Genomic DNA, 57,671 nt, shown 5'->3' with positions numbered 1-57,671 from the left:
CGGCGGGGATGGTGAGGCCGTGTCGGTCCATCAGCTCCCGGACGCGCTCGGCGTCGGCCTCGGAGAAGTGGGTCACGTCCAGGTGCGCGGTGTGGTGGCCGCGGCCACTCGGCCAGGCCGCCACCTCCAGCGCCTCGTAGCCGGCACCGGACGCCCAGGCTGCGGCTTCGTCGAGGGAGAGCCAGGGCAGACACGCGGTGAGGAGTCCAAGTCGCATCGGTCCTCCGTCGGTCGGGGAGCAGGCGGGTCACCGTCGAGGGGGGCGGGCCGTCGCTTGTCCTGGGCGGGCGACGAACGGCCGGAGGCCGGCAGGGGGAGGGCCCCGAAGGAGGGAGTCCCGGGCAGCAGAAAGGCTCCGGGCATCGCTCCCGGAGCCTCAGTGCTGGGGTGGCTGCTGGATGGGGTTGCTGGGACGGGGCCGGTCGTGGGCGGGGCGGTCCACGGAGGACCGGCCGACGCGGGACGCAGCCCGCCGTCCGCAGGTCACACCCGGCGTAGGACCGCGACGACCTTGCCGAGGATGGTGGCCTCGTCGCCCGGGATCGGCTGGTAGGAGGCGTTCTGCGGCATGAGCCAGATGTGGCCGCTCTCCCGCTTGAACCGCTTCACCGTGGCCTCGCCGTCCAGCATCGCGGCCACGATGTCGCCGTTCTCCGCCACCGGCTGGCGGCGGACCGTCACCCAGTCGCCGTCGCAGATGGCTGCGTCGATCATGGAGTCGCCGACCACCTTGAGGACGAACAGCTCGCCGTCACCGACGAGCTGGCGGGGGAGCGGGAAGACGTCCTCCACGGACTCCTCGGCGAGGATCGGCCCGCCGGCGGCGATCCTGCCCAGCAGCGGGACGTAGGAGGCGGCAGGCTTGCCCGCGGTGTCGGGAGCCTGGGTGTGCGGTGCGTCCGCGCCCCTGACCTCGTAGGCGCGGGGCCGGTGTGGGTCACGGCGGAGGAAGCCCTTGCGCTCGAGCGCCATCAGCTGGTGGGCTACCGAGGAGGTGCTGGAGAGCCCCACCGCCTGCCCGATCTCCCGCATGCTCGGCGGGTAGCCCCGGCGCTGTACGGAGTCGCGGATGACCTCGATGACCCGGCGCTGCCGGTCGGTGAGGCCGGAGCTGTCGGCGCGGATGCCCGGTGGACGACCGGGGAGCGAGCGAGCGGGCTTTGCGGGATCGTCGGCCGGCGCGGGCTCGTGCGCCCGCTCTGGGGAGTGGTCCTGAACGGTCATGGTGGCGATGTCCGTGGTGGTCATGGCGGCCCCTCTCGAGATGTTCTCCCGCTAAGACAACGGTAGTTGGTTTCGAAAGGTTGCGCCAAACACACGTTCGAGTGAATTTCCCTGAACGCGCTGACTGGATCACGGTGACTGGTGTAATGGTTCCCGGGAATTCGGCGGCTCTGCATTGCCTGTAGCCGGCAGATTCGACGGTCGCTCCATTCGGGAGTTCCGGGATTCCGCCAAGCGCTTCCCAGTGGTTTCCGGCTCCTTCTCCGGCCGGGTGTCACCGCGCTCTTCCGCCCTTTCCGTTCCGACGGACCGTGCCCGTCACCGTTCCTCCTCGCCGTGGACGCGGATTCCCCGCGCCCCCGGGGCGGCGTCCGCGCCGCGGGCCGCACGTTGTCCGGCCCCGGCGTCGAAGCGTCCTCCGGCGGCCCGGGTGCGTCGTGTGCGCCACCCGACACCCGGCGCCGCCCCAGGGTACCCGCCCCGAAGGGCGTCGCGACACGTGTACTCACCGTTACCGTGGTCCCCGTGTGTCGTGGAGGGGGCGGGCTCCCGTAGGCTCGTGCCGGCCACGGCGGTACGGTGCGGTGAGTCGTCGCCGACCGTGGTCGCGTCCACCACATCTAGTGGTTGGATGTGAGTGACACCCCAGAAGTTGTGGTCGTGGGTCCCAAGGGGCGCCTCGATCGCCTATGCTGGGAGTCCCCGGGAGGGCGCGTTCGCGCCCCGTGCCGGGCGGCGTAGCCGTGCCCTACCCGCACACGTGGAGTAAGGGTCGCGGTGGCGGTAACAACGACATGCAAGCGACCGAACCAACGGCGACCAGAGCCGCTCGGGCCCCCGGGCCGTCGGCCGCACGGAGGGAGAGTAATCGTGCACTGCCCCTTCTGCCGGCACCCGGACAGCCGTGTCGTGGACAGCCGCACCACCGACGACGGCACCTCCATCCGTCGCCGCCGGCAGTGTCCCGACTGCGGCCGCCGCTTCACCACGGTGGAGACGGCGTCGTTGATGGTGATCAAGCGCAGCGGGGTCACCGAGCCGTTCAGTCGCGACAAGGTCATTGCCGGAGTGCGGAAGGCGTGCCAGGGCCGCCCGGTCACCGAGGACGCCCTCGCGCTGCTCGGCCAGCGGGTGGAGGAAGCGGTGCGCGCCACCGGCCGGGCGGAGCTGCCCGCGCACGACGTGGGCCTGGCGATACTCCGGCCGCTGCGTGAACTCGACCTGGTCGCCTACCTCCGGTTCGCCTCGGTCTACCAGGCGTTCGACTCGCTCGAGGACTTCGAGGCGGCGATCGAGGAACTGCGCGCCGAGCATCCCCGCGAGCCCGGGGTCAGCGACGCGGCGGACGGCCCCCCAGCCCCCGTCCGCCCGCGGTCGGAGTGACCGACCGCACCTCACAGACGTGCCCGACGGCAGCGCCGTCGCGGCGGACAGACGGACATCAGCACGGTGCCCCGGAAGGACAACGGCGGCACAGTAGGGCGTTTGTGCCCGAAGGAGGCGGAATGACAGAGACGACGAGCGGCCCGGCACGCGGATCCAAGTCGCGTTCGAGGTCCGGTGGAGCGTCCTCCAGAAAAGGGCTACGCATGCAGCGCATCCACACCACCCCTGGGACCCACCCCTACGACGAGGTGGTCTGGGAGCGTCGCGACGTCGTCATGACGAACTGGCGGGACGGCTCGGTCAACTTCGAGCAGCGGGGCGTGGAGTTCCCCGACTTCTGGTCGGTCAACGCGGCCAACATCGTCACCAGCAAGTACTTCCGCGGCGCGGTCGGCACCCCGCAGCGCGAGTCCAGTCTGCGGCAGCTCATCGACCGGGTGGTGCGCACCTACCGTGCGGCGGGCGAGGAGCACGGCTACTTCGCCTCCCCGGCCGACGCCGACATCTTCGAGCACGAGCTGACGTACGCCCTGCTGCACCAGGTGTTCAGCTTCAACTCGCCGGTGTGGTTCAACGTGGGCACGGCCCAGCCACAGCAGGTCAGCGCCTGCTTCATCCTGGCCGTCGAGGACTCCATGGAGTCCATCCTGGACTGGTACAAGGAAGAGGGGATGATCTTCAAGGGCGGCTCGGGCGCCGGCCTGAACCTCTCCCGCATCCGGTCCTCCAAGGAACTGCTCTCCTCCGGCGGCAACGCCTCCGGTCCGGTTTCGTTCATGCGCGGGGCCGACGCCTCCGCCGGAACGATCAAGTCGGGCGGTGCCACCCGCCGGGCGGCCAAGATGGTCGTGCTCGACGTGGACCACCCGGACATCGAGGACTTCATCGAGACCAAGGTCAAGGAGGAGGAGAAGATCCGTGCCCTGCGGGACGCGGGCTTCGACATGGACCTGGGCGGCGCGGACATCACCTCCGTGCAGTACCAGAACGCCAACAACTCCGTGCGGGTCAACGACGCGTTCATGATGGCCGTGGAGAACGGTTCCGACTTCGGACTGACGGCCAGGATGACCGGCGAGGTCATCGAGAAGGTGGACGCCAAGAAGCTGTTCCGGCAGATGGCCGAGGCCGCCTGGGCGTGCGCCGACCCCGGCATCCAGTACGACGACACGATCAACCACTGGCACACCTGCCCGGAGAGCGGTCGGATCACCGCGTCCAACCCGTGCAGTGAGTACATGCACCTGGACAACTCCTCGTGCAACCTCGCCTCGTTGAACCTGATGAAGTTCCTCAACGACGACGGACAGGGGCACCAGAGCTTCGACGTCGCGCGGTTCTCCAAGGTCGTCGAGCTGGTCATCACGGCGATGGACATCTCCATCTGCTTCGCCGACTTCCCCACCGAGAAGATCGGCGAGACCACCCGGGCCTTCCGCCAGCTCGGCATCGGCTACGCCAACCTCGGCGCGCTGCTGATGGCTACGGGACACGCCTACGACTCCGACGGCGGGCGTGCCCTCGCCGGTGCCATCACCTCGTTGATGACCGGCACCGCCTACCGACGCTCGGCCGAACTGGCGTCCGTCGTCGGCCCCTACCAGGGCTACGCCCGCAACGCCGAACCGCACCAGCGGGTCATGCGGCAGCACGCCGAGGCCAACACCGCGGCCAAGCGCGTGGACGACCTGGACACCCCCGTGTGGGCCGCCGCCACCGAGACCTGGCAGGACGTGCTGCGCCTCGGGGAGCAGCACGGTTTCCGCAACGCACAGGCCAGCGTGCTCGCCCCGACCGGCACCATCGGGCTGATGATGGACTGCGACACCACCGGGGTCGAGCCGGACCTGGCCCTGGTGAAGTTCAAGAAGCTGGTCGGCGGCGGCTCGATGCAGATCGTCAACAACACCGTCCCGCGCGCCCTGAAGCGGCTCGGCTACCAGGGCGAGCAGGCGGAGGCGATCGTCGCCTACATCGCCGAGCAGGGCAACGTGATCAACGCCCCCGGGCTGAAGTCGGAGCACTACGAGGTCTTCGACTGCGCCATGGGCGAGCGGTCGATCTCCCCGATGGGCCACGTGCGGATGATGGCCGCGGTCCAGCCCTGGATCTCGGGTGCCATCAGCAAGACCGTCAACATGCCGGAGAGCGCGACGGTCGAGGATGTCGAGGAGATCTACTTCCAGGGGTGGAAGCTCGGCATCAAGGCGCTGGCCATCTACCGGGACAACTGCAAGGTCGGCCAGCCGCTCTCGGCGAAGAAGAACGAGAAGGCCAGCGCGACGACGGAACCGTCCGTGGAGTCGGGGCCGGCCACCGTCGAGAAGGTCGTCGAGTACCGCCCGGTGCGCAAGCGGCTGCCCAAGGGCCGCCCGGGCATCACCACCTCGTTCACCGTCGGCGGAGCCGAGGGGTACATGACGGCCAACTCGTACCCGGACGACGGCCTGGGTGAGGTCTTCCTGAAGATGTCCAAGCAGGGATCGACCCTCGCGGGCATGATGGACGCCTTCTCCATCGCCGTCTCGGTGGGCCTCCAGTACGGCGTTCCCCTGGAGACCTACGTCTCGAAGTTCACCAACATGCGGTTCGAGCCGGCCGGTCTGACCGACGACCCGGACCTGCGGATGGCCCAGTCCATCGTGGACTACATCTTCCGGCGGCTGGCGCTGGACTTCCTGCCGTTCGAGACCCGCTCGGCGCTCGGCATCCACTCCGCCGAGGAGCGTCGTCGGCACCTGGAGACCGGCTCCTACGAGCCGTCCGCCGACGAGGTGGACGTCGAGGGCCTCGCCCAGTCGGCCCCGCGCCAGATCGAGGTCCGTCGCCCCCAGGCCCCCCAGCCGGAACCCCCGGCCGCGGCCCAGCCCCCGGCGACCGGTGAGCCCGCCCCGTCCGCCCCCAAGGAGGCGCACAACTCCACGGAGCTGGCCGAGATCCAGCTCGGTCTCAGCGCGGACGCCCCGCTGTGCTTCTCCTGTGGCACCAAGATGCGGCGGGCGGGAAGCTGCTACCTGTGCGAGGGCTGCGGTTCCACCAGCGGTTGTAGCTGAGTCCGACCAGCCCAGCGTGTCCCCCGGTCGCTGAGTCCCGGGCGAAGCGCCAACTGACGGCGGTGTGACCCGCCCGTGTGTCCCCTCGGAGCCAGACGCTCCGAGGGGACACCTGTGTGATCACCGGGGGTGAGTGCCGGCAGACGGTCGTGTCCGACACCGCCGGGCCTGATCCACGTGCGGCTGGTGGGCATCAGGGACGGCCGGGTCCGACAACACCAGCCAACGCGCGCAGACCAGCAACGACGTCGGCCCCGGTGGGGGCCTGGTCGGCGTCGGTGAGCCACTGCGTCATCAGGCCGGAGAGCAGGGCCATCTGCACGGCGCCCAGCGTGCGCGCCGTGTCGTCGCCGACCGCGTCGTCCTCGACTCCGCAGAGGACGGCCGCCAGGCCGCGCCGCCCCTGGGCCTGGCCCCCGGCGAGGTAGCGGCGCAGCTCCTCGGAGTGCTCGGCCTGGGTGACCGCCTCGATCGAGGCGAGCCACAGGGCGCGGTGCGTGGAGAAGGACTCGATGATCCGGTCCCACATCGCCTCGTAGCGCTCCGCGGGCGTGGCTCCCTCCGTGCCGAAGCTGGCCAGGGTGCGACCGACGCGGGTGCCCCATTCGTCGATGGCGTCGATGAGCGCGGCGTTGAGCAGCGCCTCGCGGGAACCGAAGTGGTAGCCGATGGCGGCCATGCTGACGCCGCCCGAGGCGGCCGCGATGTCGCGGACGGTGGTGCGGGCCCAGCCCTTCTCCTCCAGGCAGCGGCGGGCTCCGGCGAGCAGGTCTTCGCGATTTCCCATGGCCGGAGGCTACTCAGGAGTGAGGCGTACGCACAACGCGCTCGTCTTAGTCATATGCCTTACTCGTTCGCCTTAGGCGCTCGTCTTGCGCAAATGCCCAATTCCTCTTACGCTCGTTCCATCGCCACCGACAAGGGGGATTCCCCATGAACACCAGCGCCGCGAACACCGCCGCGACACGCGCCGGCCTCGCCATCGACGGCCGTCTGCTGTCCTATCTCGACTTCGGTGGGACCGGCCGCCCGATCGTCGCGCTGCACGGACACCTGTCCGAGGGCGCCTCCTTCGCCCACCTCGCCCAGGCGCTGGGGCCCGACTGGCGGTTGACAGCTCCGGACCAGCGCGGCCACGGGGAGTCCGACCGCGCCGCCGACTACTCCCGGGAGGGCTACCTCACCGACATCGAGGCCCTCCTGGACCACCTGGGGCTGGACCGCGTCGTCCTGCTCGGGCACTCCCTCGGCGCCATCAACGCGTACCAGTTCGCCGCCCGCCACCCCGAGCGCGTCACCGCGCTGGTCAACGTCGAGGGCGCCGCGTCGCTCGGCCTGGAGGGGCCCAACCCCTTCGCCTTCCTGCTCAACCAACCCCACCGGGCGCCCACCCGTGAGGCGCTGCTCGCGGGCCTCGGCCCGGCCGCGCCCTACGTCGCCGACCGGCTCCGGGAGGACGCGGACGGCACCTGGCGGCTGCCCTTCCACCCCCGGGACATGTACCAGTCCGAAGAGCTCGTCCACGGCGACCACTGGGCGGACTGGACGGCCACCGGCTGCCCGGCCCAACTGATCCACGGCACCAGGGGCATCATCCCGGCGGAGCAGGTCCGGGCCATGGTTGAGCTCCGTCCCGGCACCGCGCCGGTCCAACTCGACGCCGACCACCTCATTCCCACCACCGCCCCTGACGCCTTCGCCGCCGCGGTCAGGGCCTTCCTCGCCACGGTCTAGGCCAACACGTCCGGGGCACCCGGCTCACCTTCCCCGTTGCCTCCTCGGCCTGCCCGCGGGGACGCGAAGCCTCCCCCGTGGCCCGCGCCACCCCGGCCGGGAGCCGGTCCCCGTGACCGTGGAGCCTCACCGCCGCCGTTCCGTGGGCACCCGGGTGTACCGGCCGCGTCGTCTTCACGCCATGATGCCCACGCGCCGGTTGGCCAGCGGCCGGGGCGCGGCATGTTCGACACGGGGGAGGCGTTGCCATGCGGGACCAGCTCCTGGGGGACCGTTACCGGTTGCTGCGACAGCTCGGTGAGGGCGGGATGGGGCAGGTGTGGGAGGCGCGGGACGAGACACTGGACCGGCCCGTCGCCGTCAAGGTGATCTCCCTGCTCACCGGAGGCGGAAGCCGAGGCGGCGAGGCACGCGCCCGGTTCCTGCGGGAGGCCCGGATCACCGCCCGGCTGCAGCACCCCAACATCGTGACCATCCACGACCTCGGCGAGACCGGCACCGCGGAGAACCGGGTCCCGTTCCTGGTGATGGAGCTGGTCCGGGGCGAGGGCCTGGACGTGGTGCTGCGCCGGGGCCCCGTGGACCTGAAGGACGCGGCCCGGTGGGGCGCGCAGATCGGTGACGCCCTCGCCGAGGCGCACGCCGCCGGGGTCCTGCACCGGGACATCAAGCCGTCGAACGTCCTCGTCACGCCCTCCGGCAGGGTGAAGGTCGTCGACTTCGGCGTCGCCAGGGCCGCCGACCCCTACGCGACCGCGGACCGGCTCACCCAGACCGGTTTCATCGTGGGCACGCCCCCGTACATGGCGCCCGAGCAGGCCCGGGGCTACCCGGAGCCGCGCAGCGACCTGTACGCGCTGGGCTGTGTGCTGTTCGAGCTGATCACCGGCCGACTGCCGTTCCGGGCCCCGGACACCGTCGGCTACCTCACCGCCCACCTCACCCAGGAGCCCCCCGCCGCCAGCGCGGTGCGCGCGGGCATCCCACCCACCTGGGACGACCTCGTCAGCACCCTGCTCAGCAAGGACCCCACGCACCGGCACCCCGACGCCGCCGACCTCGCCCAGGCACTGCGCCGCCTCGACCACGTACCGGGCCCCGGCACCCCGGCGGACGCCCCGACCCGGCCGCACACGCCGCCCGCGGTCCCCGTCCCCGGGCCGGGCCCCGTCCTCCCGCGGCCGGTCCCGGCACCGACGTTCGCCCCGTACCGCCCCGCGCCCTCGGACGGGAGCCCGTCCGGCGGCACCGCGACCGCCTCCGGGACGCTGGCCCTGTTGTGCCTCCCGGGACTGCTGTACATGGTCGGCAGGACCATCCAGTACTTCCAGGACCCCACCGCGCCCACCAGGTTGATCGCGATGAACATGGTGCTGGGCATCGTGGAGGCGGCCGCGCTCGCCACCGGCGCGCTGCTGCTGTTCCGGCGCCGGCCAGCCGGCCGCCGGGTGATCGTCGCGGCCGGCGCGCCAGCGGCCCTGCACGGCCTGAGTGTCAGCGTGCAGTACCAGGTCGCGGGAGGGCCGCCGTCCGTCGCCGTACTCGCCTACGTCATCGGCCCGCTGCTGGCCGTCTCGGCCGTCGCCGCGGTGGTCACGGCGGCGCTGCCGGCGACGAAGCGCTGGTGCCTCCGGCTGGGCTAGGCTGCACGAACCCCGCAAAGTTCATAGATCGGACGCCGGGTGGGCCAGTTCCTGGCCGGCGGCGGACGCGGCGATGAGTTCTGCCGGCCCGGAGAGTCTCATCACCGTTGTCCCAGAACACTGGAGGAACACATGGCTCAGCTTTTGAGAGTCCAGAATTTCACCGTCTCAAGTGACGGCATCGGTGCTGGTGAGGACCAGAGCTTTGAGAGACCGTTCGGCCATGTCGATCCCCAGAGGCTGTTCGCCTGGGCCGGCGCCACGGCGAGCTGGCCCATGCGCACCGACCCAGGGGGGAGCCGGGGCCTCGACGACTACCTGACGCGGGACTTCGCCCGCAACATCGGCGCCGAGATCATGGGCCGCAACAAGTTCGGGCCCCAGCGCGGGCCCTGGCAGGACCACGAGTGGCGCGGCTGGTGGGGGGATGAGCCCCCGTTCCACACTCCGGTATTCGTCATGACCCACCACAAGCGTCCTTCGTTCACGCTCTCCGACACCACGTTCCACTTCGTCGACGGCGACCCGGCCACGGTCCTCGGACAGGCGCGGGAGGCGGCGCAGGGCAAGGACGTCCGACTCGGCGGCGGGGTCACCACCATCCGGCAGTTCCTCGACGCCGACCTCGTCGACACCATGCATGTGGCGGTCTCGCCCGTGAAGCTCGGGTCCGGGCTGCGGCTCTGGGACTCCCCCGACGAGCTGCTCGACCGGTTCCACCTGGAGGTCGTGCCCAGCCCCAGCGGTATGACGCACCACCTGTTCTGGCGGAAGTGAGCCGGCCTCGGAGCTGGCCGCGGCCGTCCGCCTCCCGGGGCCGCTCCGCGGCGGGCCGTCGAGTCGCGCCCCGAGGGGTCGGCCGGCCCTGGCGGGCGTGCGGCGATTGACCACTCCCCGGGACGGTGCCAGAGTTCCCGGCAATGACTCCCGATCCCGGTCGACTCGTCCAGACCCGCGCGTGTCTGCGCGGACTTGCCGTGGGCGACGCCCTCGGCTCACAGTTCTTCGTTCCCGAGAACCGCCAGGCGCTGTCGGACCGTTCGTTGCCGCCGGGCCCCTGGCAGTGGACCGACGACACCGAGATGGCCTGCTCGGTCGTGGCGGTCCTGGCCGGCCACGGTGCCGTGGACCAGGACGCGTTGGCGCGGGCGTTTGCCGACCGACACGACTTCGACCGGGGCTACGGGCCCGCGGTCAACCGCATGCTCCGGCTGGTGCGGGAGGGCGGTGACTGGCGGGAGTTGGCCGCGGGGCTGTTCGACGGGCAGGGTTCCTGGGGGAACGGGGCGGCGATGCGCGTCGCGCCCCTGGGTGCGTGGTTCGCCGGGCAGCCGGAGACGGCGGCCCAGCAGGCGGAACGATCGGCCACGGTCACCCACACGCATGACGAGGCGGTGGCCGGGGCCGTGGCGGTCGCGGTCGCCGCCGCGCTGGTGGCCGGAGCCCCGGGACTACCGGACCCCCTCGTCGTGCTCAGCGAGGTGCTGGAGCTGGTGCCGCGCGGCGCGGTGCACGAAGGCACGCGCCGGGCCCGGGACATGCTCGACCACGACGACCCGCGGGAGGTGGCCGCCGTCCTCGGATGCGGTCGGCACACCAGCGCCCAGGACACCGTCCCGTTCACGCTGTGGGCGGCGGCCCGCCACCTCGGAGACTTCGAAGGCGCCTTCTGGGCCACCGCGGAGGCGGGCGGCGACGTCGACACCACCTGCGCCATCGTCGGCGGAATCGTCGCCGCGGGAACGGGCGGGGAGCCCCCGGCGGACTGGACCGGGCTGACCGAGTCGCTGCCCGACTGGGTTCCTGCTCCGTCCGGCTGACCGGGCGGCGGCGCGGGTTCCACGGCACCGCCACGCACGCCGCAGTGTCCGGCTGCCCAACCCGCACGAGGTGACCCCGCAGCGGCGCTAGGCTGGCCCGCATGCCGCCTTCCTCCGTGCCACCACCCACCCACGGCGTCGAACGGTCCCTGCGCCGGGCCGGGGCGACGGTGGTGGCCGGGGTGGACGAGGTCGGCCGCGGGGCATGGGCCGGACCGGTCACGGTGGGCGCGGCGGTGACCGGGCTGCGCCGACCCCCGCAGGGCCTGACCGACTCCAAGCTGCTCACCCCGCCGCGGAGGCAGGAAATGGCCGCGGAGTTGGAAGGCTGGGTGAGTTCCTTCTCCCTCGGGCACGCCTGGCCCGAGGAGATCGACGAACTGGGCATGACCGCGGCCCTGCGGCTCGCCGCGGTCCGTGCCCTGGAGTCGCTGCCGGTGCGTCCCGACGCGGTGATCCTGGACGGCAAGCACGACTACCTGGGCCTGCCGTGGCGGGTCCGCACGGTGATCAAGGGCGACCAGTCGTGTGTCGCGGTGGCCGCGGCCTCGGTGTTGGCCAAGGTGCGGCGTGACGCGCTGATGGCCGAACTGGCACCCCAGTACGCGGCGTTCGCCTTCCAGGACAACGTGGGCTACCCCTCTCCCGTACACCGGGCGGCGCTCGTCGAGCACGGTCCGACGCCCCACCACCGGGTCTCGTGGGCGTACATGGACGCCCTGCCCCGTTGGCGGCACCTGAAGAAGACGCGTCTCCCCGCGGGTGGGCCCGGCACGTTCCCGGAGCAGGGGCTGATGGAGGCCTCGGCAGGCGCGGAGCAAGGAGCAGAACAGCTACAGATCACTTGGTGACTGGATGCGCTCGGTCCTGACCGACCCTCGGATGGGCTCAGATCGGCTTCGATTCGGACTCAGACGGAGGCCCGACGCTGCGCAGTCCTTCACCATTTGATAGACAACGGGTTATGCCTCTCATCCCCGAGGAGCCGCAGATCCGCGAGAATGTCCCGGGGCCCCGCGTTCCACCGGCCGGAAGTGGCCGAACCGCGCAGGCCCCTCGCCCTGTACCGGCCCCTGGTCCTCGACCCGCCGTCCCCCGGCCCACCCCCCAGCGTGGTACGAACCGCACCACTCACCCCGGCCCCGGCCGCCCCGGGCCTTCGCGTTCCCCCGCGCCGCAGGCTCGCTCCACGCGGGAAACCGCGGGCATCGAACTGGTTCCGGCCACCACCCCGACCGCTCTCGATGTGGCCGACGAGATGGTGGACACGTTGCTTGATGGCGGGCGGGCGCCGGGCGACATCCTGGTGCTCGTCACCGGGGACCCCCATCCCTGGCAGAGCCACGAGCTCTCCTTCGGTGAGGACTCGTACTGGCGACAGCAGGACGAGGGCGAGGACGTGTTCTACGCCCACGCCTCCGCCGAGCGGGCCGCGAACCGCGGCGTCGTGGTGCTCGCCGTCAACGGCGGCACGGACGAGGAGGCCGCGCAGGCCCTGCCCGCTGCCCTCGCCCGGGCCAAGAGCCAACTGATCGTCGTGGGCGATCCCGAGCGGCTGCGCACCCTGTTGTGACCCTGGCCGCGACCCTGGTGCCCGCCAGCGCCGGGGAGCGGCCCCGTCGAACGTGCCGTTGAGCGACGGCGTCCCGTCAGGGCCCGTCGTTCACCGTCCCCCTTCGGCGCCGTGGGCCACCGCCCGGATCACCGAGCAGCGGTGCGACGCGCGGCGCCCATGGCCCCGGTCACCGGACGCAGGGCCGCACCGTCCGCGGCCCGCGGAGCCCAGGAGCCGGCGTGCGGGTTGCGGCCGGAACGTCCGTCGCCCAGCACGTGCCAGCCCTGCGCGGTCAGCGTCACATACGCACCGCAACGCAGCCCGTGCAACACGCACGCGTCCCGCAGCCCCCACATCCAGGCCCCGTCCGCCTCGGTCCACCCCCCTTCGCCCTCGCGGCACACCAACAGCACGCCGCTGCGCACCGGTATGCGGCGGCGAAGGTCGTGCGGGACGATCCGGCGCAGGTGCCACAGCAGGGCGTTGCGGTGTTCCCACCCGTCGTTGGCGCCCTGGCGCGGGCTGAACGACGCGCTGGCCACGGTGTGCTGGTCGGGATCGAGGACACCGACCACCACCATGCCGACGCTCGGCAGGTGACGGGAGTGCAGGTCGGTCACGACCTGGCGGGGGTCGCGCAGCAGGGCGACGCCGATCGAGGACCAGTCCTCCGGTTCCAGACGCCGGCCGGCGCTGGCGGAAGCTCCCGCGGGAGCGGGTGAGAAGCCGGTGGTCACGGAGCCTCCCTTGCAGCACGCGCCCCGACGAACAGGCGCGCGGATGCGCAGCCGAGCCAGGAAGGGCTCGTTCGAGCCGGGCCGGGGATACCTCGTTCATTCTCCCCGTACCGCGAGGCCGTCGGCAACGAGCGGGTGACCTTGATCGCCGTCGCCGCTCCCCGGCCGTGCCACGGTTCCCCAGCGCTGCCCCCCAGCGCTGCCCCCTGGTGCTGTGCCCTCGGCGCTGTCCGGTGCCCGGGTCGCCGTGTGGACCGCCCCCGCGCCAGACGGGTCGGTTCGTCCCGGGCAGTCCGCTGCTCCTCCGCCTGACGATCAGCCCTGGACGGCCAGGACCAGGGGCAGGACCGCCGTCGCCCCGGCTCGCCTGAGCAGCCTCGAAACCACCGCCAAGGTCCACCCCGTGTCGGCGAGGTCGTCCACCAGCAGCACCGGGCCCGGCGCCGCGGCCAACGCCGCGGCCAGGCCGGGCGGTATGACGAACGCGTCAACGAGTGCCCGCAACCGCTGCGCGCTGTTGCTCCGGGGCCCGGGGTCACGGCGGTGCGGGGCGTACTCCACCCGACCCAGAACCGGCAGCCGGCCCACAGCGGAAATCCGCCCGGCCAGGCTCTCCACGAGTTGGGGCCGTCGGCCCGACGCTACGGTCACCACCCCCGTCGGCCGGCCGGGACCCTGGCCGTCACCGTTCGCCCAGCCTCCGGGCCCCTGCGCCCAGTCCGCGAGCACCCGGACCACCGCGTCGGCGACCGGTTCGGTGACGGGCCCGTCCGGTGCCCCCGGGGTGAGTACCGGGCGGAGCCGACTGCCCCATCCGATGTCGGACAAGCGACCCAGCGCGCGGCCCACCGAGGCCTGCTCCTCGACGGGGATGCGGCCCCTGAGGTCGATGCCCGCCGCTGGCAGTCCCGTCGGCCACATCCTGCGGGGCTCCACCTCCACCCCGGGCCGCCCCAGTGCGCTGCGGGCCGCCTCCAGCGTGGCGGCCAGGACCTGGGGGCCGCGACGCTCCCCGGTGCAGTTGTCGCAGCGACCGCAGGGCGCCGCGCCGTCGTCGTCCAACTGCCTGCGCAGGAACTCCATCCGACAGCCGGCGTCGGCGACGTAGTCGCGCATCGCCTGCTGCTCCGCTTCACGTGCGCGAGCCACCCTGGCGTACCGCTCGGCGTCGTAGGACCAGGGTTGGCCCGTCGCCGTCCAGCCGCCGCGTACCCGACGGACCGCCCCGTCCACGTCCAGGACCTTGAGCATGGTCTCCAGGCGGGACCTCCGTAGGTCGACGCGGGCCTCGAGTGCCGGTGTGGACAGCGGGGCGTCGGAGCCGGAGAGCGCGTCGAGGGTGGTCCGGACCTGCTCCTCGGCGGGGAAGGCCAGCGACGCGAAGTACCGCCAGATCGCCTCGTCCTCCCGGCCCGGCAACAGCAGGACCTCGGCGCGGTCCACGCCTCTTCCGGCACGGCCCACCTGCTGGTAGTAGGCGATGGGGGACTGGGGTGAGCCCAGGTGCACCACGAAGCCCAGGTCCGGCTTGTCGAATCCCATGCCGAGAGCGGAGGTGGCCACCAGGGCCTTCACCCGGTTGGCGAGGAGGTCGGCCTCCGCGGAGCGCCGCTCGGCGTCCTCGGTGCGGCCGGAGTACGAGGCCACCACGTGTCCCCGCTGCCGCAGGAACGCGGTGACCTCCTCGGCGGCGGCGACGGTGAGGGTGTAGATGATGCCCGCGCCCGGCAGATCGTTGAGGTGGTCCGCCAACCAGGCCAGGCGGTGCGCGGGGTCCGGCAGGGCCAGCACACCCAGTGCCAGGCTCTCCCGGTCGAGTGGGCCGCGCACCACCAGGGCGCCGGCGTCCCCGGTCGGCGCGAGACCGGTGCCGAGTTGGTCGGCGATGTCCGCGGTCACCCTGGCGTTCGCGGTCGCGGTCGTGGCCAGCACGGGGATACCTGGCGCCAGGTCGTCCAGCATGGTGCGGAGCCTGCGGTAGTCGGGCCGGAAGTCGTGGCCCCAGTCCGAGACGCAGTGCGCCTCGTCCACCACGAGCAGGCCGGTGGAGGCAGTGAGCGCCGGCAGCACCTGCTCCCGGAAGTCGACGGCGTTCAGGCGTTCCGGGCTCACCAGGAGGACATCGACTTCCCCGTCCTTGATCTCGGCCTGGATCTGCTCCCACTCCTCGGGATTGGCCGAGTTGATCGTCCGGGCGCGGATGCCGGCCCGGACGGCGGCGTCGATCTGGTTCCGCATGAGGGCCAGCAGCGGGGAGACGATGACCGTGGGACCGGCCCCGCACGCCCGGAGCAGTGCCGTGGCCACGAAGTACACCGCGGACTTGCCCCAGCCGGTCCGCTGGACCACCAGGGCCCGACGGCGGTCGATCACCAGGGCCTCGATGGCCCGCCACTGGTCGTCCCGCAGCCGAGCCGCCCCGTCGGGTGCGGAGACGAGGTCACGGAGCACGGCGTCGGCCCGCTCGCGGACGGCCGCCCGGTCGGTGAGACGGAGAGTGTCGCTCATGCCGTCCATGTAACCCCGTCGAGCCGACAGGTCGTCGGGGCGGGACCCCGACAGCGGCACTGACTGTGGATAAAAGATAGGAATTCACCCTTGTGGGTGACGCGTATTCCTGGTCGGCCCGAGTTATCCACAGGCTGGATGCTGGTTTCCCCGCGCCGCGCCGAGATGCGTCATCGTCGGGCCATGACTTCGCACACCACCGTTCCGCAGATTCCCACCGTTCCCCACGTCACCCTGAGCGACTCGGCGGACCTGGCGGACGCCCTGCCCTACCTGATGGGCTTCCGCCCGGACGACAGCGTGGTGCTGATGGCCCTGCACCGCCCGCACGGGCGCTTCGGCGCACGGCTGCACGTGGGCATCCCACAGGACCCCGCCCAGTGGCGACCCACCGCCGAACTGCTCGCCCACCACCTGGTGCACGGCAGTGAGCGCCGCGCCGGCAGGCCCGACGGCATCGTGGTCTATCTCTGCCGGGACCCGGCTCCCGGCTCGGAAGCGCGGGCGGTCATGGAGGAGCTCCGTCCCCTGGCCCAAGCCCTACGACTGGCCTGCGGCGCGCTGGAGGTTCCGGTCTGGGAGGCGCTGTGCGTCAGCGACGGGCGGTGGTGGTCCTACGTCTGCGCCGACGACGACCGCTGCTCCGGCGCGGGCACACCGGTCAGGCAGCCGGGGACGTCCGTGATGGCAGCGGCGGCCGCGTACGCCGGGATTCGGGTCCGGGGCACACTCAGCGAGATGGAGTCCCGTTTCCTCCCGGTCCCTGGCGGTGCGGCGGAGGGCCAGGCACGCGCCCTGCACGAGGCGTCGCGCCACGTGGTGCCCCGGTTGGTGGACCAGGCCTGCGCGGCGGAGGTGCGGGAGGAGACCGCGGTGCTGCTGGCCTCCGCGCTGGAGCGGTTCCGGCAGACCCCGTCCGGCGGCGGTTCCGAGGACGAGCGGGACCGCAGGGACGACGCGATCCTCGACGACCACGAGGCCGCGACCATCATCCTGGGCCTCCAGGACAGGACCGCCCGTGACCGCGCCGCGGAGTGGATGGAGCTGCCCGACGCCGAGCCGGCCCTGCGGTTGTGGCGGGCGCTGGCCCGGCGGTGCGTGGCGCCCTATCTGGAGCACGCCGCCGCACCAGTGACGTTGGCCGGGTGGGTGGCCTGGTCCCTGGGGGACCCGGCCGAGGCGAAGGTGGCCTTCCGCCGGGCCCTGACCCTCGATCCCGAGTACACCTTCGCCCGCCTGCTCCACGAGGCGTGCAACGGTGGCCTCGATCCCGAGCCGCTGCGCCGGTGCCTGCGCGAGGAGCGCGATGGACGGGGTTGAGCCCGGTGGGCGACGACGCGCGGAGCGCCAGCCCCGTCCCGGGGCGCCCTGGTGGGTGTGCGCCCCCGTCCGGTGGGCGCGGACCGCCCGTCGGCGTGCCGCCTGCTCCGGACACCGCACCCGAGGAGCGCCGGCACGGCCGGGGCGAACCCCCGACGGGCAGCGGGCCGGGTTCCTTGCCGGTTCACGCTGCTGCCGTCTGCGCCGACGGGCCGGCGCTGGTGTTCGTCGCCGACCGCGGGCGGTTCCCTGGGCAGCGGTTCGGCTGCTCCTGGCTGGACGGCCACGCCGCCTTGGCGTCGCCCCGGCCGGGGGCCACGGCGGTCAACCGTGGGCGAACGCCCGTGTGGCCCCCGCCCCTGGAGGGGTGGACCGCAGGGCGTCGCGCCGATGGTGTCCCAGGGCGGCTCCCGAGCGAAGGGCCGGCGGTGAAGGGGCCGGGGTCGCGCCGTCCAGCGCCCCCGCCGGCTCGCTCGCCGACGGGTCGCGCAGGCCGGGCCCAGAGCGCGCGGCGAGGGTGAACACGTCCCTCCGGGAGCTGTTTTCGGCCCTTTGCGGCCCGAGCGTGGAGCACGTGCGCGATCTCCTGTTTATCGTCAGGCAGACGACTATGATCACGCCATGTCGCCCTACGACCCGTCGGCTTTCCCGCCGTTCGCTGTCACCGTGGACCTGGTGGTTCTCACCGTGCGTGAGCACGTGTTGTCCGCGCTCGTGGTCCGCCGTGGCGAGCCGCCGTTCCAGGGGCGGTGGGCGCTGCCCGGTGGTTTCGTCCGGGCGGACGAGGACCTTGCCGCGGCAGCCGCACGGGAACTGGCCGAGGAGACCGGGCTGCGTGCCCAGTCGCCCGGGTCGAGCGGGGGGCCCGGCGCCCACCTCGAGCAGTTGGCCACCTTCGGTGACCCCCAGCGCGATCCCAGGATGCGCGTGGTCAGCGTGGCGCACCTGGTGCTCGCCCCGGACCTGCCGGCGCCCCGGGCCGGCGGCGACGCGCGGAGCGCCCGCTGGGCCCAGGTCGGCGAACTCCTCGGCAGTGGGGACGGCAGTGCCCTCGCCTTCGACCACGCCCAGATCCTCGCCGAAGGGGTGGAGCGGGCCCGAGCGAAGATCGAGTACTCCTCCCTGGCCACCGCCTTCTGTCCTCCCTCGTTCACCGTCGGAGAGCTCCGCCGGGTCTACGAAGCGGTTTGGGGTGTCGCGCTCGACCCGCGCAACTTCCACCGCAAGGTGACGGGCACCCCCGGCTTCCTCGTGCCCACTGGCGGGACGACCACCCGTCAGGGCGGTCGCCCCGCCCAGTTGTTCCGCGCCGGAGGAGCGACCGTGCTGAATCCGCCGATGCTGCGTCCTGAGGTCTGAGCCCGGGCGGGACACGCAGGCGTTACGGAAGACCTGTCCGATAGGTCCGATATGTCGGTTATTGTGCACTGGGATGGCAAGCGCGGCCCTCCGGCTCCAGGGAGCACGATGATCCAGGTGATCGGTCTGACCAGCCTGTGCCGTCGTAACGGCGAACCCGCCGTCAGCGACCTCACCTTCGAGGCGCGACCCGGCGGCATCACCGGTCTGCTCGGCAGGCCGGGGTCCGGCAAGACCAGCGCCCTGCGGCTCATGCTGGGCCTGCAACGGGGGCGCGGCGTGGCACTGTTCGGCGGCCGTGCCCTGCACCGGCTGCACCACCCGGCCCGTGAGGTGGGTGTGCTGCTCGGCAACGTGCCGGGCAGTCCGGGCCGGACCGCCGTCGGGTACCTGCGCATGCTCGCGGCCGCCGCGGGAGTTCCCCCGACCCGCGCCGAAGAGGCGCTCGAGTTGGTCGGTCTGACCGGGGTCGCCAGGCAGCGTCTGGCCTCCTTCTCGGTGGGGATGGACCGCCGCCTGGGACTGGCAGCGGCCCTCCTCGGCGACCCGTACTGCCTGGTCCTGGACGAGCCGGCCGCGGGTCTTTCCCGGCGCGAGGCCGTCTGGATGCGCTCACTGCTGCGGGCCTTCGCTGACCAGGGCGGCACGGTCGTGGTGACGGGCGATGACGCCGGGGAGATGTCGACGCTCGCCGATCACGTGGTCCGGATCGACCGGGGGCGGTTGGTCGCTGACCAACCGGTCGGCGAGTTCACCGGGACCGGGCTGCAGCCCCGAGTGGTGGTGCGCAGCCCGCGGGCCGAGCACCTGGCGCGTCTGCTCGCCGCGCAGGGACTGGAGACGGTCCGGGAGGGCGGCTCCTGTGTGATCGTGCTCGGCGCTGAACGGGCGCGGGTCGGCGAGATCGCGTTCCGCCACGGGATCATGCTGCACCAACTCACGGACGAGGCCGTCGAGGCGGGTCCGCCGCCCGCCTCCTCGGTCGCCCCGATCACCTCGCTGGCCGGCCCCCGCCCTGCCGTCACCGCCGCGGCCAGCGGCACGGAGGCTCCCTCGGGCGCCACAGTGCTGCTCACCACGGGCCAGGCGGCTGCCCCAGCGGCGGTGGGGCCCCTGACGGAGATCCCGCCAGCGGGCCACGGCAGGGCGCTGATCGCGGCCAGGGCCGGGCTCCGGACCATCAGTTCCGCGGCGCCCCTGACCTCTCCGCCCGCCATCCGTGGGGCCCTCATCCTGCCCTCCGCCGTGGGGAAGGACGGCCTTCGGCCCTGGCCGGGGACACCTGGCGGCGTGGTGCCCTTCCGGGAGGTGTCGTTCGGGGCCTCCGCCGCTCCGCAGGGCGTGGCCGGTCGTCGCCCGGCCCCACGCTCCGCCAGCGCCGGTGCGCCCACGACGCCGTTCACCGGCATCATCACCTCCACCTCCGCCACGCGCACCGTGCCGACCGCACAGCCCACCCCCGCCAGCGCGGTGGCGACCGCCCTCCCCGGCCCGCCCGCCGGCGGCGGTGCCGGCGCCGGCACCCCGCCCCGACCACCCGCCTGTGCCGGTGCCCGCGACCCCGGCGGTCGGCCCACCGAGCCCGCCAGCGTGCCCGCACCCGCCACCGAGACGGTGCCGTCCGAGGCCCGCTCCTTCCTGCCGTTCCCGGGCGGCACATGGCTGCTGCGCTACGAGTGGCACCGACTCACCGGCGTCCGTTCCACCTGGCTCACCCTCGCCGTCGCGCTGTGCGCGGGCCTGCTGGTCACCCTCCTGCTCGGCCGCGGCACCTACGCCGCCAGCCGGCACGAGGACCTGCAACGGCTGTTGACCTCGTGGCTGCCCGGCTTGCCGCTCCCGCCTGCCGCGCTGGGTGCCGGGCTGCTCGGTGCCCTCTCCTTCGGCCAGGAGTTCCGCTACCCCGCGCTGGCCCCCGCCCAGGTCTCGGTCGAACGACGCCTGCGGCTGCTCCTGGCCAAGCTGGTGGCCACCGCGGTGTGCGCGCTGCTGCTCGCCGCGGCCACCCTGTCGGTGAACGCGCTGGGGGTCCGGTACACCGTGGACCCGGAGGGCGGGGCGGTGCCCCGTCCGGTGCTGCCCCTGCTCACCTGGTGGGCGGTCCTGGTGGTGGGCTCGGCATGGGTGGGGCTGCTGGCCGCGGCGCTGTTCCGTTCCTCCGTGGTCGGGGCCCTGTGGGTGCTGGCCGTTCCGGTACTGGTGGAGCCGATGGTCGGCTGGCTCGCCGACCAACCGCTGCTGGGGCCGACGCTGGGCCTGTTCCGGCAGGCGGTCGGGGCGCTCGCCACCGGTGGGGGCGGCCCGCTGGTCGGGGCCGGCGAGGCAGCCCGCGTCCTCGCGGCGGGGCCAGCGGCCTGTACCTACGGGCTCACCCTGCTGGTGCTGTTGTTGATCCACATCGCCCTGACGGTGCGTCGACGAACAGGGTGGCGATTCCCGGGATAGACTGATTCTTGCTGATAAAGCGTCAATATCCTGGTGGTGGGCGATCACCCTTTCGTGTGCTTTTCTGCAAAGCGCTCAAGGGTGTGAGGGACATCGCCGACAAAGGATGCGTGAATACCCTTGCGCACACCACGATGACCACGGCTCGCCCGGCCGATCCCAGCCTGCCGGGCTCGGGCGAGCTCGACCGCTTCTCCCTCGTCGACGCTCCCCCGGGGGAGCGCCCCGGGCCCGCAGCCTGGGACGGCCCGGACTCCGAGATGGGCCGGGTCGGCCGCCGGGCCAGCGGCAGCCGGGGGCGGGGCCTGCACGGCCAGCTCGTCCAGCAGCTCGGACAGATGATCGTCTCCGGAGACCTCGGCGCCGACCGCCCCCTGGTCCCGGAAGAGATCGGGCAGCGCTTCGAGGTCTCCCGCACCGTGGTGCGCGAGTCGCTGCGCGTGCTGGAGGCGAAGGGCCTGGTCAGCGCGCGCCCCAACGTCGGTACCCGGGTACGTCCGGTCAGCGACTGGAATCTGCTGGACCCGGACATCATCGAGTGGCGGGCCTTCGGTCCGCAGCGGGATGACCAGCGCCGCGAACTGTTCGAGCTGCGTTGGTCGATCGAGCCACTGGCCGCTCGGCTGGCCGCCGGCCACGGCAGGGACGACGTCCAGCAGCGCCTCATCGACATGGTGGAGATCATGGGGCATGCCGTGGGTCAGGGCGACGGCGTCACCTTCGCCCGTGCCGATGTCGAGTTCCACACGCTGGTCCTCCAGATCGCCGGGAACCGCATGCTGGAGCACCTCGCGGGAATCGTCTCCGCCGCACTCCAGGTCTCCGGCGGCCCGGCAACCGGATGTGAGCGTCCGTCGGAGTCCTCCGTGGGTCTGCATGCGCGGCTGGTCGACGCGTTGGGCTCCGGTGACGGCGCTGCGGCCGAGGGGGCGATGCGTTCCCTGCTCACCGTCCACCCAGATGTTGATCACGTGGTGCCCGCCCCCCGCGAGCACTGAACAACCGGCCACGCCGCCGCCGTACCGCCATGAGTGCCGCGACCACCGCCGGTGCCGCGGGCACCGGCTCGACGACCGCTCTGAGAACGCCGCCGCCAGGTCCTTCGGGACCGGCGGCGGCGTTCTCGGCTGACCGGGCTCTCATCATCGTTCTTTCTGTCGGACTTTGATAGCTTTCGCCCCTTGTGGGGTGTGACCGGAGCCACGTAGGGGAGGCGTAACACTTGGTGGGGGAGCGCGATGACGTAAGAGGTGGTGGCCGCTTCAGGAATACAGGTGAATGTCACAATGCTGTGTTGCTACGCGGCTCCACGCATGCCGAGGGCGCTCCATCGCGCCGGAGGCAAGTCCAAGACCGACCCGTCCCGGGCGCGACGACATGTGGTGTCAACGGGGGGAAGCTCGCCGAGAACCTTCACGTACCGGAGTGACCGGCCGTGGGTGGCTCTCGCCGAGTGCGAGTGAGGTCGGATGTCGTTTCCATCGTTCCGAGAGGTTGTTCGTGTCGGCCAGCACATCCCGTACGCTCCCGCCGGAGATCGCCGAGTCCGTGCATCTTCAGGCGCTCATCGAGCGGGGCAAGGCACAGGGCCAGATCGCCGGCGATGACGTGCGGCAGGCCTTCGAAGCGGACCAGATCCCGGCAACCCAGTGGAAGAACGTTCTGCGCAGCCTCAACCAGGTCCTCGACGAGGAGGGTGTGACGCTGATGGTCAGTGCCGCAGACTCGGCGGCTCCCAAGCGCACCCGCAAGAGCGTCGCAGCGAAGAGCCCGGCCAAGCGCACCGCCACCAAGACCGTTGCCGCGAAGACCACCGCGACCAGGAAGACCGCAGCCGTGAAGACCGCGGCCCCGGCGAAGTCGGTGGCCGTGGAAGCCCCGGTCGAGACCGCGGGGGGGTTGGAGGCGGCCGCCGTCTCGGCCACGCCGCGGGCCGCGGCGAAGGCCGCCGCGCCGGCGCGGGCGGCCGGCCCGGCCAAGAAGACCGCCGCCAAGAAGACCACCACGAAGAAGGCGGCGAAGAAGCAGTCCGGGAAGAAGGCCGAGAAGAGCGAAGAGCCGGTTGACGGCGAGGAGGTGCTGGACGAGGCGCTGGTCGGGGGCAAGCCCGGCGAGGACGCCCCGGACGGCCCCGAGTCGGAGGGTTTCGTGCTCTCCGACGAGGACGAGGACGACGCCCCCGCGCAGCAGGTCGCAGCAGCCGGCGCCACCGCGGACCCGGTCAAGGACTACCTCAAGCAGATCGGCAAGGTTCCGCTGCTCAACGCCGAGCAGGAGGTGGAGCTGGCGAAGCGGATCGAGGCCGGCCTGTTCGCCGAGGACAAGCTGTCCAGCGCGGACAAGCTCGCACCCAAGCTCAAGCGTGAGCTCGAGATCATCGCCGAGGACGGCCGTCGCGCCAAGAACCACCTGCTGGAGGCGAACCTCCGACTGGTCGTCTCGCTGGCCAAGAGGTACACCGGTCGCGGCATGCTCTTTCTCGATCTGATCCAGGAGGGCAACCTCGGCCTGATCCGGGCGGTGGAGAAGTTCGACTACACCAAGGGCTACAAGTTCTCCACCTACGCCACCTGGTGGATCCGCCAGGCGATCACCCGGGCCATGGCCGACCAGGCGCGGACCATCCGCATCCCGGTGCACATGGTCGAGGTCATCAACAAGCTCGCGCGCGTGCAGCGTCAGATGCTCCAGGACCTGGGCCGCGAGCCCACCCCGGAGGAGCTCGCCAAGGAACTCGACATGACCCCGGAGAAGGTCATCGAGGTCCAGAAGTACGGTCGGGAACCGATCTCCCTGCACACCCCGCTCGGCGAGGACGGCGACAGCGAGTTCGGTGATCTGATCGAGGACTCCGAGGCGGTCGTGCCGGCCGACGCGGTCAGCTTCACCCTCCTGCAGGAACAGCTCCACTCGGTGCTGGACACCTTGTCCGAGCGCGAGGCCGGTGTGGTCTCGATGCGGTTCGGGCTCACCGACGGACAGCCGAAGACCCTGGACGAGATCGGCAAGGTCTACGGCGTCACCCGGGAACGCATCCGGCAGATCGAGTCCAAGACCATGTCGAAGCTGCGCCACCCGTCCCGTTCCCAGGTGCTGCGGGACTACCTCGACTAGAAACGGCTGGTTCCGGTCGGCCTCCTGCCGCCGCTTACTGGACGCCCCCGGGGCTGGCTCAGCCCCGGGGGCGTCGGCTGCTCAGGCGAGCGCGCCGGGGCAGCCGTTCCGGTTCGCCCGATGGACGCCCTGCCGATGCCTCGACCCGCCATGGCGGCTACGCTGAGTGCGTAGTCGCTCGCGGTGTGCGAGGAGGTGTGGCGGGCGTGGCGGTCCTCGGCCTGGTTGCCCGTCGGGCCACCGGAGTGCTCGGCGGCGTCCGCGGCGCTTCTCGGAGGGGGCGGTACGGTTCCGTCGGGGGGATGTCGCTCGCGGTGCTCTGCGTTCTCCCCGCGACCTCCGCGCTCGCGTCACCGAGCGTGGTCGGAGGGCAGGGCGTGAGTACCGAGGCGGTGCCCTGGGTGGTTGCGCTCGCCAGCAGGGAACGGTTTGGCACCGTGAGGTCCGGGCAGTTCTGCGGCGGCGCTGCGGTGTCCCCGAAGAAGGTGGTCACCGCGGCGCACTGTCTGAGCGAGGACGGTTCCGGCGGGCCCGTGCAGGACGTCTCGGACGTGCGGGTGGTGGTGGGGCGCACGGACCTGCGCGGCTCGCGGGGGCGGGAGATCGAGGTGCTCCGGGTGTGGGTGCATCCCGGCTACGACCCGCAGACCAACGAGAACGACATCGCCGTGATCACTCTGGCGGGCCGGGTGCGCTTCCCCGGGGGCAGCGTTCCGCGGGTGGCCGGGGCCGGCGACGCGGACCTGACCCGCACCGGGGCGTCCGCCCAGGTCTATGGCTGGGGTGACATCACGGGGAAGGGCGACTTCAGCTACACCCTGCGCAGGGCGCGCGTGGCGGTACTCCCCGCACGGACCTGCGAGCGGGCCTACCGGCGCAGCGAAGCGGGGACGTTCGTCGCCTCGTCGATGATCTGTGCCGGCACGAGGGGTGGGGGTCGGGACGCCTGTCAGGGTGACAGCGGGGGGCCGCTGGTGGCCGGGGGAGTGCTGGTCGGGCTGGTCTCCTGGGGCAGTGGCTGCGCCCACCCCGGTTTTCCAGGGGTCTACGTCCGGATGTCCACGATGACGGAGGTGGCCGCCCAGCTCGGGCGGCACTTACGGGCACCCATGGTGACGGACGGCCACCCAGGGTGAACCGGGTGGCCGTCGGTGGCCGGACTCAATGCCGGTCCTGGCTCGTCGTGGGTGCCGGAATCAGCGCTCCTCTTCGCCGGCCGTCGCCGGGGTGGCGGTGAGTCGACCGGTCTCGTCCTGTATTTCCGCTGCGATCTTCTTCAGTTCGGGCTCGAACTTGCGGCCGTGGTGCGCGCAGAAGAGCAGCTCGCCACCGCTGATGAGAACGACGCGCAGATAAGCCTGGGCGCCGCAGCGGTCGCAGCGGTCGGCTGCGGTCAGCGGGCTTGCGGGGGTCAGAACTGTAGTCACGTCGCCTCTTCTCTAGCTCGACGAGCTGTCGTACCAGGGTCAACATCCAACCAGGCCGAAAACGTTCCCGCTCGTGGCTTCTCCGCAAAGTTGCTGCCAAGGAGGCCGGATGTTGCCAGGTGGCGGCGATTAGGGCCGTTGTACTGTTGTTGGTTTCATTTGTTATCAATTGTCCGTTTTGTCGCCTGCGGTGGCGTCTCACCGCTGTCGAGGGTGACGTGCCCGAAGCCTAAATGGTTCATGCCTCGAGATGGGCGTGATATTTCCATCACTCGACAGTGGCATCGATGGTTTGCTCGAACCCGTCCGCAAGAAAATCGAACGCATGTATGAGAGGGGCGTAACATGCGGGGTTACCGGGTGGCGGGCGAACTCATGGTGCCTACCTGGGTACCCTGCTCACCGGTGAACGCTGCGACACCCCCCACATCGGGGATGCCCGCACCCCACCAGCCCCGCCCCCAGTGGCGAGGCGCCTTTCCGGACAGACGAGGAGCTGCACCCGCGTGACCGCCGAATCCACCGTGTCGTCCACCGCACTGCTCACCGGCGCGGACCGCGACGGCTCCAACTACACCGCGCGGCACCTGCTCGTCCTCGAGGGCCTGGAGGCCGTCCGCAAGCGCCCGGGGATGTACATCGGGTCCACTGACAGCCGTGGACTGATGCACTGCCTGTGGGAGATCATCGACAACTCCGTCGACGAGGCCCTCGCCGGCTACTGCGACCGCATCGATGTCCTGCTCCACCAGGACGGCTCCGTCGAGGTCAGGGACAACGGCCGCGGCATCCCGGTCGATGTCGAGCCCAAGACCGGCCTGTCCGGCATCGAGGTGGTGATGACCAAGCTCCATGCGGGCGGCAAGTTCGGTGGTGGCTCCTACGCCGCCTCCGGCGGGCTGCACGGCGTGGGAGCCTCGGTGGTGAACGCCCTGTCCGCCCGGCTCGACGTCGAGGTGGACCGGGGCGGTCGTACCCACGAGATCAGCTTCCGCCGCGGTGTGCCCGGGATCTTCACCGAGTCGGGGCCGGACAGTCCGTTCGAACCAGCGACGGGCCTGCGCAAGACCCGCAAGGTGCCCAAGACCCGCCTCGGCACCAGGATCCGCTACTGGGCCGACCGCCAGATCTTCCTCCGCGACGCCCGGCTGTCCCTGGAGACGCTCCAGGCACGGGTCAGGCAGACCGCCTTCCTCGTCCCCGGGCTGACCATCGTGGTCCGCGACGAGCGGGGGATCGACGAGGCGGAGCCGACCGAGGAGGTCTTCCGGTACGACGGCGGGATCAGTGAGTTCTGCGAGTACCTCGCCCCCGACCGGGCGGTGTGCGACACACTGCGGCTGACCGGCCAGGGCACGTTCAAGGAGACCGTCCCGGTCCTGGACGACCTCGGCCACATGACGCCGACGGAGGTCACCCGCGAGCTCGGCGTGGACATCGCCCTGCGCTGGGGCGCCGGGTACGAGTCCACGGTCCGCTCCTTCGTCAACATCATCGCCACCCCCAAGGGGGGCACTCACCTCGCCGGTTTCGAACGGGCGGTCACCCGCACCATGAACGAGGTGCTGCGCTCCGCCAAGCTGCTCCGGGTCGCCGAGGACGACGTGGTCAAGGACGACGCCATGGAGGGACTGACCGCGGTGGTCACCGTCCGCCTGGCCGAGCCGCAGTTCGAAGGACAGACCAAGGAGGTGCTGGGCACCTCGGCGGCCTCCAGGATCGTGGCCAACGTGGTGTCCAAGGAGCTCAAGGCATTCCTCACCTCGACCAAGCGGGACGACCGGCAGCAGGCCCGCGCGGTGATGGAGAAGGTGGTCGCGGCTTCCAGGACTCGGATCGCCGCTCGGCAGCACAAGGAGGCGCAGCGCCGGAAGACCGCCCTGGAGTCGTCGTCGCTCCCGGCCAAGCTCGCCGACTGCCGCAGCGACGACGTGGACCGCAGTGAGCTGTTCATCGTCGAGGGCGACTCCGCGCTGGGCACCGCGAAGCTGGCTCGGAACTCCGAGTTCCAGGCGTTGCTGCCGATCCGAGGCAAGATCCTCAACGTCCAGAAGTCGTCGGTCTCCGACATGCTCAAGAACGCCGAGTGCGGGGCGATCATCCAGGTCATAGGGGCTGGTTCGGGTCGCACCTTCGACATCGACCAGGCCCGCTACGGCAAGATCATCCTGTTGGTGGACGCGGACGTCGACGGGGCGCACATCCGGTGCCTGCTGCTGACCCTGTTCCAGCGGTACATGCGCCCCATGGTGGAGGCGGGCCGGGTCTTCGCGGCGGTCCCCCCGCTGCACCGGATCGAACTGAGCAACCCCAGGCGCGGGCAGGACCGCTACCTGTACACCTACTCGGACAACGAGCTGCGCAGCACCCTGCTGGAACTCCAGCGCAGGGGGACCAGGTACAAGGACGCCATCCAGCGCTACAAGGGCCTCGGGGAGATGGACGCCGACCAGCTCGCAGAGACCACGATGGACCCCCGGCAGCGGACGCTGCGCCGGATCAACCTCGGTGACCTGGAGGCCGCCGAGCAGGTCTTCGACCTGCTCATGGGGAACGAGGTGGCTCCGCGCAAGGAGTTCATCGTCAGCTCGGCGGCCACCCTGGACCACTCCCGCATCGACACCTGACCGCACTCGCCTCCCTGCCCCCTGCCCTCGGCCCCCGCGCGGGGGCCAAGGGCAGGAGGCGCGGCGGCGTTACCGCAGCGGCCCCGCCACCACCGCCACCGGCTTGCTCAGGGGTACGCCGGAGCCGTCCCGCCGCGGATCGCGCTCCGGCAGTGCTGCTGGAGCGCCCTCCGCGGACGCCGCCCGCGGCGGTGACTGCCCCGCCCAGGCGAAGACAAGGACGTCCTCGCCCTTGAGGAACCGCTGGCAGCGCACCCCTCCGGTGCCCCTCCCCTTGCGCGGGTAGTTCTCGAACGGGGTGCGTTTGGCGGTGCCCTGCCCGGTGCCGGCCAACGCGTCGGTCACCCCGGCGACCGTCACCACGTCCGCGTCGAGTGCCGGGTCCACCGCGGTGAACGACAGCACCGAGGCGTCCGGCCCGAGCTTGATCCCGGCCATGCCACCGGCGGCCCGGCCCTGTGGGCGCACCTGCCCCGCCGGGTAGCGCAGCAGGTGCGCGTCCGTGGTGATGAAGACCAGGTCCTCCTCGCCGGTCCGGAGCTCCACCGCCCCGACCACCCGGTCGCCCTCCCGGAGCGAGATCACCTCGAACTCGTCCTTGTTCCCCGGGTAGTCCGGCACCACCCGCTTGACCACGCCCTGCTCGGTGCCCAGGGCGAGACCTGGGGAGGACTCGTCCAGGGTGGCGAGGCCCAACACCGTCTCGTCTGCCGCCACGGTCACGAACTCCTCCACGGGCGCCCCGGCCGAGAGGTTCGGCGCGTTGCTGCCTGACGGCAGCGTGGGCAGGTCGACCACCGACAGCCGCAGCAGCCGGCCCGCCGACGTCACCACCCCCACGTCGCCCCGGGCTGTCGCCGGCACCACGGAGACGATCACGTCGTGCTTGGACCGCCGGCTGGGCTCGGGCCCGAACGCCTCGTCGGTGGCGGTGCGGGCGAGCCGGCCGGTGGACGAGAGCAGCACCCGGCACGGGTCGTCGGGAACCTGGAGCGGAACCGGCTCGACCGGCCGGGCCGAGGACTCGAGCAGCACGGTGCGCCGTTCGGTGCCGTACTTCTTGGCCACCGCGGCGAGCTCGTTGGAGACCACCTTGCGCAGCTCGGCGTCCGACTCCAGGATGCGGGTGAGCCGTGCGATCTCGGTGCTCAGCTCCTCCTTCTCCTGCTCGAGTTCGAGCCGGTCGAACCGGGTGAGGCGGCGCAGCGGGGTGTCGAGGATGTACTGCGTCTGCGTGTCGGTCAGTGAGAAGCGGTCGATCAGGCGCTCCTTCGCCTGGGCGGCGTTCTCGCTGGCCCGGATGATCCGGATCACCTCGTCGATGTCCACCAGCGCGATGAGCAGCCCCTCGACGAGGTGCAGCCGGTCCTGCCGCTTGGACCTGCGGAACTCGCTGCGCCGCCGCACCACGGTGAAGCGGTGGTCCACATAGACATCGAGGAGTTCCTTCAGCCCGAGGGTGAGTGGCTGCCCGTCCACCAGCGCCACGTTGTTGATGCCGAAGGTCTCCTCCATCGGCGTCAGCTTGTAGAGCTGTTCGAGTACCGCCTCGGGGTGGAAGCCGTTCTTGATCTCGAAGACCAGACGAAGGCCGTGCTCGCGGTCGGTGAGGTCCTTCAGGTCGGCGATGCCCTGGAGCTTCTTCGCCGCGACCAGGTCCTTGACCTTGGCCCTGACCTTCTCGGGACCCACGTTGTAGGGGAGTTCGGTGACGACGATGCCCTTGCGGCGCGCGGTCACGTTCTCGATGGAGGCGGTGGCCCGGATGCGGAAGGTGCCACGACCCTTCTCGTAGGCGTCGCGGATGCCCTCGAGGCCGACGATCCGACCGCCGGTGGGCAGGTCGGGGCCGGGCACGAACCTCATCAGGGCTTCCAGGTCCGCGTCCGGATGCCGGATCAGGTGCCGGGCGGCGGCGATCACCTCGCCCAGGTTGTGCGGCGGCATGTTGGTGGCCATGCCGACCGCGATCCCGGAGGAGCCGTTGACCAGCAGGTTGGGGAACGCGCTCGGCAGCGCCTGGGGTTCCGACTCGCTGCCGTCGTAGTTCGGCGAGAACTCGACGGTGTCCTCGTCGATGGACTCGACCATCAGGGTGGCGGCCGGCGCCATCCGGGCCTCGGTGTACCGCATCGCCGCTGGAGGGTCGTCGTTGCCCAGGGAACCGAAGTTCCCGTGCCCGTCGACCAGCGGCAGACGCATCGAGAACGGCTGGGCCATCCGCACCAGGGCGTCGTAGATCGAGGCGTCGCCGTGCGGGTGCAGACGCCCCATCACCTCACCGACGACACGGGCGCACTTGACGTACCCCCGGTCGGGGCGCAGGCCCATCTGCCCCATCTGGTAGAGGATGCGACGGTGTACGGGCTTCAGGCCGTCCCGGGCATCCGGGAGTGCGCGGGAGTAGATCACCGAGTAGGCGTACTCGAGGAAGGAGCCCTGCATCTCGTCGACGACGTCGATGTCGAGGATGCGCTCCTCGGACGCGTCGTCCGGCGGCGGGGTCTTGGTGCTGCGGCGGGCCATCGGTCCCGGTGCTCCTTTTTCTCCTGTGCGGGTGCGACGAGCCTGGAAGTGGCGGGCTCCATTGTGGACCCAGCGGCGGACATCTCGGCCTCCGGCCCGGCGCGGCACCGCTGCCAGCGGCGGTTCGAGGCGCCTGTCACCACGGGGCAGTAGGGTGCAGGCAGCCCGTACCAGCGACCGGGAAGGACTCGTACCCATGGCCCAGACGGCCACGCCGGACACCGGCCCGGTGGCGACCCCGCAGGCACCCTCGGTGCCCAGCCGGCCCTCCGCCACCGAACACCGCCTCGCCAACGGACTGCGGGTGGTGCTCTCCGAGGACCACCTCACGCCGGTCGCCGCTGTCTGCCTCTGGTACGACGTGGGCTCCCGGCACGAGGTCAGTGGCCGCACCGGGCTCGCGCACCTCTTCGAGCACCTGATGTTCCAGGGCTCGGCGAGCGTGCCGGGGAACGGACACTTCGAGCTGGTGCAGAACGCGGGTGGCTCGGCCAACGGCACCACCAGCTTCGAGCGCACCAACTACTTCGAGACGATGCCCGCGCACCAGGTCGAGCTGGCGCTGTGGCTCGAGGCCGACCGCATGGGCAGCCTGCTCAGCGCCCTGGACCAGGAGAACCTGGACAACCAGCGGGACGTCGTGAAGAACGAGCGCCGCCAGCGGTACGACAACGTTCCCTACGGCACCGCCTACGAGCGGCTGTTCGCCATGCTGTTCCCGGAGGGCCACCCCTACCACCACATGCCCATCGGCTCGATGGCCGACCTCGACGCGGCGTCACTCGACGACGCCCGGGAGTTCTTCCGCACGTACTACGCGCCGAACAACGCGGTGCTCGCGGTCGTCGGCGACATCGAACCGGAGCAGACCCTCGCCTGGATCGAACGGTACTTCGGCTCCATCCCCGCGCACGACGGCAAGCCCGCGCCCCGGGACGGCTCCCTGCCCGAGGTGCTGGGCGACCAGGTTCGGTCCGTGGTCGAGGAGGAGGTGCCGGCGCGCGCCCTGATGTCCGCCTACCGGTTGCCGCAGGACGGGTCCCGCGAGGCGGACGCCGCCGACCTGGCCCTCACGGTGCTCGGCGGGGGCGAGTCCTCCCGGTTGCACAACCGCCTGGTGCGGCGGGACAGGCTCGCCGTCGGTGCGGCCTTCGGCCTGCTCCGGCTCGCGCAGGCACCGTCGCTGGGCTGGCTGGACGTCAAGTTGTCCAGCGGAGTGGAGGTCCCCAGCGTCGAGGCGGCCGTGGACGAGGAGCTGGCCCGCTTCGCCGAGGAGGGACCCACCCCCCAGGAGCTGGAGCGTGCCCAGGCCCAGATCGAACGGGAGTGGCTGGACCGGCTGGCCACCGTCGGCGGGCGCGCCGACGAGCTGTGCCGCTACGCCGTGCTCTTCGGTGATCCGCAGCTCGCGTTCAGCGCCGTGGACCGGGTCCTGGAGGTCACCGCCGAGGAGGTCAGGGCGGTGGCCGCGGAACGACTGCACCCGCGGAACCGGGCCGTCCTGGTGTACGAGCCCACCGGGCCCCGGGGCGAGCAGGACGAGGACCAGTCAGACGAGGAAGCCGAGGCCGAGCAGTGACCGACGCCACCGCCACCATGACCTTCCACCCGCGGCCCGAGCCGGGCCCGGCCAAGCCGTGGGACTTTCCCGCACCGGAGCGGTCCACCCTGCCCAACGGCGTCACGGTGCTGCGCTGCCACCGGCCCGGGCAGCAGGTGGTCGCGGTCGAGGTGCTGCTCGACTCCCCGCTCAGCGCGGAGCCCGAGGGCCTTGACGGTGTGGCCACCATCATGGCCAGGGCGTTCTCCGAGGGCACCGACCGGCACACCGCTGAGGGGTTCGCGGCGGAGCTCGAGCGCTGCGGTGCCACCATGGACGCCCACGCCGACCACCCCGGGGTCAGGGTCTCGCTCGAGGTCCCGGCGTCCCGCCTGGAGAGCGGCCTCGCCCTGCTCGCCGACGCGCTGCGCAGCCCCGCGTTCCCCGACGACGAGGTGGAACGCCTGGTCGCCAACCGCCTCGACGAGATCCCGCACGAGCTGGCCAACCCCGGGCGCCGCGCCGCGATCGCCCTGTACGCCGAGCTGTTCCCGGCCGACCAGCGGATCTCCCGTCCCCGCCAGGGCACGAGCGAGACGGTCGCCCGGATCGACGCCGCCGCGGTGCGCGCCTTCTACCAGGCCCAGGTACGGCCCGCCGGCACCACGCTGGTGGTGGTCGGCGACCTCTCCGGCATCGACCTCGACCGTGCGCTGCGGGACACCGTGGGTGCCTGGAGCGGCGAGCCCGCGAAGCCGGAGCCCGCGCCGACGATCATCGCCGACGACCAGGCCCGGGTGCTGATCGTGGACCGCCCGGGGTCGGTACAGACGCAGTTGCTGATCGGCCGCATCGGCACCGACCGGCACGACCGCGCCTGGCCGGCCCAGGTGCTGGGCACCTACTGCCTGGGCGGCACCCTGACCTCCCGTCTGGACCGGGTGCTCAGGGAGGAGAAGGGCTACACCTACGGGGTCCGGGCATTCGGGCAGGTGCTGCGCTCCACCAGCGAGGGCGTCGGCGCATCCGTGCTGGCGATCACCGGTTCGGTGGCCACCGAGGTCACCGGGCCCGCGCTCGCGGACACCTGGCGGGTGCTGCGTACCCTCGCCGAGGAGGGCCTCACCGACGAGGAGCGGGAGGCCGCCGTGCAGTACCTGGTGGGCGTCGCCCCGCTGAAGTACGAGACCGCGGCGTCGGTGGCCAGCACCCTGGCGGACCAGGTCGAGCAGTTCCTGCCGGACGACTTCCAGTCCCAGGTGTACCTGCGGCTCACCGAGGTCGGGACCGTGGAGGCGACGACGGCGGTGGTCCGGGCGTTCCCGCCGGAGCGGCTGGTCGCCGTCCTGGTGGGGGACGCCGCCAAGATCACCGAGTCGGTGGAGAAGCTGGGCATCGGTCCCGTGCGGGTGATCAGCTAGCGCCCTCGGGGCTGCCGTGGCAGGCGGTGGCGACTCCTCGTCGCCGCCGCCCCGCCCGAGCGGCTCACGGCCGGACGGCTCAGACCGTCTCCGGCAGCTCGTCCAGGCCCTCGGCGACCATCCGGGCCAGGCGGTCGAGCACCACCTCGGCGTCGGCGGTGTCGCAGGTCAGGACGACCTCGTCGCCGCCCCGCACCCCGAGGCTGAGGACCGCCAGCATGCTGGCGGCATTGACCCGGTTCCCGTCCGCCTTGGCCAGCGTCACCGGAACGCCGGTGCTGGTCGCGGCCCGGACGAAGACGGCGGCGGGGCGTGCGTGCAGCCCCTCGGCCCAGCCGACGGTGACGCGGCGCTCAACCATGGTGTTGCCCTTCGACGGAAATCATTCGTCTAGACCACCTTAGGGGTGGTGTGCGCGGTGCCCGGACGACGCCGTTCCCGGGGCCACCAACCAGCACCACGACCTACGACATACGCTGACGCAATGGCAGTCAGTGCGCACGGCGGCGGCCACCCGTCGGACGATCCGGAGCCGGCCTACCCCGAGCACTGGGAGGCGGACGTGGTCCTGCGGGACGGTGGTACCGCACACATCCGCCCGATCACCCCCGCGGACGCCGATCGACTGGTGGCCTTCTACGCCCAGGTCTCCGACACCTCAAAGTACTACCGCTTCTTCGCGCCCTACCCGCGGCTCTCGGACCGCGACGTCCGCCGCTTCACCCACCACGACTACGTGGACCGGGTCGGGCTCGCCGCCACGGTCGGCGACGAGTTCATCGCGACCGTCCGCTACGACCGGATCGACGACCGGGGCCGGGGTGCCAGCGGGGGAGCCCAGGCCGAGGTCGCCTTCCTGGTGCAGGACGCCCACCAGGGCCGCGGGGTCGCCTCCGCGCTGATGGAACACATCGCCGCGGTGGCCAGGGAACGCGGCATCCGCCGATTCGTGGCCGAGGTGCTCCCGGAGAACCGGAAGATGACCAAGGTCTTCACCGACGCCGGGTACACCCAGCGGCGCAGCTTCGAGGAGGGCGTGGTCCACCTCGAGCTCGAGCTCGAACCCACGGACGCGTCACTCGAAGTGATGCGGGCCCGGGAACTGCGGGCCGAGGCCCGGTCGGTGCGGAGGCTGTTGGCGCCCCGTTCGGTGGCTGTGGTGGGGGCGAGCAGACAACCGGGCGGGGTGGGGCGCACCATCCTCGCCAACCTGCTGGCCGCCGGCTACACCGGCCGGGTGTACGCCGTGAACTCGGCGTTCGCCCCGGGCACGGCGACCCTGCACCCCGAGGGTGTGCCCGCGTACCGCTCGGTGGCGGACCTCCCCGAGCCCGTTGACCTGGCGGTCCTCGCCGTCCCCGCAGAACAGGCGCTCGTGGCCGCGACCCAGTGCGGTACGCACGGGGTCCAGGGGTTGCTGGCGGTCGGCACCGGCTTCGCGGAGACGGGGGAGGAGGGCAGGGAACGGCAGCGCGAACTCGTCCGTCGGGCGCGCGCCGACGGTATGCGGGTGATCGGCCCCAACGCCTTCGGCATCGCCAACCAGGCACCCGACGTCCGGCTCAACGCCACGCTCTCGCCGGAACTGCCCCGCCCCGGCCGAGTCGGCCTGTTCACCCAGTCCGGGGCGATCGGCATCGCCCTGCTGGCCGGGGTCCACCGCAGCGGCCTCGGCCTGTCCAGCTTCGTCTCGGCGGGCAACCGTGCCGACGTCTCCGGCAACGACCTGCTCCAGTACTGGCACGAGGACCCGGCAACCCGAGTGGTCCTGATGTACCTGGAGTCATTCGGGAACCCCCGCAAGTTCACCCGGCTGGCCAGGCGCACCGCCCGCAGCAAGCCCGTCGTGGTGGTCAAGGGCGGCCGGCACACCGGAAGCTCCGTGCCCGCAGGACACGCCGTGCCCACCACCAGGATGCCCGACGCCACCGCGGACGACCTGTTCCTCCAGGCCGGGGTGATCCGGGTGGACAACATCACCGACCTGCTCGACGTCGGCCTGCTGCTGGACTGCCAGCCGCTGCCGCCCGGCGACCGGGTGACCATCGTGGGCAACTCCGGGTCCCTGGGTGCCGTCGCCCACGACGCCTGCCTGACCGGAGGGCTCCGCCCGGCGCAGCCCCACGACCTCACCACCGGGGCGGACACCCAGGACTTCCGCGCCGCGGTCGCTGCCGCGCTGGCCGACCCCGGGACCGACGCCGTCCTGGTCACCGCGATCCCGCCGGTCTCCGGGGGCGACAGCGGGCCCCACTGGGACGCCTCCGACCTCGCGCGTGAGCTGAGGAACGCGGCCACCGGCGCCGGGAAACCCGTCGTGGTCACCCACCTGGCCCTCGACGACCTGCCGGCCCTCCTGCTCGCCGAGGAGGACGCGGACGAGGCCCCGGACGTGGACGAGGCCACGGACGTGGACGCTGACGCGGACGGGTACGGGGGTGCGCGGTCCGTGGCCCGCGTCCCCGCCTACCCGGCGCCGGAACGTGCCGCGCGGGCGCTGGCCGAGGCCGCGACCTACGCCCGCTGGCGGCGTGCCGAGACCACTCCCGGCCAGGTGCCCCAGTTCGAGGACATCGACGTCACCTCGGCCCGGACCCAGGTCGCGGCGCTGCTCGCTGCCCACGAGGAACACAGTGAGCGCCCGATGGTGCTGGCTCCCGCTGACGCCTCCCGGCTGCTGGTCAGGTACGGCATCCGGCTGCGCACGGCGCTCGCCGCGACGGACGCCGACTCCGCGGTGGGGGCGGCCCGGCTGCTCGGCTACCCCGTGGCCCTGAAGACCACGGCCGAGCACCTGCGGCACCGCGCCGACCTGGGCGGGGTCAGGCTCGACCTGGCCGACGAGGAGAACCTGCGGCGTGCCTTCCGGGACCTGACCACGACGCTCGGCGCGGCCGGGGAGCTGCGGCTGGTCGTCCAGTCCATGGCCCCGCGCGGCGTGGACACCGTGATCAGGGCCGCCGTGGACCCGGCACTGGGCGCCGTGCTGTCGTTCGGGCTCGCCGGACCCCCCTCCGAACTGCTCGGTGACGTGGCGCACCGACTTGTTCCGGCCACCGACCGGGACGTGGCCGCACTGGTGCGGTCGATCAAGGGCGCGCCGTTGCTCTTCGGCTACCGGGGCGCCGAGCCGGTGGACACCGCCGCGCTCGAGGACCTGCTGCTGCGGGTCTCGCTGCTGGTGCACGACCTGCCGGAGGTCGCCGCGGTGGACCTGGAGCCGGTGGTCGCCGCCCGGACCGGGCTGGCGGTGTTGGGCGCGACGGTGCGCCTGGCCAGGCCACCCGCGCGGGACGACCTGGGGCCGCGCCGGCTCTCCTGGTGGTGACCTCCGGCGCCGGGTACGGAGGCAGGGGGGACGGCAGTGGCGGCACCCCGGCACGTGAGGCGCTCACGCGCTCCTCGAGGAGGCCCCTCCAGCCCGACAGCGTGTCTGTCCCGGCGGCTGATACGCCCTAGGATGGAGTGCATGGCGAAGACCGGCACCACCACCCAGGGCCTGCGCGCGGCCATCGAGCGCAGCGGCTACTACCCCGCGCTCGTCGGGGACGCTGTGGAGTCCGCGGTGGGAGCCGAACCGGTCGTGTCCTACCTGGTCCACCAGGAGACCACGTTCGACGCCAACGAGGTGCGCCGGCACGTCACCGTCCTGGTGCTCACCGGCACCCGCTTCATCGTGAGCCACACCGACGAACAGTCCGCCGACGACACCTCGCCCTCGCCCTACGCGACCACTTCCACCGAGTCGGTGAAGCTGGCCCGGATCTCCTCGGTGGTGCTCAGCCGGGTCGTGGCCAACCCCGAGTCCTACGCCCCGGGTGTCCTGCCCCGCGAGGTGGTGTTGACCATCGGCTGGGGGGCCGTCAGCCGGCTGGACCTTGAGCCGGCCGCCTGCGGCGACCCCAACTGCGAGGCCGACCACGGCTACACCGGCTCCTCCACCTCCGACGACCTGAGCCTGCGGGTCAGCGAGGCCGGGGACGGACCGGAGACGGTCACCCAGGCGCTGGCGTTCGCCCAGGCCCTCTCCGAGGCCACGGCCCAGGCCGCCGGCTGACCGGCCGTCGTCCGCCACCGCCGATGATCTATCCCTCCCCGGTGGACCCCGCCACCGCGCCGGCCCCGCGCTACGGCTCCGCCTCGCTCAGTGACCTGCTGCCGGCGATCGCCCGCGGGCTCGGCGTGCCGGGCTTCCCGGGTGGCGGCGGCCTGGAGTTGCCCCCCGCGGACCGGGCGTGCGTCTTCCTGGTGGACGGTCTCGGCTGGGAGCTGCTGCGGGCCCACCCCGAGGAGGCCCCGTTCCTCACCTCGCTGCTCGGCTCCTCCCTGGGCGGCAGCGGAGAACCGCTCACCGCCGGCTTCCCGTCGACCACGGCCACCTCCCTGGCCTCGGTGGGCACCGGACTGCCCCCCGGCGCCCACGGACTCGCCGGGTACATGGTGATGGTGCCCGGCACCCGCACGCTGATGAACCAACTCCGCTGGTCCCCCCACACCGACCCGCACGCCTGGCAGCCGTATCCCACCGTCTTCGAACGCGCCCACACCGCAGGCGTGGAGACCTGCCAGGTGTCCTCCCCCCTGTTCGAGCACACCCCGCTGACCAGAGTGGCTCTCTCCGGGGGGACGTTCTTCGGGCGGCTGACCGGGGAGGACCGGATGGACTTCGCCGCCGAACGGCTCGCCGCGGCCGACCGCACCCTGGTCTACACGTACTACAGCGAGTTGGACGCCATGGGACACCGGTACGGCGTGGACTCCGACGCCTGGCGCGGCCAGCTCATGCGGGTGGACCGGCTCGCCCAGCGGCTCGCCGAGCTGCTGCCACCACGCTCCGCCCTCTACGTCACCGCCGACCACGGCATGATCGACGTCGCCCCCGAGAACCGGGTGGACTTCGACGACGACTGGGAGCTCGGCGCCGGCGTGGCCCTCCTCGGTGGCGAGGGCAGAGCCCGGCACGTCTACGCGGTGCCGGGGGCCGAGGCGGACGTCCACGCCGTGTGGAGCGAGGTGCTCGGGGACCAGATGTGGGTGGCCACCCGGGACCAGGCCATCGAAGCGGGCTGGTTCGGGCCGCGGGTGGACAACCGGGTGTACGGAAGGATCGGGGACGTGGTGGCCGCCGCCCGGGACGACATGGCGGTGATCGCCTCAAGGACCGAGCCGGGGGAGTCCTCCATGGTGGGGCTGCACGGCTCGATGACCCCGGCGGAGCAGCTCGTGCCCCTCCTCGAGGTCCGCACCTGACCACGTCGGCCATCAGGTCGTCCGGTACTCGCGCTGACCTCCGGGTTCGCCCTACGCCCGCGAGCGGGGGCTTTCCAACACGGAGAATGTCGCACCCTCGGGGTCTGCCAGGGTGGCCCGCCTGCCGTACCCGAAGTCCTCGGGCCCGCTGACCATCGTGCCCCCAAGCTCCACCGCCCGCGCCACCGAGGCGTCCGTGTCCCGCACCGCGAAGTACGTCATCCAGGAGGGGCTGGTGGACGGGGGCATCTCCGCGCCCATGCTGCTGATCCCGGCGACCGCCTCTCCCTGGACCAGCAGCAGCAGCCGCCAGTCGAACGGGCTCGACACCGGTTCGGTGGCGTAGCCGAACACCAGCGAGTAGAAGGCGTCCACATAGGAGGCGTCCCGGATCAGCAACTCGTTCCACGCGACCGAGCCGGGCTCCCCGGTGAGGTCGGCGCCGAGGTGCTCACGCGGCTCCCACACGCCGAACACCCCTCCGCTCGGGTCCGCGGCGATCGCCATCCGACCGGCCGAATCCGACTCCAGGGGCCCCACCGCGACGGTGCCACCGGAGTCCCGGATGCGTGCCGCCGTCGCGTCGGCGTTGTCGCTGGCGACGTACATCGTCCAGGCCACCGGCAGGTTCCGACCGGCCGGGATGGCGCCAAGGCCGGCCACCTGGTGAGGACCCAGCAGGGCACGGCAGTAGGGCCCGAAGTGCTGGGGCCCCGCGCGGAACTCCCAGTCGAACAACTGACCGTAGAAGCGTTGTGCGGTGGACAGATCACGGGCCAGCAGGCTGACCCAGCACGGAGTGCCCTGGACGGGCCGGGCCATAACCTCGCTCATAAGACGGAGTCTCCTCTTTTTGTGTTCGCTCGCCGCCGGCCGCTTTGCGGGGCCCCTGCCGGCGTTCCTCGTCGTGCGGCCGCTCGTTCCTCGCGACCTGCTCCTCGTCTCTTCGGCAGGGGCGCGGCCTTTGGCTCGCTCACGTCTGCGCGTTGTCGGGGCGGGGGTGCACGACGCTGCGGGTTTTCCCGGGGGTTCGCTCGCCGCCGGCCGCTTTGCGGGGCCCCTGCCGGCGTTCCTCGTCGTGCGGTCGCTCGTTCCTCGCGACCTTCTCCTCGTCTCTTGGCAGGGGCGCGGCCTTTGGCTCGCTCACGGCGCTGGTTCCCTCGTGTTCGCTCGCCGCCGGCCGCTTTGGGGTGCCCCTGCCGGCGTTCCTCGATGCTGCGCTCCCTCGTGCCTCGGTCGCTTGGTCTCGTCTCTTCGGCAGGGGCGCGGCCTTTGGCTCGCTCACGTCCCCACATCGCCGGAGTGAAGGTGCACGACACTGCGGCGTGGTCGGGGGTTCGCTCGCCGCTGGTGTGGCTGCGGCTCGCTCACGTCTGCGCGTGTCGGGGTGGGGGTGCACGACGCTGCGGCGTGGTCGGGGGGTTCGCTCGGCGTCGGGTGCTCGCGGTCCCTGTCGACGTTCCACAGCCGGCGTGTCCATGTTCCTCGGAGGGCTCATCGTGCGACGGTCATACCTGACCCGTCGTCGGATCGTACTGGCGCAGGAGGCGTGCGCAGTGCTGTGCTCTTCGGCGCGTCCTGTGGCTCGCTCACGTCGGTCCTCGTCAGGGTGCGGGTCGGCGCGGGTGGCTGTCTGGTCCGGTCCTGACAATGGCACTGCCCGGGCACCGACCACAATGGGGCCATGAACTCCCTCATCACCAGCGAAGAGCTGGCCCGTGACCTCGCCGGGGCGACAAGCCCGGTCGTTCTGGACATCCGTTGGCAGCTCGGTGGGCCGCCGGGCCGGTCCGATTATGCGGAAGGTCACATCCCGGGTGCCCACTTCATGGCCCTGGACACCGACTTGGCGGGGCCACCGAGCGCCGGGGGCCGTCACCCGTTGCCGGAGCCGGAGGCCTTCCAGACGGTGATGCGCCGGGCAGGGGTGAGCGCGGACCGGGAGGTGGTGGTGTACGACGCCGCGTCGTCGATGGCGGCGGCGCGTTGCTGGTGGCTGTTGCGCTGGGCGGGTCACGGCCGGGTGCGGGTCCTGGACGGCGGGCTTCGGGCCTGGACCGCCGCGGGGTTCCCACTCGATCGGGCGGTGCCCGAGGACGAGAAGGGTGACTTCACCGTCCGTCCGGGCGGCATGCCCGTGCTCACCGCGGACCAGGCCGCGGAACTGGCGCGTTCCGGGCTGCTTCTGGACGCCAGGGCCGCGGAGCGGTACCGGGGCGAGGTCGAGCCGGTGGACCCGGTCGCCGGGCACATCCCCGGCGCGGTCAGCGCGCCGACCACCGCCAACGTTGACGCGGGGGGACGGTTCCTGGACCGTGACGTCCTGGCCGCCCGGTTCGCCGCGTTGGGAGCCGCGGAGCCCGGGGTCCGGGTGGGCGTCTACTGCGGCTCGGGCGTCACCGCCGCCCACGAGATCCTGGCCCTCGCCCTGACCGGCGTTCCGGCCGCGCTGTACCCCGGCTCCTGGAGTGAGTGGTCGGGGGACCCGCAGCGCCCGGTGGCCACGGGACGGGACCGCGGGTGAGCGAGGCGTCCGGGGGCCCGTGGGTCCCCGGACGCCGGCGGTCAGTCCTTCTTCCGCCGGCTGCCGAACACGATCTCGTCCCAACTGGGAACGGTGGCCCGGCGCCCGGGACGGACGCCGTCGGCCTCCGCCTGGCGGTCGGTGCTGCCGACGAGTCGGTCCCGGTGGCCGCTCACCGAGCGCGGCATCAGCACGTCGGCGTAGGCCGAGCCGGCACCCGCACTCGCCGCCGGGGCGGGAGGAGCCGCCTCCGCTGACTCGTCCGCCTGCTCGGCTTCCTCCGACGGCGGTGTCGCGGCTGCCGGAGGGTCGGGCACCACCATGTCGCCACGGAAGTTCGGCACCACGTCCAGCAGGCTGGTCAGCGAGTCCCGGTCCTCCTCGGAACGACTCGAGCCAGCGCTGGGCCTGTCGCGGTCCCGGTCGGTGGTCCGGTCGCGGGGCAGCCGGGCGATGCGGGGGACGAAGGGGAAGCTCGGCTCGGGGTGCTCGGTGGTCTCCCCGATCAGGCCCCGGGCCTCGTCGTCGCAGGCCTGGACCAGACGGCGCGGCGGGTCGTAGGTCCAGCTCGCCGAGTGCGGCTCACCGGCGACCCGGTAGACCAGCAGCACCTCCCAGATGCCGTCGTCACGGCGCCAGGAGTCCCACTGGGCGGAGTCCTTCTCGGCGCCGCGAAGGAGCAGGCGCTCTGCCACCGCGTCCCCGAGGAGCGGACCGGTGCTCTCGCCGTGGCGGCGCACCGGGGTCTTGCGGGCACGCTCGGCCATGAAGGCGCGCTCGGCCAGCACCGGGCCCTCGAAGCGGCGCACCCGGTCCACCGGGATGCCGGCGAGCTGGGCGACCTCCTCGGCGCTCGCGCCGGCCCTTATCCGCGCCTGGATGTCGCGTGGGCGGAGGTGGCTCTCGACCTCGATCTCGATCTGGCCGAGACGGGCGCGGTCGTTGCGGACCGCGGCGCGGAGCCGCTCGTCGATGGGGAGCGTGTACTCCGTGTTGTCGGCAGCCTTGAGCACCAGTCGTGTGCCGTCGTTGCTGACGGCCACGACACGCAGTTCGGGCATGGGAACCTCCCGGTGGTGCCTGCCGACGTCCGTTGCGTCGCTGCTCCCGTTGGACGAGTGTGGCCTGCCCGGGTGCAGCCTGCCACAACCTTGCGAGTTGCCTGGCGTGTCGGGAAGTTCCCCGGCCCGCCGTTATGGCACGGTTACCTGTTCGCAACGCTGCGTGACGCCCTCATGTCACCCCGCGTTGTCCCTTTCCATCCTCTGCTGCGGCACCCTGGGCACAGTACTCCATTTGGCCCATGTGAGTGGACCACCGCGCCGTCGAATTTCGGTGGTGGCGCTGGAGTTGACACCCTGCCCCGGCCGGGCGTTCCCCCGCAACGGTGTTCATCTTCGCAGACTGGGACGTTTTCGGATGTTTCGACGCGCCCTCTCATCGTTTCTTCTGGTTGATCTTTTCGTATGCCCTCGACTGCTCCGAACGGGACCCGCCGGACCGCGTGATCCCAGGTGGTGACGGGGCGTTCAGGGGGCGGGCTCCCTGACTGGCGCGCCGGTTGTCGCGCCGCTTCACTCCCCCAGCACGCGGCGCACGTAGTCGTTGGTGAACCGGCGGTCCGGGTCCAGCCGGTCCCGCACCGCGGTGAACTCGCCGAACCGGGGATAGGCGTCGGCCAGGTACGCGGCGTCCCTGCCGTGCACCTTCCCCCAGTGAGGGCGCCCCTGGTGCGCCGTCATGACACGTTCGACCGCGGCGAAGTAGGCCCGGTGATCGGTGCCCCGGTACATGTGGACGGCGAGGTAGGCGGTGTCCCGTCCCGAGGCGGTGGACAGGCACAGGTCGTCGGCCGGGGCGACGCGCACCTCGACCGGGAAGCTGATCCGCCAGTCGGAGCGGTCCACCAAGCGCCGCAGCTCGCGCAGCGCGGGCACGGCGGCGGCCCGCGGCACCGCGTACTCCATCTCGACGAAGCGGACCCGGCGGGGGCTCGTGAACACCTTGTAGGAGGTGTCGGTGTAGCTGCGCGCGCCCAGGGCCCGACAGGAGAGTCGGGCCACGGCCGGGATCGTCGCCGGCACGGTCCTGCCGAGCGCGCAGGCCGCCCGGAAGACACCGTTGGACAGCAGTTCGTCATCCACCCAGCCGCGAAAGCGGGGGAGGGGCGCCGCCGGTCCCGGGCTGCGGTTGTTGCGCTTGGTGATGCAGCCACGGGTGTGCGGGAACCAGTAGAACTCGAAGTGTTCGTTCTCGGCGACGAACTGGTCGAACTCCGCGATCACCCGGTCGAACCGCATGGGCTCCTCTTGTGCGGTGAGGAGGAACGCCGGCTCCACCGCGAAGGTCAGCGCGCTGACGACCCCCAGCGCCCCCAGGCCGAGTCGGGCCGAGTCGAACAGCTCCGGCCGCTCCCGGGCGGAGGTGGTGACCACGGTGCCGTCGGCCAGGACCAGCTCCACCGCCCGGACCTGGGCGGCGAGTGAGCCGGAGGCCCTGCCGGTGCCGTGGGTGCCGGTGCTGACCGCTCCGGCCACGGTCTGCTCCATGATGTCGCCCATGTTGGTCAGGGCGAGTCCCTCGGCGGTCAGCACCCGGTTCAGCTCGCGCAACGGCAGCCCCGCCTCGACGGTGACCGTTCCGGCCACCCGGTCGATCTCCCGCACGGCGGTGAGCCCCTGGGGCTGGACCAGCAGCCCGTCGGTGGCCGCCGCCGCGGAGAACGAGTGCCCGGTCCCCACCGCCTTGATCCGCAGACCGTCCTCGGCGGCCCTCCGCACCTGCCGTGCCAGCTCTTCCACGGTGGCCGGGCGGACGGTGCGGGTGGGGTGGGCCCGGACGTTACCCGCCCAGTTGCTCCAGACCCCGGGGCTCGTCCGCCGCGGCCAGGTGCCCGTCCTCGTCATGTGCTCCTCCTGTGCCCGGGGCGGTGCTGCGTTCGGCCTCGGGGGCCGGGGGCGACGGTGCGTTCCGGTCCTGACCCGGTGCTCCGGCGTCCGGCGGGACGGACTTCTGGCCCGTCTCCCCGGACGACACCTCAACGTCCCGCAGCCGGCGCAGCCCCAGGCTCGCCACCAGCACCGCCAGCGCCCCGGCGCAGGCCGAGACCAGGAAGGCCGTCTGCGCCCCGGAACGGTCCACGACCCATCCGGAGACCGCGGCCCCGGCCGCCACGCCGGCGGCGAGTCCGGTGCTGACCCAGGTCATTCCCTCGGTGAGCTGTGCCCGCGGGACCATGCGCTCGACCAGTGCCATCGTGGTGACGATGGTCGGGGCGATGGCCAACCCCGCGACGAAGACCGCGACACCCAGGGCGGGGAGACTGCCGACGAACTGCAACGGGAGCATGCTCGCGGCCATGGCGACCACGCCGATCAGGAAGCGGCGCTGGGCCCGCCCCCTCGGCCCCATCAGGCCGAAGACGATGCCGGCGACACACGAGCCGAGGGCGTACGCCGCCAGGACCAGGCTGGCCGCCCCCTTGTGGCCCTGCTCGTCGGCGAACGCCACGGTGATCACGTCCACGCTGCCGAAGATCGCCCCGGCCGCGGCGAACGTCCCCACCAGGACCTGAAGCCCGGGGGAGCGCAGTGCCGAGCCCCTGCCCGCGCGCACCTTGGGGTGCGGCGGCGGTTCGGTGGACCGCTGGGCCGTGATCGCGAAGACCCCGACGGTCAGCAGAGTGATCGCCAGCACCGGACCGGCGGCGGGGAACAGGACGGTGCACAGGCCGATGGAGATGATGGGCCCGATGATGAAGCAGACCTCGTCCAGCACCGACTCGAACGAGTAGGCGGTGTGGAGCTTCGGCGTCCCCCCGTACAGGTGGGCCCAGCGGGCCCGCACCATCGACCCCATGCTGGGCGTGCACCCGGCGAGGGCGGTGCACAGGAACCAGGTCCAGGTGGGTGCCCCCAGGCTGGCGCACACCGCGAGACCCGTCACTGCCAGGACGGTCACCAGAAGTGCGGGCCGCAGCACCCGGCGTTGGCCGAACTGGTCGACCAGACGGGATATCTGGGGGCCGAGCACCGCCAGGGACAGCGCGTGGGTGGCCGACAGCGCGCCCGCGATCCCGTACTCGCCGGTGAGTTGGGAGATCATCGTCACGATGCCGATGCCGAGCATGGAGATCGGCATCTTGGCGACGAAACCGGCACCGGAGAAGGCCCTGGCGCCGGGCGCGGCGAAGATCGCTCGATACGGGGCGAGCACGGGCACTCCACGGTTCAGAACGCACCGGTCTTGATGGCGCACCGGGACCAGGCCATTGGGTAAGGCGTGTTTGTATCGTTGACAGGTTACACACCTCGGTGCGGGCTGTCTGGTGATATTTCGAGTCGACGAGGAAGGCATGACGCGCCGTTGGCGCCGCCCGTCCCGGGGCGGGAGCGGCCCCCGGACCCCGAGGTGGCAGGATCGTGACATGCCCGATCTGCGCACCGTGGCGGACACCGCCCCCTACGACGCCCTGCTGCTGCTCTCCTTCGGCGGACCGGAGGGTCCGCAGGACGTCATCCCGTTCCTGGAGAACGTGACCCGCGGCCGTGGCATCCCTCGGGAGCGGCTCGCCGAGGTGGGGGAGCACTACTACCGGTTCGGTGGGGTGAGCCCGATCAACGAGCAGTGCCGCGAGCTGTTGACCGCCCTGCGTGCGGACTTCCTGGACCACGGTCTCGAGCTGCCCGTCTACTGGGGCAACCGGAACTGGCGCCCCTACCTCGTGGACACCCTGCGGGAGATGGTCGGCGACGGCGTCCGCCGGGTGCTGACCCTCACCACCAGCGCCTACGCCTCCTACTCGGGGTGCCGTCAGTACCGGGAGAACCTGGCCGACGCCCTGGCGATGCTGGCCGCCGAGGGGCATCCGGAGCTGACCGTGGACAAGCTGCGGCACTACTTCAACCACCCCGGGTTCGTCGAGCCGATGATCGACTCGACCCTGGCCGCGCTCGGCGAACTGCCCGAGGAACTGCGGGACCGGGCCCACCTGGTGTTCACTACGCACTCCATCCCGACCGCCGCGGCCGGGACGTCGGGCCCGACCGACGAGCACGGCGACCCCGGCGTCTACGTCACCGAGCACCGGGACGTGGCCGACCTGGTCGCGCGGGGCGTGGCCGAGGCGACCGGGGTCGCCGGCCGGCCGTGGGAGCTCGTCTACCAGAGCCGCAGCGGCGCCGCGCACGTCCCCTGGTTGGAACCGGATGTCTGCGACCACCTGGAGGCCCTCGGCGAGGCGGGAGCCGTGGCGGCGGTCATGGTCCCCATCGGCTTCGTCTCCGACCACATGGAGGTCAGGTACGACCTGGACACCGAGGCCACGGCCAAGGCCGCGGACCTGGACCTCCCGGTCACCCGGGCCCGCACCGTCGGAGCCCACCCCGGGTTCGTCGCCGCCGTGCGACAGCTCGTCCTGGAACGGGCCGCCGCCGAACGCGGGGAGCAGCCGAGCCGCCCGGCCCTGGGCGCCCTCGGGCCCAGCCACGACATCTGCCCCCTGGGCTGCTGTCCCAACCCCCGCGCCCGCCGGCCGGCAGCCGCCGGCCTGGACTGACCGGGCGCGGGAACACCGCACCACCACAACGCACCACAGACAGGGATATCCCGTGACCCAAGCCCCCGTGACCGAACTGCTGGAGATCGCGCAGGAGGCCGCCCGCAGGGCTGGTGAGCTGCTGCGCACCGGACGGCCCGACGACCTCGCCGTGGCGGCCACCAAGAGCAGCCCCATCGACGTGGTCACCGAGATGGACGTGGCGGCCGAGAAGCTGATCACCGACTTCATTTCCGAACGGAGGCCGACGGACGGTTTCCTCGGCGAGGAGGGCGGCACCACCGTCGGGAGCAGCGGCGTCCGCTGGGTGATCGACCCGCTGGACGGCACCGTCAACTACCTCTACGGCCTGCCGTCATGGGGCGTGAGCATCGCTGCCGAGGTGGACGGGCGCGCCGTGGTCGGTGTGGTCGCCGCCCCGATGCGCGGCGAGCTCTACCACGCCGCGGAGGGTCAGGGGGCCTTCCGGGACGGCGAGCGGGTCCACTGCAGGGACACGCCCCCGTTCGAGCAGGCGCTGATCGCGACCGGGTTCGGGTACGTCGCCGAGCGCCGCGCCCACCAGGCCGAGGTGGTGCGGGCCCTGCTGCCCCAGGTGCGTGACATCCGCCGGGCCGGGGCCGCGGCCATCGACCTGTGCGACGTCGGCTGCGGGCGACTCGACGGCTACTACGAGCGGGGCCTGAAGCGCTGGGACTACGCCGCCGGGGTGCTGTTCGCCCGGGAGTCCGGCGCGCTGGTCGGCGGCCGTCCCGGACAGGTCCCCTCGGAGGAGCTGACCGTGGTCGCCGTCCCGGGCATCTTCGACCCGCTCCAGCGGCTCGTGGACGAGCTGGGCGCCTGGCACGACTAGGGCCTGTCTGATAAGTAGCGCCGTCCGCCCGGAGGGCGGGGGTCGCGGCGTCTGGTGCGTGCGATCGCAAGGCGGAGGGTCGTCCTCGTACTGGGCGTACATGGACGATCCCGACAACGCAGCGAGCGTGCGTGCCAGGCGTCACGACCCAGGCGGGATTTATCAGACAGGCCCTAGGGGCCGGGAGGGTGCCGGTGCGGAACGGGGGAGAACCCGGGCGGGTTCTCCCCCGTCGCCGTCGGAACGGCCGGTCCCCGAGCCCTGTCCCGCCCGGTGCGCGGACGGGCTCAGGGCTCAGCAGAAGCCGTTGAGGAGGTACCAGTCGCCGTTGGTCCGCACGCCGCTCGCCAGGCGGCCGTTGCCCAGGCCCTGGTAGGTGAGCAGCCATCCGGGGTTGCCCGGGTACCCGTCGATGACGTAGTTCTCGTTGGTGACGGTGTGCAGGTCGGGACGTCCGTCGCCGGAGGAGTCGCCGACCGCGATGAAGTTGGCCATGGCGTTCCAGCCGCCCGAGCCGATGAGCGTGCGGGACCCGAGCCTGCCGGTGGAGGTGCCCGGGTAGAGCCACAGCTTGCCGGTGGCCGCCTCGCGCGCGTACAGGTCGGGGCGGCGGTCGCCGTTGGTGTCGCCCATGCCCACGAGCGCGTTCATGGCGTTCCAGCCGCCCGAGCCGATGAGCGTGCGCGGCCCCAGCTTGCCGGTGGAGGTGCCCGGGTACAGGTAGAGCTTGCCCGTGGCCTTCTCGACGGCGACCAGGTCGGAGCGGCCGTCGCCGGTCAGGTCGCCGAGGGCGGTGATGTGGCGCATGCTGTTCCAGCCGCCCGAGCCGATCAGTTGGCGGGAGCCGAGGGAGCCGGTGCCGGTGCCGGGGTAGAGCCACAGCTTGCCGGTGGCCGCCTCGCGGGCGATGAGGTCCTCGCGGCCGTCGCGGCTGAAGTCGCCGTGCCGGGTGAGGGCGCTCATGCTGTTCCAGCCGCCGGCGCCGATGAGCCGGCCGGTGCCGTTGCCCGGGGTGAACCACAGCCGTCCCGCCTTGTCGCGGACGATGACGTCGGCCATGCGGTCGGCGTTCATGTCCCCGAAGCCGGAGGCCGTGGGGGAGGGATCGGAGAACCAGTACGGGTAGGCGGGTGAGCCGCACTCGCGCTTGGTGCGGACGAACTTGATCGAGCTGATCGACGGCCGGGTGTAGGAGGTGTACGCGCCCGCTTCGTCGGGGGAGTGGGCATGGTAGCCGCCCGACACGTCGTAGTTCCTGGCGTCGTAGAGGCAGGAGATCAGGTTGGTGTGGTTGACGTACGAGTAGAACGTGTTGTCCAGGCTTCCCAGGTCCGCGACGTCCTTGTTCGTCTTGAACATCTGCCCGGTGGCGCTCTCGCCGGTCCAGCCGCACCAGTAGCCGGCCGGGCAGTCGTAGACGTCCGCGGCTGCCGTGGTGGCGTTCACGGCGGCGGTGCCGGTGCCGGCGAGCACGAGGCCGGCGAGTGTTGCCACGCCTCGGACGAAACGGTTCCTCATGGACGGCATCCCCCCGTTGCTGTGCGTCAGTGTGTGAGCCGCCGGTGCCGGCCGGGCTCGCCCGGCCCCCGGGACGCGCGCGATCAGCCAGTTCCCCCGCGGGGGCCCGGCGGTGGTCGCGGGCCAAGTCTGCCCTGTCCGGGCGGCACCCCGCACCCGCGGGCCCACGCACCGCCTCACACCGACTGGAGGAGCGTCAGGTGCCCTGCGGTACGCACACCCCGTGCTCGGCGGCGAGCCGGTGGAGGTCCTCGAGCTCGGCCTGCTCGACTTCCGCGAGGAAGTCGTCGCCTGACCGGAGCGCGTCGCGCAGGGCGATCTCGGTGCTGCGTATGCGGTGCAGGATGCCTGCGGTGAACGCGTCCATGGTGGCGCCCCCTGTTCACGGTCGGTGACACGTGTCCACGTGTTCGGCGTCTTGATCGGATGGGGGTTGGAACCCCGGAACCCGGACGGTAGCCGGGTGTGTGCTCACGGTTGTTCCCTGCGCGGTGCGCTCGGTCCTCCGGCGCCGCTGGTCGCGGGTTGCCAGGGCTCTTCCCCACGCATCCCGGAGGCAAAACCTCATCCCACGAGGAAAAAGGTCACACTCCGTGGGCCCCGCGGTGCCGCGCCGGGCTGGGGACTCCGGTCCGGGCTGGCCGTGGCGGTGCCCGGGTGAGCAGCGGATCGTTCCCGCAACGGCTTACCTCCGCCTTACGGTGGGGGGAGGCACGATGGAGTCACCGTCGGCTCCGCTCGGCCTCTGGCGCGAGGGTCACCGGGGTCGGCTGCGCCGGGCCTTTGGGCCGCCGCGGCCAGGAGCCGAGCCGACGGTCCAGGCACCGCCGGCGACCGGCGACTGCCCTGGCCGGCCAGGCCGACCGGGCCGAACGAAAAGCGTCGAACGAACAGGAAGGACAGCCCGTTGCGGGTTCTCGTCGTCGAGGACGAGCAGTTGCTCGCCGATGCGGTGGCCACCGGTCTGCGCCGGGAGGCCATGGCCGTGGACGTGGTCTACGACGGCCAGGCCGCCCTCGAGCGGATCGGTGTCAACGACTACGACGTCGTCGTCCTCGACCGTGACCTGCCGTTGGTCCACGGTGACGAGGTGTGCCGAGAGCTGGTGCGGCTGGGACTGCCCACCAGGGTGCTGATGCTCACCGCCTCGGGGGACATCAGCGACCGGGTGGAGGGGCTCGAGCTGGGCGCCGACGACTACCTGCCCAAGCCCTTCGCGTTCGCCGAGCTGGTGGCCCGGGTCCGGGCGCTCGGCCGGCGCAGCACCGCGCCGCTGCCCCCGGTGCTGGAGCGGGCCGGCATCCGGCTGGACCCCAGCCGGCGCGAGGTGCGGCGCGACGGGCGGGTGGTGCAGCTCGCGCCGAAGGAGTTCGCGGTGCTGGAGGTGCTGATGCGCGGTGAGGGCGCCGTGGTCTCCGCCGAGCAGTTGCTGGAGAAGGCGTGGGACGAGCACACGGACCCGTTCACCAACGTCGTGCGGGTCACCGTGATGACGCTGCGCCGCAAGCTCGGCGAGCCTGCCGTGATCATGACCGTCCCCGGCTCGGGCTACCGGATCTGAGGGCCGTGACCACCTTCCCCCCGCCCAGGCCCAGCGCACCGCCGTCCAACGCGGTGCGGAGGAGCGCGGTCCCCCGGCCGGTGCCGCCCAAGCCCGCCTGGGACCCGCCGCCGCCGCCCCGCATCCCCTGGCTGCGGCCGACCATCCGGTTCCGGCTCACCGTCCTGTACGGCGGGATGTTCCTGATGGCCGGCATCCTGCTGGTGGCGCTGATCTACTGGCTGGTGGCCAGGAGCGTGGACGTCAGCAGCCCGCTGCCGTTCCGCTTCGAGGGCACGGTCACGTTCACCAGCGAGGTGTGCCAGAAGTACGCCGACGGGGGCACCGTGGAGCAGAGCGACCTGCAACGCTGCACGGCCGAGTACATGGCGCTGCAGCGGGAGGAGGCGCTCGACGCGCTGCTGCGCAGGTCGCTCCTCGCGCTGCTGGGGCTGACCGTGGCCGCCTTCGCCTTCGGGTACGGGATGGCCGGGCGGGTGCTGCACCCGCTGGGCCGGATCACCCGGATGGCGCGCAGCGTCGCGGGCGCGGAACTGCACCGCAGGATCGAGCTCGACGGCCCGGACGACGAGCTGAAGGAGCTCGCGGACACCTTCGACGACATGCTGGACCGGCTTGACCGTTCGTTCGACTCCCAGCGCAGGTTCGTCGCCAACGCCTCCCATGAGCTGCGGACCCCGCTGGCGATCAACCGCACCCTGCTGGAGGTGCAGCTCGCCGACCCGCAGGCGTCGCCGGACGTCCAGCAGCTCGGCAAGACCCTGCTGGCCACCAACGAACGCAGCGAACAGCTCGTGGAGGGCCTGCTGCTGCTGGCGCGGAGTGAGAACGAGCTCACCGACCGCAAGCCGGTGGACCTGGCCGAGGTGGCCGTCCAGGCGCTGGAACAGGCCAGGAGCGAGGCCGAGAACCGCGGCGTGGAGCTCCGCAGCAGCCTGGAGACCGCCGTGGTGCAGGGCAACGGGGTGCTGCTGGAACGGATCGCACTGAACCTGGTGCAGAACGCGGTCCGCTACAACGTGGCCGAAAACGGATGGGTGAGCATCAGCAGCGGCAAGAGCGGAGGTCAGGCCGTGCTCGAAGTGTCGAACACCGGACCGATGGTGCCGGGGTACGAGGTGGACAGCCTGTTCGAGCCGTTCCGCAGGCTGCGCACTGACCGCACCGGGAGCGACAAGGGAGTCGGCCTCGGCCTGTCCATCGTGCGGTCCGTGGTCAGGGCGCACGGCGGCACCATCGCGGCGGTGCCACGCCCCGGCGGTGGCCTCGACATGCGCGTGGTCATCCCGTGCTGACCGGTACGGACCCGGGGGGCCGGGGCGGGCACGGGCCGGCCGTGACCGAAGCAGCGCGGGTGTTTCCGACCGGGCGGAATGGGCGGTTCTCCCACCCCCTTTTCGTGCCCGGCCGGGTGCGGCTTTCGGGTTCGGTGGGGGTCCACGGTCGCTCCATGCCGGCGGCTTCCCTTATCGGGCGCAATCGGACTTCTTCCCCTTGATCGAATCGATGTGAGCGATCACACATGAGTTTCCGGTCATTCTTTTTCGTCGCCTGGAGTGGTCGAGCATGTGCGGTCGGTGGGCGCGGGTGAGGCGTCGGCGTCGGCTTCCGGCCGAGCGGCTGATCACTCAGTGTGTTCGCTCACCAGGTGTCGAGACGGGGTGCGGGGTGGAGTAGGCTGCCCCGGCCGCGGCGTTGAAACCCTCTACTGGAGGGGTTTGGCGTGCCGGTCGGGCGTGCTGTCAAGACCGTGGAGCCCGGGAGTTTTCGATGGGCATGATCACGGGAAGTACACGATGAAGCGCCCCGACGGTGCGTTGGCTTCACCGCCCACGGTGCCCCTGACCCCCACCACTGATCACCTCTTCGGGGGTGCGGTTGGGTGTCGATTGAGTAACAGGACTTGAGTTAGGGCAAAATCTCCGCTTCGGGTCGGGCACAAGTCCGGCCTCTCACGCGTTACGTGCGCTGGAGATACCGCAAACACCCGGAGGGGGAGAGGCGACATGGCAACGGATTACGACACCCCACGCAAGACCGATGACGACCTCAACGAGGACAGCATCGAGGAACTGAAGGCCCGGCGGGCCGACAAGTCCACCTCGACGGTTGACGTGGACGAGTTCGAGCAGGCGGAGAACCTCGAGCTCCCCGGCGCGGACCTGTCCAACGAGGAGTTGTCGGTTCGCGTGCTGCCCCGGCAGGCCGACGAGTTCACCTGCATGAGCTGCTTCCTGGTGCACCACAGGAGCCAGCTCGCGAAGGAGAAGAACGGCCAGCCGATCTGCCGCGACTGCGCGGCCTGAGCAGGGCAGCCGTGGTGGACGAGGACCGCGTCGACCAGCAGCGGACGACGGGGGACGGCGCGGCCGTCCTGCCCGCCGGCGCCGCCGTGCCCCGACAGGGTGCGTCCCCCACGGACCAGCAAGCCGACGTCAACAGCGAGCGAGGACGGCGCACGGCCTCGCTCGCGGTCCGGCGCGTCGGCAGGGCCGGGCTCAGCAGGATCAGGGCCGGCCGGAACAGGACCGGGCAGGCCGGGGCCGACGGCGGTGCCGTGCTGGACGGTCCGGCCGAGCACGACTGGGCCGTCCTCGCCGGGGGCGGTGTCCCGGCGGCACCGGAGACCAGCACCGGCCGGAAGGTCAGCCTGGCCGCGCTCACCGAGCGGCTGCTCCAGGCCGCGCCCCGCATCCCGGTCCGTGACCTGGCCACACTCCGCGAACGGTTCCCCGGCCTCGACGCCGAGCAGCTCGCCGACCGGCTGGTCACCGCGGCGGCCCGGGGCACGGCGACCGTCGGAGCCGGGGTCGGCGCGGCGGCGTCCCTGCCCGTGCCCCCCGCCATGACGGTGGAGCTGGCCACCGAGACCCTGGGTGTTGCCGCGGTGGAGATCAGGCTCATCGCCGAGCTCCACGAGGTCTACGGGCTCCGCCCGCCCGGAACCACCACCCAACGCGCCTACGCCTACGTCGGCGCCTGGGCGAACCGCAGGGGCGTGGACGTGCTCAAGCAGGGCAGCATCGCCGCGGCCCTCAGCGCCCAGCTCAAACGGGAACTGCGGCAGCGACTGTTCAAACGCACCCTGCGGAACCTGCCCACCCTGGCGCCGTTCCTGATCGGAGCGGCCATCGGCGGTGTGGTGAACCGCCGCGACACCCGGCGGCTCGCCGCCGAGATCCGTGCGGACCTGCGCTCCCGTGCCGTTCCCTGGGACCAGCTCGCCCCGGCCAACTCCCCCTGGCCGGGTCGGGAAGAACTCCCCGGGTAACTGCCGTCCCCGTCCCCGTCCCCCGGGCAGCGGTGCCCCGCGCCCGGGGGACGGGGACGGGCAGCTCCTCGGGCGTGCGGTGGGCCTCAGGCGTCAGGAGCCTTGCCCAGCGCGGCCACCAGGCGCTCCGGGTGCCGGGTGGACAGGTAGAGGTATGGCGTGGGGTCCTCGGGATCGACGATCTCCACCCGGACCGCCGTCGGGATGTACGCCCGCAGCAGCATGAAGGCACGTGGATCGGCCCGGTGCGACCGCCACGCGGTGGCCTCCTGCGGGTCCAGCGCCTGGGCCTCGCCCAGCGCGTACGCCGGGACCCGTGCCGGACCGGCGACCAGCGACCCCTGCACCACGCGGATGCGCGCCGAGCCGTAGGCGCTCACCGCGACGGCTGCCGCGACCACCCCGCCGACCAGCCCCAGCAGCGCCGGAACCGTCCCCAGCGGCAGGACGACCAGACCGAGACAGGCCCCGGTCACCAAGGCGATCACCCACCAGGACCGGGACACGGTGAGGCGTTCCTCGTAGGACTGCATGACCACAGCTTGGCATGCCGCGCACGGTGGGGTCGCACCGCCCGTCCGCCCCCGGACACGCCCGGGCGGCCGTCCAGGCCGCACACGGGGCGGCGGACCGTCGGCGCACCACGCCCCACGGAACCCGGGACCGAGCACGGCCCGGGACGCCGGCGCTCACTGGCCCCGCAGCAGCCCCAGCGCCCTGGACACCCGGGCCGGTGGGGTGCGCAACCCCACCGCCACGGACTTGGCCCAGTCCGACGCCGCCGTGGGCGCCAGCGCGTCCAGCGCGGCCTGCCCCCGCGCGACGCCGCCCACCAGGTAACGCGGCTGGGGACGGCGGGCCCGCAGCGCCCGCAGGACCGTCCTGGCGACCGGCCGCGGCCCCGGCAGGTCGCCCGCGTTCCGCAGCAGCTCGCGCGCGCCCTCGTACTGGTCCCGGTAGGCCGACTGCTGCCGCTGCGGCAGCAGGGCCATGCCGCGTTCCCAGATCCCCGTGCCGAACGCCCCCGGCTCGATGAGCGTGACCCTCACGCCGAACGGCGCGGCCTCCATCCGCAGCGCGTCCGTCACCGCGGCCAGCCCCTGCTTGCTCGCGCAGTACCAACCCAACAGCGGGATCGACATCCGTCCGGACACCGAGGAGATGTTCACGATCCGCCCGCCGCGCCGCTGCCTCATCTGCGGCAGCACCAGGCGGGCGATCCGCGCCGGCGCCACCAGGTTGATCTCGAGCTGCCGCCGCACCCGCTCGTCGTCCACGTCCTCAACCGCCCCCGGCTGGGCCACGCCGGCGTTGTTCACCACGGCCCAGGGCCCGCCGTTGGTCATCTGGGCGACCTCGGTGAACGCGCACACCGTGGAGGTGGCGTCGGAGACGTCCAGCAGCACCGTCCGCACCGCGGTGCCGGTCCGTTCGGCCTCCTCCCGCAGCGCTGCCGCCTTCTCCGCCGTCCTGACCGTGCCGATCACGTCGAACCCGGCGTGGGCCAGCTCCAGCGCGACGGCCAGACCGATGCCGCTGTTGGCACCCGTGACGACGACGGACTTGGTCATGGGGCGACTCCGGGGACGGACGGGTGGGCGATCGGCCTGAAGGGGGCAACGGACACCGGGCCGGAAAAGATCCTGCCTTCGGCAAGTGCGCTACCGACGGTAGTGTCAGCAGGCGTGAGTGGACCAACTGCATCCGACGCGCCCGCCGGGGCGGCGCTGACCCCTCCCCCCGAGGCCGAGGAACCGGTTCGGCACCCCGACGCACCGGCCCCCGGCACGTTGCTCGGCTCCCACTACGACCAGTGCTTCGGCTGCGGCCCCCGGCACCCGCACGGGCTGCACCTGGTGAGCAGGGCCAGTGACGGCGTCGCCGTCACCGCGGAGCTCCGGCTGCAGGGCGACCACCAGGGCGCCCCGGGCCTGGCCCACGGTGGGGTCCTGGCCAGCGCGCTGGACGAGGTCCTCGGGGCGGTGAACTGGATGCTCCGGGCGGTGGCCGTGACCCGCCGGCTGGAGACCGACTACCTGCTCCCGGTGCCGGTGGACGCGGTGCTGCACCTGTCGGCACGCTGCACCGCCGTGCACCGGCGGAAGATCTACTCCACCGCCGAGGCAAGGATCGGGAGCCCGCAGGGCCCGCTCGCGGTACGCGCGGACGCGCTGTACGTCGAGGTCCCCATGGCGCACTTCACCACGCACGGCCGGGCCGAGGACGTGGAGGCCGTGCTCCGCGACCGGCCCGGGATCGCCGCTGACCGGGCTTTCGAGGTGAACCCCTGATGCGGCCGGGTGCCTCGCCCGTGGACGTGCTGGTCCGGCGGCTCGACCCGGAGCTGCCGCTGCCCGAGTACGCCCACCCCGGGGACGCCGGGGTGGACCTGCGCACCGCGGAGGACGCCGAGCTGGACCCCGGGGAGCGCGCGGTGCTGCGCACCGGGATCGCCATCGCGTTGCCGGCCGGCTACGCCGCGTTCGTGCACCCCAGGTCGGGACTCGCCGCCAGGTGCGGGGTCTCCATGGTGAACGCACCGGGAACGATCGACGCCGGGTACCGTGGAGAGATCAAGGTGATCGTGGTCAATCTGGACCCGCGCGAGCGGGTCGTCTTCCGCCGGGGGGACCGCGTCGCCCAGATGGTCGTCCAGCGGGTCGAGCTGGTGCGTTTCCACGAGGTGGCGCGGCTGCCGGGCTCGGCCAGGGCCGAGGACGGCCTCGGCTCCACCGGCGGCCACGCCGATCTGACCGCCGACGCCGCGGTTGGCGGCCGGACCGGCGGGAATGGATACTCTTCGGTCGTCGTAGACCGGGAAGGACAGTGACGTGTTCCGTCGTCGCCGCAGTAAGAGCACAGAGGCTCCTGAGCAGTCCGAGAGCTCGCTGGACCGGGATCAGTCGGCGGACGACGCCGAGGAGGAGGCGCCGGAGGACGAGCCGCGCCGGGTGAACCTCCCCGCAGCGCCGCGCCCCGAAGGGCCCTGGGACATCTCCGAGGTCAGTGAGCCGGGCAAGGGCCGGGTCAACCTCGGAGGCCTCTACGTGCCCGGGGTGGAGGGCATGGAGCTGAGGGTGGAGGTGGCCGGTGACGCCATCGTCGCGGCCACCGTGGTGCTCCAGAACAGCGCCATCCAGCTCCAGGCGTTCGCCGCTCCGCGTTCCGAGGGCATCTGGGGAGAGGTCCGGGACGAGATCGCCTCCGGCATCACCCAGCAGGGCGGGGTCGTCGACGAGGTCGAGGGGCCCCTGGGCTGGGAGCTGCGGGCCCGGGTGCCGGTGCAGCTCCCGGACGGCACCAACGGCGTGCAACTGGTGCGCTTCGTGGGTGTGGACGGCCCCCGCTGGTTCCTGCGCGGGGTCATCTCCGGCCAGGGCGCGGTGCAACCCGAGTCCGCCGGGCTGCTGGAGCAGATCCTGCGGGACACCGTGGTGGTCCGTGGCGAGGCGCCGATGGCCCCGCGCGACCCCATCGTGCTCAAGCTCCCCGAGGACGCCCAGATGGTGCCGGAGGCCACCCAGCAGGGAGAGGACGGGGAGGGCCGCTTCTCCGCGCAGAACCTCGACCCGTTCCGGCGGGGCCCGGAGATCACTGAGGTCCACTAGGGCCTGTCTGATAAGTAGCGCCGTCCGCCCGGAGGGCGGGGGTCGCGGCGTCTGGTGCGTGCGATCGCAAGGCGGAGGGTCGTCCTCGTA

General features: G+C 72.1%; 46 protein-coding genes and 1 pseudogene (1 of these 47 running past the window's edge). 30 read left to right on the top strand and 17 right to left on the bottom strand.

Annotation, left to right across the window (positions count from 1 at the left end; all coding sequences use genetic code 11):
• Both A3IG_RS0106990 and lexA read right to left on the bottom strand, forming a co-directional pair.
• Nucleotides 1–217: the beginning of a sugar phosphate isomerase/epimerase family protein gene (locus tag A3IG_RS0106990; RefSeq protein WP_018382832.1), read on the bottom strand. Its footprint begins 740 nt before the window's first position; 217 of the gene's 957 nt are visible here — the first part of the coding sequence; the start codon lies at nt 215–217; its stop codon lies off the left edge, out of view.
• Between the two features lie 266 nt (nt 218–483).
• Nucleotides 484–1,248, bottom strand: a complete 765-nt coding sequence (gene lexA, locus A3IG_RS0106985) for a transcriptional repressor LexA (protein ID WP_018382831.1) — start codon at nt 1,246–1,248, stop codon at nt 484–486.
• An 846-nt stretch (nt 1,249–2,094) separates the two neighbouring features.
• On the opposite strand from lexA, the gene nrdR reads away from it, so the two are divergent.
• Nucleotides 2,095–2,607: a transcriptional regulator NrdR gene (nrdR, locus tag A3IG_RS0106980; protein ID WP_018382830.1), complete on the top strand. Its 513-nt coding sequence runs from the start codon at nt 2,095–2,097 to the stop codon at nt 2,605–2,607.
• A 122-nt stretch (nt 2,608–2,729) separates the two neighbouring features.
• Nucleotides 2,730–5,663: a vitamin B12-dependent ribonucleotide reductase gene (locus A3IG_RS0106975; protein WP_026219979.1), complete on the top strand. Its 2,934-nt coding sequence runs from the start codon at nt 2,730–2,732 to the stop codon at nt 5,661–5,663.
• Nucleotides 5,664–5,856: 193 nt separating this feature from the next.
• Here the strand turns inward: A3IG_RS0106975 and A3IG_RS0106970 are convergent, their stop codons facing one another.
• Nucleotides 5,857–6,450 carry a TetR/AcrR family transcriptional regulator gene (locus tag A3IG_RS0106970; protein ID WP_018382828.1) on the bottom strand — a complete coding sequence of 198 codons (594 nt, stop codon included), beginning with the start codon at nt 6,448–6,450 and terminating at the stop codon, nt 5,857–5,859.
• Nucleotides 6,451–6,596: 146 nt separating this feature from the next.
• On the opposite strand from A3IG_RS0106970, the gene A3IG_RS0106965 reads away from it, so the two are divergent.
• From A3IG_RS0106965 to A3IG_RS35820, 6 genes are all read left to right on the top strand, one after another.
• Nucleotides 6,597–7,397: an alpha/beta fold hydrolase gene (locus A3IG_RS0106965; protein ID WP_018382827.1), complete on the top strand. Its 801-nt coding sequence runs from the start codon at nt 6,597–6,599 to the stop codon at nt 7,395–7,397.
• Between the two features lie 248 nt (nt 7,398–7,645).
• On the top strand, nt 7,646–9,040 hold the full coding sequence (locus A3IG_RS28810; protein ID WP_051087409.1) for a serine/threonine-protein kinase: 1,395 nt from the start codon (nt 7,646–7,648) through the stop codon (nt 9,038–9,040).
• 132 nt (nt 9,041–9,172) lie between these two features.
• Nucleotides 9,173–9,817 (top strand): dihydrofolate reductase family protein, encoded by a 645-nt coding sequence (locus tag A3IG_RS0106955; protein WP_018382826.1) that lies wholly within the window; start codon nt 9,173–9,175, stop codon nt 9,815–9,817.
• A 143-nt stretch (nt 9,818–9,960) separates the two neighbouring features.
• On the top strand, nt 9,961–10,860 hold the full coding sequence (locus tag A3IG_RS0106950; protein WP_026219978.1) for an ADP-ribosylglycohydrolase family protein: 900 nt from the start codon (nt 9,961–9,963) through the stop codon (nt 10,858–10,860).
• Nucleotides 10,861–10,961: 101 nt separating this feature from the next.
• Nucleotides 10,962–11,711: a ribonuclease HII gene (locus A3IG_RS0106945; protein WP_018382824.1), complete on the top strand. Its 750-nt coding sequence runs from the start codon at nt 10,962–10,964 to the stop codon at nt 11,709–11,711.
• A 395-nt stretch (nt 11,712–12,106) separates the two neighbouring features.
• Entirely contained in the window at nt 12,107–12,433 is a 327-nt protein-coding gene (locus A3IG_RS35820; RefSeq protein ID WP_018382823.1) for a hypothetical protein, read from the top strand.
• 128 nt (nt 12,434–12,561) lie between these two features.
• Here A3IG_RS35820 and A3IG_RS0106935 read toward each other — a convergent pair whose 3' ends face one another.
• Nucleotides 12,562–13,152: a hypothetical protein gene (locus A3IG_RS0106935; protein ID WP_018382822.1), complete on the bottom strand. Its 591-nt coding sequence runs from the start codon at nt 13,150–13,152 to the stop codon at nt 12,562–12,564.
• Nucleotides 13,153–13,467: 315 nt separating this feature from the next.
• Complete coding sequence (locus tag A3IG_RS0106930; protein ID WP_018382821.1) at nt 13,468–15,660, bottom strand: RecQ family ATP-dependent DNA helicase; 2,193 nt, start codon at nt 15,658–15,660, stop codon at nt 13,468–13,470.
• 183 nt (nt 15,661–15,843) lie between these two features.
• On the opposite strand from A3IG_RS0106930, the gene A3IG_RS28805 reads away from it, so the two are divergent.
• From A3IG_RS28805 to A3IG_RS0106900, 6 genes are all read left to right on the top strand, one after another.
• Nucleotides 15,844–16,980, top strand: a complete 1,137-nt coding sequence (locus A3IG_RS28805; RefSeq protein WP_018382820.1) for a DUF4192 domain-containing protein — start codon at nt 15,844–15,846, stop codon at nt 16,978–16,980.
• Nucleotides 16,981–17,601: 621 nt separating this feature from the next.
• Nucleotides 17,602–18,339, top strand: coding sequence for an NUDIX hydrolase (locus A3IG_RS0106920; protein ID WP_018382819.1), 738 nt, complete (start codon nt 17,602–17,604; stop codon nt 18,337–18,339).
• 108 nt (nt 18,340–18,447) lie between these two features.
• Nucleotides 18,448–20,784, top strand: coding sequence for an ATP-binding cassette domain-containing protein (locus A3IG_RS28800; RefSeq protein WP_018382818.1), 2,337 nt, complete (start codon nt 18,448–18,450; stop codon nt 20,782–20,784).
• 56 nt (nt 20,785–20,840) lie between these two features.
• Nucleotides 20,841–21,782 (top strand): FadR/GntR family transcriptional regulator, encoded by a 942-nt coding sequence (locus A3IG_RS0106910; RefSeq protein ID WP_040910973.1) that lies wholly within the window; start codon nt 20,841–20,843, stop codon nt 21,780–21,782.
• Nucleotides 21,783–22,278: 496 nt separating this feature from the next.
• The gene (locus A3IG_RS0106905) at nt 22,279–23,898 is read left to right on the top strand and encodes an RNA polymerase sigma factor (RefSeq protein WP_018382816.1); all 1,620 of its coding nucleotides are present in this window, start codon (nt 22,279–22,281) and stop codon (nt 23,896–23,898) included.
• A gap of 302 nt (nt 23,899–24,200) precedes the next feature.
• Nucleotides 24,201–25,034 carry a S1 family peptidase gene (locus A3IG_RS0106900; protein ID WP_051087412.1) on the top strand — a complete coding sequence of 278 codons (834 nt, stop codon included), beginning with the start codon at nt 24,201–24,203 and terminating at the stop codon, nt 25,032–25,034.
• A 60-nt stretch (nt 25,035–25,094) separates the two neighbouring features.
• Here A3IG_RS0106900 and A3IG_RS0106895 read toward each other — a convergent pair whose 3' ends face one another.
• Complete coding sequence (locus A3IG_RS0106895) at nt 25,095–25,325, bottom strand: DUF7455 domain-containing protein (RefSeq protein WP_018382814.1); 231 nt, start codon at nt 25,323–25,325, stop codon at nt 25,095–25,097.
• 506 nt (nt 25,326–25,831) lie between these two features.
• On the opposite strand from A3IG_RS0106895, the gene A3IG_RS0106890 reads away from it, so the two are divergent.
• Nucleotides 25,832–27,952: a DNA gyrase/topoisomerase IV subunit B gene (locus A3IG_RS0106890; protein ID WP_018382813.1), complete on the top strand. Its 2,121-nt coding sequence runs from the start codon at nt 25,832–25,834 to the stop codon at nt 27,950–27,952.
• A 69-nt stretch (nt 27,953–28,021) separates the two neighbouring features.
• On the opposite strand, the gene A3IG_RS0106885 is transcribed toward A3IG_RS0106890, so the two are convergent.
• On the bottom strand, nt 28,022–30,478 hold the full coding sequence (locus A3IG_RS0106885; protein ID WP_018382812.1) for a DNA gyrase/topoisomerase IV subunit A: 2,457 nt from the start codon (nt 30,476–30,478) through the stop codon (nt 28,022–28,024).
• Nucleotides 30,479–30,674: 196 nt separating this feature from the next.
• Here A3IG_RS0106885 and A3IG_RS0106880 point away from each other — a divergent pair, with 196 nt between their 5' ends.
• Together A3IG_RS0106880 and A3IG_RS0106875 are read left to right on the top strand one after the other, a co-directional pair.
• Nucleotides 30,675–32,057, top strand: coding sequence for a M16 family metallopeptidase (locus A3IG_RS0106880; protein ID WP_018382811.1), 1,383 nt, complete (start codon nt 30,675–30,677; stop codon nt 32,055–32,057).
• Complete coding sequence (locus tag A3IG_RS0106875) at nt 32,054–33,439, top strand: M16 family metallopeptidase (protein WP_018382810.1); 1,386 nt, start codon at nt 32,054–32,056, stop codon at nt 33,437–33,439. The genes A3IG_RS0106880 and A3IG_RS0106875 overlap by 4 nt, the downstream gene beginning before the upstream one ends.
• A gap of 79 nt (nt 33,440–33,518) precedes the next feature.
• Here A3IG_RS0106875 and A3IG_RS0106870 read toward each other — a convergent pair whose 3' ends face one another.
• Nucleotides 33,519–33,800 (bottom strand): HPr family phosphocarrier protein, encoded by a 282-nt coding sequence (locus A3IG_RS0106870; RefSeq protein WP_018382809.1) that lies wholly within the window; start codon nt 33,798–33,800, stop codon nt 33,519–33,521.
• 123 nt (nt 33,801–33,923) lie between these two features.
• Here A3IG_RS0106870 and A3IG_RS0106865 point away from each other — a divergent pair, with 123 nt between their 5' ends.
• From A3IG_RS0106865 to A3IG_RS0106855, 3 genes are all read left to right on the top strand, one after another.
• Nucleotides 33,924–36,767 (top strand): bifunctional acetate--CoA ligase family protein/GNAT family N-acetyltransferase, encoded by a 2,844-nt coding sequence (locus A3IG_RS0106865; RefSeq protein ID WP_018382808.1) that lies wholly within the window; start codon nt 33,924–33,926, stop codon nt 36,765–36,767.
• A 141-nt stretch (nt 36,768–36,908) separates the two neighbouring features.
• Complete coding sequence (locus tag A3IG_RS0106860; RefSeq protein WP_018382807.1) at nt 36,909–37,496, top strand: DUF5998 family protein; 588 nt, start codon at nt 36,909–36,911, stop codon at nt 37,494–37,496.
• Between the two features lie 23 nt (nt 37,497–37,519).
• Nucleotides 37,520–38,689, top strand: coding sequence for an alkaline phosphatase family protein (locus A3IG_RS0106855; protein WP_018382806.1), 1,170 nt, complete (start codon nt 37,520–37,522; stop codon nt 38,687–38,689).
• A gap of 51 nt (nt 38,690–38,740) precedes the next feature.
• Here A3IG_RS0106855 and A3IG_RS0106850 read toward each other — a convergent pair whose 3' ends face one another.
• Together A3IG_RS0106850 and A3IG_RS34125 are read right to left on the bottom strand one after the other, a co-directional pair.
• Nucleotides 38,741–39,523, bottom strand: a complete 783-nt coding sequence (locus A3IG_RS0106850) for a VOC family protein (RefSeq protein WP_026219975.1) — start codon at nt 39,521–39,523, stop codon at nt 38,741–38,743.
• A gap of 139 nt (nt 39,524–39,662) precedes the next feature.
• A complete protein-coding gene (locus tag A3IG_RS34125) occupies nt 39,663–39,836 on the bottom strand; it encodes a hypothetical protein (RefSeq protein WP_157862232.1) in 174 nt (57 codons plus the stop codon).
• A 537-nt stretch (nt 39,837–40,373) separates the two neighbouring features.
• Here A3IG_RS34125 and A3IG_RS0106845 point away from each other — a divergent pair.
• Nucleotides 40,374–41,213 (top strand): sulfurtransferase, encoded by an 840-nt coding sequence (locus A3IG_RS0106845; protein ID WP_026219974.1) that lies wholly within the window; start codon nt 40,374–40,376, stop codon nt 41,211–41,213.
• Nucleotides 41,214–41,254: 41 nt separating this feature from the next.
• Here A3IG_RS0106845 and sepH read toward each other — a convergent pair.
• The 3 genes and pseudogenes from sepH to A3IG_RS0106830 all read right to left on the bottom strand — a co-directional run bounded on the left by sepH (nt 41,255) and on the right by A3IG_RS0106830 (nt 45,428).
• Nucleotides 41,255–42,360: pseudogene (gene sepH / locus A3IG_RS0106840) on the bottom strand (septation protein SepH).
• A gap of 427 nt (nt 42,361–42,787) precedes the next feature.
• Nucleotides 42,788–44,119 (bottom strand): D-arabinono-1,4-lactone oxidase, encoded by a 1,332-nt coding sequence (locus tag A3IG_RS0106835; protein WP_018382802.1) that lies wholly within the window; start codon nt 44,117–44,119, stop codon nt 42,788–42,790.
• On the bottom strand, nt 44,055–45,428 hold the full coding sequence (locus A3IG_RS0106830; RefSeq protein WP_018382801.1) for an MFS transporter: 1,374 nt from the start codon (nt 45,426–45,428) through the stop codon (nt 44,055–44,057). The genes A3IG_RS0106835 and A3IG_RS0106830 overlap by 65 nt, the downstream gene beginning before the upstream one ends.
• A gap of 211 nt (nt 45,429–45,639) precedes the next feature.
• On the opposite strand from A3IG_RS0106830, the gene A3IG_RS0106825 reads away from it, so the two are divergent.
• Both A3IG_RS0106825 and A3IG_RS0106820 read left to right on the top strand, forming a co-directional pair.
• The gene (locus A3IG_RS0106825; RefSeq protein WP_018382800.1) at nt 45,640–46,770 is read left to right on the top strand and encodes a ferrochelatase; all 1,131 of its coding nucleotides are present in this window, start codon (nt 45,640–45,642) and stop codon (nt 46,768–46,770) included.
• Between the two features lie 52 nt (nt 46,771–46,822).
• Nucleotides 46,823–47,623 (top strand): inositol monophosphatase family protein, encoded by an 801-nt coding sequence (locus tag A3IG_RS0106820; protein ID WP_018382799.1) that lies wholly within the window; start codon nt 46,823–46,825, stop codon nt 47,621–47,623.
• Nucleotides 47,624–47,917: 294 nt separating this feature from the next.
• Here A3IG_RS0106820 and A3IG_RS0106815 read toward each other — a convergent pair whose 3' ends face one another.
• Together A3IG_RS0106815 and A3IG_RS34505 are read right to left on the bottom strand one after the other, a co-directional pair.
• Nucleotides 47,918–49,141, bottom strand: a complete 1,224-nt coding sequence (locus A3IG_RS0106815) for an FG-GAP-like repeat-containing protein (RefSeq protein WP_026219973.1) — start codon at nt 49,139–49,141, stop codon at nt 47,918–47,920.
• Nucleotides 49,142–49,337: 196 nt separating this feature from the next.
• Nucleotides 49,338–49,508: a hypothetical protein gene (locus A3IG_RS34505; protein ID WP_018382797.1), complete on the bottom strand. Its 171-nt coding sequence runs from the start codon at nt 49,506–49,508 to the stop codon at nt 49,338–49,340.
• 540 nt (nt 49,509–50,048) lie between these two features.
• Here A3IG_RS34505 and A3IG_RS0106805 point away from each other — a divergent pair.
• The 4 genes from A3IG_RS0106805 (at nt 50,049) to A3IG_RS28795 (ending at nt 53,973) form a co-directional block, all read left to right on the top strand.
• Nucleotides 50,049–50,702, top strand: coding sequence for a response regulator transcription factor (locus A3IG_RS0106805; RefSeq protein ID WP_018382796.1), 654 nt, complete (start codon nt 50,049–50,051; stop codon nt 50,700–50,702).
• Nucleotides 50,703–50,707: 5 nt separating this feature from the next.
• Nucleotides 50,708–51,997, top strand: coding sequence for a sensor histidine kinase (locus tag A3IG_RS0106800; protein WP_407701013.1), 1,290 nt, complete (start codon nt 50,708–50,710; stop codon nt 51,995–51,997).
• Nucleotides 51,998–52,708: 711 nt separating this feature from the next.
• The gene (locus A3IG_RS0106795; protein WP_018382794.1) at nt 52,709–53,008 is read left to right on the top strand and encodes a DUF4193 domain-containing protein; all 300 of its coding nucleotides are present in this window, start codon (nt 52,709–52,711) and stop codon (nt 53,006–53,008) included.
• Between the two features lie 11 nt (nt 53,009–53,019).
• Nucleotides 53,020–53,973 carry a hypothetical protein gene (locus tag A3IG_RS28795; protein WP_051087408.1) on the top strand — a complete coding sequence of 318 codons (954 nt, stop codon included), beginning with the start codon at nt 53,020–53,022 and terminating at the stop codon, nt 53,971–53,973.
• Nucleotides 53,974–54,059: 86 nt separating this feature from the next.
• On the opposite strand, the gene A3IG_RS0106785 is transcribed toward A3IG_RS28795, so the two are convergent.
• A complete protein-coding gene (locus A3IG_RS0106785) occupies nt 54,060–54,506 on the bottom strand; it encodes a DUF3093 domain-containing protein (protein ID WP_026219971.1) in 447 nt (148 codons plus the stop codon).
• A 156-nt stretch (nt 54,507–54,662) separates the two neighbouring features.
• Complete coding sequence (locus tag A3IG_RS0106780; protein WP_018382792.1) at nt 54,663–55,544, bottom strand: SDR family oxidoreductase; 882 nt, start codon at nt 55,542–55,544, stop codon at nt 54,663–54,665.
• Nucleotides 55,545–55,658: 114 nt separating this feature from the next.
• Between A3IG_RS0106780 and A3IG_RS0106775 the strand changes: the two genes are divergently transcribed.
• The 3 genes from A3IG_RS0106775 to A3IG_RS0106765 are packed head-to-tail and all read left to right on the top strand — an operon-like array spanning nt 55,659 to nt 57,581.
• The gene (locus A3IG_RS0106775) at nt 55,659–56,264 is read left to right on the top strand and encodes a PaaI family thioesterase (protein WP_051087407.1); all 606 of its coding nucleotides are present in this window, start codon (nt 55,659–55,661) and stop codon (nt 56,262–56,264) included.
• A complete protein-coding gene (gene dut / locus A3IG_RS0106770; protein WP_018382790.1) occupies nt 56,264–56,803 on the top strand; it encodes a dUTP diphosphatase in 540 nt (179 codons plus the stop codon). Before A3IG_RS0106775 ends, dut begins: the two co-directional genes overlap by 1 nt.
• 58 nt (nt 56,804–56,861) lie before the next feature.
• Nucleotides 56,862–57,581, top strand: coding sequence for a DUF3710 domain-containing protein (locus A3IG_RS0106765; RefSeq protein ID WP_407701015.1), 720 nt, complete (start codon nt 56,862–56,864; stop codon nt 57,579–57,581).
• Nucleotides 57,582–57,671 lie beyond the last annotated feature (90 nt).

The organism is Wenjunlia vitaminophila DSM 41686, from assembly GCF_000380165.1.
Taxonomy (GTDB): Bacteria; Actinomycetota; Actinomycetes; order Streptomycetales; family Streptomycetaceae; genus Wenjunlia; species Wenjunlia vitaminophila.
Note: the sequence above shows the minus strand (reverse complement) of the source record. Positions and strands in the feature narration are given on the sequence as shown.

What these genes read in the sequence shown, in the direction of transcription:
- A3IG_RS0106885 (WP_018382812.1), bottom strand. Translation starts at nt 30,478, where the DNA reads ATGGCCCGCCGCAGCACCAAGACCCCGCCGCCGGACGACGCGTCCGAG.
- A3IG_RS0106950 (WP_026219978.1), top strand. Translation starts at nt 9,961, where the DNA reads ATGACTCCCGATCCCGGTCGACTCGTCCAGACCCGCGCGTGTCTGCGC.
- A3IG_RS0106930 (WP_018382821.1), bottom strand. Translation starts at nt 15,660, where the DNA reads ATGAGCGACACTCTCCGTCTCACCGACCGGGCGGCCGTCCGCGAGCGG.
- lexA (WP_018382831.1), bottom strand. Translation starts at nt 1,248, where the DNA reads ATGACCACCACGGACATCGCCACCATGACCGTTCAGGACCACTCCCCA.
- A3IG_RS0106945 (WP_018382824.1), top strand. Translation starts at nt 10,962, where the DNA reads ATGCCGCCTTCCTCCGTGCCACCACCCACCCACGGCGTCGAACGGTCC.
- A3IG_RS0106900 (WP_051087412.1), top strand. Translation starts at nt 24,201, where the DNA reads ATGTCGCTCGCGGTGCTCTGCGTTCTCCCCGCGACCTCCGCGCTCGCG.
- A3IG_RS28810 (WP_051087409.1), top strand. Translation starts at nt 7,646, where the DNA reads ATGCGGGACCAGCTCCTGGGGGACCGTTACCGGTTGCTGCGACAGCTC.
- A3IG_RS0106850 (WP_026219975.1), bottom strand. Translation starts at nt 39,523, where the DNA reads ATGAGCGAGGTTATGGCCCGGCCCGTCCAGGGCACTCCGTGCTGGGTC.
- A3IG_RS0106880 (WP_018382811.1), top strand. Translation starts at nt 30,675, where the DNA reads ATGGCCCAGACGGCCACGCCGGACACCGGCCCGGTGGCGACCCCGCAG.
- A3IG_RS0106920 (WP_018382819.1), top strand. Translation starts at nt 17,602, where the DNA reads ATGTCGCCCTACGACCCGTCGGCTTTCCCGCCGTTCGCTGTCACCGTG.
- A3IG_RS0106785 (WP_026219971.1), bottom strand. Translation starts at nt 54,506, where the DNA reads ATGCAGTCCTACGAGGAACGCCTCACCGTGTCCCGGTCCTGGTGGGTG.
- A3IG_RS0106825 (WP_018382800.1), top strand. Translation starts at nt 45,640, where the DNA reads ATGCCCGATCTGCGCACCGTGGCGGACACCGCCCCCTACGACGCCCTG.
- A3IG_RS0106855 (WP_018382806.1), top strand. Translation starts at nt 37,520, where the DNA reads ATGATCTATCCCTCCCCGGTGGACCCCGCCACCGCGCCGGCCCCGCGC.
- A3IG_RS0106815 (WP_026219973.1), bottom strand. Translation starts at nt 49,141, where the DNA reads ATGAGGAACCGTTTCGTCCGAGGCGTGGCAACACTCGCCGGCCTCGTG.
- A3IG_RS28800 (WP_018382818.1), top strand. Translation starts at nt 18,448, where the DNA reads ATGATCCAGGTGATCGGTCTGACCAGCCTGTGCCGTCGTAACGGCGAA.
- A3IG_RS0106780 (WP_018382792.1), bottom strand. Translation starts at nt 55,544, where the DNA reads ATGACCAAGTCCGTCGTCGTCACGGGTGCCAACAGCGGCATCGGTCTG.
- A3IG_RS0106795 (WP_018382794.1), top strand. Translation starts at nt 52,709, where the DNA reads ATGGCAACGGATTACGACACCCCACGCAAGACCGATGACGACCTCAAC.
- A3IG_RS0106870 (WP_018382809.1), bottom strand. Translation starts at nt 33,800, where the DNA reads ATGGTTGAGCGCCGCGTCACCGTCGGCTGGGCCGAGGGGCTGCACGCA.
- A3IG_RS28805 (WP_018382820.1), top strand. Translation starts at nt 15,844, where the DNA reads ATGACTTCGCACACCACCGTTCCGCAGATTCCCACCGTTCCCCACGTC.
- A3IG_RS0106835 (WP_018382802.1), bottom strand. Translation starts at nt 44,119, where the DNA reads ATGACGAGGACGGGCACCTGGCCGCGGCGGACGAGCCCCGGGGTCTGG.
- A3IG_RS34505 (WP_018382797.1), bottom strand. Translation starts at nt 49,508, where the DNA reads ATGGACGCGTTCACCGCAGGCATCCTGCACCGCATACGCAGCACCGAG.
- A3IG_RS0106975 (WP_026219979.1), top strand. Translation starts at nt 2,730, where the DNA reads ATGACAGAGACGACGAGCGGCCCGGCACGCGGATCCAAGTCGCGTTCG.
- A3IG_RS0106860 (WP_018382807.1), top strand. Translation starts at nt 36,909, where the DNA reads ATGGCGAAGACCGGCACCACCACCCAGGGCCTGCGCGCGGCCATCGAG.
- A3IG_RS0106970 (WP_018382828.1), bottom strand. Translation starts at nt 6,450, where the DNA reads ATGGGAAATCGCGAAGACCTGCTCGCCGGAGCCCGCCGCTGCCTGGAG.
- A3IG_RS0106845 (WP_026219974.1), top strand. Translation starts at nt 40,374, where the DNA reads ATGAACTCCCTCATCACCAGCGAAGAGCTGGCCCGTGACCTCGCCGGG.
- A3IG_RS0106965 (WP_018382827.1), top strand. Translation starts at nt 6,597, where the DNA reads ATGAACACCAGCGCCGCGAACACCGCCGCGACACGCGCCGGCCTCGCC.
- A3IG_RS0106955 (WP_018382826.1), top strand. Translation starts at nt 9,173, where the DNA reads ATGGCTCAGCTTTTGAGAGTCCAGAATTTCACCGTCTCAAGTGACGGC.
- dut (WP_018382790.1), top strand. Translation starts at nt 56,264, where the DNA reads ATGCGGCCGGGTGCCTCGCCCGTGGACGTGCTGGTCCGGCGGCTCGAC.
- A3IG_RS0106865 (WP_018382808.1), top strand. Translation starts at nt 33,924, where the DNA reads ATGGCAGTCAGTGCGCACGGCGGCGGCCACCCGTCGGACGATCCGGAG.